This is a genomic window from Brachyspira suanatina, from assembly GCF_001049755.1.
In the GTDB taxonomy this organism is placed as follows: domain Bacteria; phylum Spirochaetota; class Brachyspiria; order Brachyspirales; family Brachyspiraceae; genus Brachyspira; species Brachyspira suanatina.
In genome coordinates, this window is record NZ_CVLB01000001.1 from 1 (window position 1) to 57,671 (window position 57,671).

A 57,671-nucleotide genomic window follows, 5' to 3' on the forward strand; every position below is an offset into this window, starting at 1 on the left:
TACCAACTTCACTTGGTACATTATGCATTACAAGCAAAGTATCTTTATTGAATACCCATAGTCTTATCCAATGAGTTAGAACTGCTCCAGCAGTAATTGATATTTCATCTATTACTTTCTGCCAATCTACTATGATTAATAAACCTCCTAGATAGCGATTATCTATTTTTGAATTTATAGGAGAAATGATAGCAGTGATCCATTTACCATTAGGGTCTTTATATATAGAATCTGCTAAAGTAGGTTTTTTAGCAGCATCGTATATTCTCCATAAATCTGGATATAGATCATTTACTTTTTTACCTACATCAGTATTATTTCCTTCTGAATTATTTAATATAGTCCCATTTGGTTCTATTAAAGATATACTTTTAGCATAAGGATTTTTCCCTGCAACTAATTTCATTGAATTTATAAGTTCAGCTTCATCATCAGGATTTCTATACTCCATATAATTTATTACAGAAGAAAAAGAAGCATAAGTATCTGATAAAATTAGCTGGTTTTCAATTAGAGAATCGAAAAATGTAGAATATCCTTTTATTGTAGTTCCAAATCCATCATAAGAAGATTTATCTATAGCTTTTTTTGACATATATACTAATGTGGATATGGAAATAATTAAAAGCAATGCGATAAAAACATTAACTACAATAGGTATTTGAACATTTAAACTATTAAATCTCTTTTTCATAATACAGACCCCAATAAAGTTATATAAATAAAAATTTAAAATACTAGCTATCTAGAATATAAAAAATTGTAAAGATATATCGATTATAGTTGATATATTCTTTATGAATAACAATTTTCATTATATTGATGAAATCTAGTAACTCTTAACACCACTATATAGTATAATAGTTAAAATACTATATGTCAAATGTTTTATTATTCATACATTTTTTTGTAAAACTTGTGTAACTATGTATATATTTTTTTAATAAAAATATATACATAGTACATTAAAATAATGATAATTAATTTGACTTTTATCTTATTTATAGTACAATATATAAGCATTGATAGTATATTAATTTTATGAATTTAATATACTCTTAATGTTTATTCCCAAAATCTCATTTTAATTAAATAAAGGAGAAAAAAATCGTGAAACTCCCAAAAGTCAATGATTTAGGCTTTTTCGAGATTCGTCTCGAAAGTATAGGCGGAATGGGTGCTAATAGTGCTGGTAAAATGCTTGCAGAAGTAGGTGTTTTGACTCAAGGTTTCTATGGCGCTGCATTCTCAAGTTATGGTTCAGAAAAGAAAGGTTCTCCAGTTAAATCTTTCGTAAGATTTTCTGATACAGAAGTTAGAGTAAACTCTACAGTAGAAGAGCCTCATGTTGTGGCTGTATTCCATATGAATCTTCTTAAAAACCCTATGACATTAGCTGGTGTTAAAGAAGATGCTATCGTTATTTTTAACACTAATAAAACACCTGATGAAGCAAGAGATTTTGCTAAATTACATGGTGGTAAAGTAGTTTGTGTTGATGCTATTAAAATCGCTAATGATTTAAAACTTCCTTCACAAGCAGCTAACACTATCATTATGGGTGCTATGGTTAATCAGCTTGACTTTATAGATTCTGCTAAATTTGAAGAGCAAATCAGAAAGCAATTCTCAGGTAAGAAACCTGAATTAGTAGAACCTAACGTTGAAGCTTTCAGAAGAGGCGGAAGCGACTCTGTAGTAAAAGATTTCCCTGCAGACGGTAAATATCCATATATACCTTACAAAAAACCAGAACCTGTTTATGGTAAAAACAACCAATTAACAGGCGGTTATATCAATGCTGCTGGTAACTCTACTTTAAAAGATTTACAAGTTACTCGTACAGGTAATATACCAGTATTCAATCCTAAAAACTGTATAGACTGTGCTAACTGTGAAGTTGTTTGTCCGGACCTTTGTATCGTTTGGGAAAGAGGTGTTGATAGAAAAGATGCTTCTAAAACAAATGTTATGAATATGATGGGTATTGATTATCAATATTGTAAAGGCTGCTTAAAATGCGTTAGAGCTTGTCCTAAAGGACCTTATGCTCCTAAACAGCTTCCTAAAGAAGAACAAGCTTTAAGAATAGAAGTAGAAGCAGAATGTAATGTTGATGAACTTACATACAGACGTTATAAAAAATAATAAGGAGCGAATAAATGGCTAACAAATATAATCTTGCTGAACAAGAAAACATACTTGAAAGTGGTAATGAATTAGCAGCCATTGCAGCCGCTCAAATCAATTATCACGTAATGGGTTATTACCCAATCACTCCATCTACTCAAATTGCTGAGTACTTAGATGAAATGAAAGCTAATGGAAGACACACTGTTTGTATGATCCCTGGTGATGGTGAACATGGTGCTGCTGGTATCTGTTATGGTGCTACTACTGCTGGCGGTAGAGTTTTCAATGCTACTTCTGCTAACGGTCTTCTTTTTGCTATGGAACAATTACCTGTTCAAGCTGGTACTAGATTCCCTATGGTATTAAACGTTGTAAACAGAACTGTTTCTGGTCCATTAGATATTAAATGTGACCAATCTGATATTATGATGGCTCTTAACACTGGTTGGATCATCATTATGGCTCATACTACTCAGATGGTTTACGACTTCAATATCTTTGCTTTAAAAATTGCTGAAAGAGCTAAACTTCCTATCATAGTTTCTTCTGACGGATTCTTCACTTCTCACCAGAAGAAAAAAATACACCTTTTCAAAAATGATAAGGATGTACAAGACTTCTTAGGTACTTATACTCCTGAAGTTACTTCAGTTGAACCAGGAAAAAATCCTGTTACAATTGGACCTTACATGAACGAAGATGAGTTAACTGGAAGTAAATTACAGCTTTCTCAAGCTTTAGAAGATTCTAGAGCTATTATCTTAGATGTATTTGAAGAGTTTGCTTCTCTTTCTGGAAGAAAATACTCTCCTATAGAAACTTATAACATGGAAGGAGCTGAAGTTGCTTTAATGCTTTGTGGTTCTGCTTATGAAACTGGCACTTTAGCTGTTGACGAAATGAAAAAAGCTAATCCTAACCTTAAAATAGGTGCATTTGCTATCACTCAAATTCGTCCTTTCCCTGAAAAAGAATTACAAAAATTATTAGCTAATGTTAAAGTTGTAGTAGTAGGTGACAGACAAGATTCATACTCTGGTATGGGCGGTAATATGTCTACTGAAATCAGAGCTGCTTTGAAAAACGATGTAAACAATAAATCTTCTATTGTAAGCAGAGTTTATGGTCTTGGCGGTACTGAATTTACTCTTGAAAAAGCTAAAGAATTATTTGAATTAGGTTTAAAAGAATTAGCTAACCCTGGTTCTGTTGAAAAACATTCTTACTTAGAGCAATATATGGGTCATGCTGGTGTTGAAATGAAACCTATACATGAACATCTTACTTTAGAGAGCCAAAAATCTGGTATAACTGTTACTATGAACGAACAAACTCATAAACTTGAAGTTAAAGTTCCACCTCTTAGAGAATTAACTGGTAAAGCTTATCGTTATGCTCAAGGTCATGGTGCTTGTAACGGTTGTGGTATCTTCTCTGGTATCAATACTTTCATGAAAGGTATCGAAGGTGAGGTTGTTCTTTTAGTACATACTGGTTGTTCTATGGTTGTTACTACTGGTTATCCTTACAGCTCTTATAGAACTACTTATGTTCACAACTTATTCCAAAACGGTGCTGCTACTCTTTCTGGTGTTGTTGAAATGTATCATGAAAGAAAAAGAAGAGGAGAAATTCAAGGACCTGAAGATCCTACTTTCATAATGGTTACTGGTGACGGTGGTCATGATATAGGTATGGGACCTTCTATTGGTGCTGCTATTAGAAATCACAAAATGATTATATTAGAATATGATAATGAAGGATACATGAACACTGGTAACCAATTATCATTCTCTACTCCTATAGGACATAGAACTTCTACTTCTAACGTTGGTAAAGCTGAAGTTGGTAAACAGTTTAACCACAAAGATGTTGCTCAGATTTTTGCTGGTTGTCATATACCTTATGTTGCTACTGGCTGTGAATCTTATCCTTTAGATTTGATTAAGAAAGCTGCTAAAGCTCAGTGGTATGCTAATCATCATGGTACTGCTTTTGTTAAACTTCTTATCGCTTGTCCATTGAACTGGAAATCTCCTGATGATATGGGTAAAGATGTTATTAAAGCTGCTGTTGATTGCTGCTTCTTCCCATTATATGAAGTTGAACATGGTATTACTACTATTACTACTATGATAGCTGATGATAAAAAATTACCTGTTACTGAATGGTTGAAAATGATGGGTAAAACTAAACACCTTCTTAAACATCAAGACTTACTTGACTCTTTCCAAAAAGAAGTTGACAGAAGATGGACTAGAATCAAAGCTATGCATGAAAGTCCTGTTCTATAATAAGTTAATAGCTTAAAATAAAGATGACGGTTGTTTATCTGATAGGGTAGGCAGCCGTTATTTTTGTTTTTAAGCTTTATTATGAATCCATCCCATTACTATTTTCAATGTAAATAAAAATTTGAACTTCATTTTTCTTAATTACTTAATCTGAAAATATAGCTCCTACTAGATTTATTTAAATTTGCTGTATACTAAGCCGCACGCAGAACAAAATTATAAATATTGATTGATTAAAAATAAAATTTTGATTATAAAAAATAGCCAATTAACCGTGCGTTAAATAGGTTTTCAAATTTAAATAACACTTGGGCGGGTGCTAACATTTCTAATAAAACAATAAAGTTAATTTAAGTTAAAATGTGTAGATTAAGCAGAAAATTTTAAAGGGCGGGGTATTTAAATAAATTCAAAAATTATGTATTGAATTATTAAATAATTTTGGTAACATATAGGTATTATTTTTAAGGACTATTATATGAAAACTTATGAGAGATTTATAAAATATACATCTTTTAATACTACTTCAAACAGCAGAAATGAGAATCAAACACCAAGTACAGAAGGACAAAGAGTATTCGCTGAATATTTAGTAAATGAATTAAAAACAATGGGTATTGATAATGCTTATATAGATGATAAATCTTTTGTATATGCTTCGATACCTGCATCTAAAGGAAAAGAGGATAAGCCTAAATTAGGATTCATTGCACATTTAGATACCAATGAAGATGCACCGGGAGAAAATATAAAAACTAATATTATTAAAAATTATGACGGTAAAGATATTGTTTTAAATAAGGAAAAAAATATAGTTTTAAGCAGTAAAAAGTTTGATAATTTAAATAAATACATAGGCAATGATTTAATAGTAACAGACGGAACTACTCTTTTGGGTGCTGATGATAAGGCTGGTATTGCAGAAATTATGACTATGGCTGAAATTCTAATGAATGATAAAACAATAGAGCATGGAGAAATAAAAATAGCTTTCACTCCTGATGAGGAAATAGGAGAAGGTATTGAATACTTTGATATTGAAAAGTTTAATGCAGATTTTGCTTATACTATAGACGGCGGAGAGATTGGAGAAATAGAGTATGAGAATTTTAATGCCGCTTCTTGTAAAATAAAAGTTAATGGAGTGAATGTGCATCCGGGCTATTCTAAAAATAAAATGAAGAATGCTATTTTATTTGCAATGGAATTTAACTCTATGCTTCCAGCAGAACAAAAGCCTCAGTATACAGAAAAGTATGAAGGTTTTTATCATCTATCATATATAGAAGGTACAGAAGAAAAAGCAGAGCTTGAATATATTATAAGAGATCATGATTTAGAGAAGTTCAATAATAAAAAAGAATTCATAAAAGATATTTGCAGTTTTTTAAATAAAAAATACGGCGAAAATACATTTATATGTGATATTAAAGATAGCTACTATAATATGAAAGAAAAAATACTTCCTCATATGCATTTAATTGATAATGCTAAAAAGGCTTTTAATGAATGCGGAATAAAAGAAAAAATAGTACCTATTAGAGGCGGTACTGATGGGGCTAGATTATCTTTTAGAGGATTGCCTTGTCCTAATTTATCAGCTGGAGGAGAAAATTTTCACAGCAGATTTGAATACATTCCTGTTCAGTCTTTAGAAAAAATGACAGAGGTTATATTAAAAATAGTAAGCATATATTCTAATTAAATTAAAAAATAATAAAGTGAGCGGGTATGTATTAAGTTTTTAAATTTACTTACATTTGCCTGCCCAAGATTTGTTTAATTTTTTGAGTATATACCTAAACAAATATACTTTGTCAAAAATAAATTTATATTTTCTTTTTTATATCTGGGGCTTTGCTGCGAAGCACACAGTCGTGCCAGCCCCCACTTCTTTTGCGACCGAGAAGTACTGTTAAGTATTGCCACAGGCGAAGCCCGCCTACGGCGAGAAGCTATATCTTCGACAAGCTTGGATACGCTTCGCGAAAGGCTACATATAGGATTTTATTTAAGAGGTTATCTTACATATAAGACAATTTTAGTATGATTTTGTACTAATTTTATACTTGCACTTTTTGGTTCTTTTTGCGGCGGGAAAAAGAACAACAAAAAATTGACAAACTCTAAAATTTTTAGTATACACCGCACGCAGAACTAAATTTAAAATATATATTTATTCATAAATACAAATTTTATTATATTATAAAATTTCACTTACCGTGCGTTAAATAGTACTGATTATAATACTATCAATTTTTTCAAAACTATATTATATTAGAATGCATTAAAAATATTAAAAGGAAGTATTTATATGGGACTTTATATTGTAATTAATATTATAATATTGTTGGCTCTAATTGGATTACTCTATTTTATGCAAAAGAAGCATATGAATTTCACAATTAGAGTATTATCAGCTTTAGTTTTAGGCTTGGCTTTAGGGTTCGTACTTAGAACAGTTTATGCCTCAAATATGGAAATAGTAAATCAAAGTATCGTTTGGTACAATGTAGTAGGTAACGGTTATGTGAGATTATTACAGATGTTAGTTATGCCTTTAATTTTTGTTTCTATAACTATGGCTCTTCTTAACATAAAAGGTAATAGTAACAATCTAGGCAAAATGACTATGATAATTATTGGCGTACTAATGATAACAACAGCAATATCTGCTTTAGTTGGATTTTTAACAGCTAAAGGATTTGGTTTAGATGCTTCAAAACTTCAGTCATTGGTAGGCGATATATCAAAAGGTGCTTCAAATTATGAGGGTAGATTGGAAGAATTTTCATCAAGACCAGTTCCTCAGCAATTATTAGATATCATACCTACAAATCCATTTGCAGCATTAGCCGGTATGGGAGGATCGCCTACACTTTCAGTTGTATTTTTTGCAGCTTTAGTGGGTTCTTCTGCATTGGGACTTAGAAAGAAAAAGCCTGAAGTTTTTGAATTTTTCCAAAAGATTATGCAGTCTTTGCATGATGTTGTTATGAAGATAGTAGCTTTCGTTATGAGATTAACTCCATTCGGTGTATTAGCTCTTATGGCAAAATTCATGGCTACAAGCGATTTGAATGCATTCGCTCAATTAGGTCAATTCCTTCTAGCCTCTTATATATCTATAATAATTATGCTTATAGTTCATAGTATAATACTTATGATATTTGGATATAATCCTATCAAATATTATACTAAAGCATTTACAGTTTTAACATTTGCTTTCTCATCAAGAACAAGTGCAGGTACTTTGCCTTTAACTGTTTCAGCTTTAAAAGATAAAATGGGGATATCTGAAGGAGTTTCAAATTTATCAGCTTCTCTTGCTGTAACAATAGGACAGAATGGATGTGCTGGTATTTATCCTGCTATGGTAGTTGCTATGATTGCACCTACTTTAGGAATTAATCCTCTTGAACCTGCATTCTTAATAAAGGCTGTTATAATAATTGCTATTGGAAGTTTCGGAATTGCCGGAGTTGGAGGAGGAGCTACAAATGCCGCTTTGATTACGCTTTCAGCTTTAGGTTTTCCTGTAGGTTTAGTAGCTATACTTTTAGGAATAGAGCCTCTTATTGATATGGGAAGAACCATGCTTAATGTTAATGATGGTATGGTTACTGCTGCTGTTACAGGAAAAATCTGCAAGGAAGTGGATATGGATAAATTCAATTCCAATGATAATACCAGTTCTAATGAAGCAGAAGCTATGTAATTAATTAAAATATTATAATAAAAGTTTTAGGTATTCCAAATAAATTGGGATACCTATTTTTATATTAGATAAAATTTATATATCTGATAACCGCACGGTGAACAAAGTTGAAAAACATAATGAAATTTGAATTATAATATAAATTTTTAGTTTTGCTAAAATGTGGGGGTATATTCGCAATAAATTTAAAAAAACTTGGGTGGGCAGCTAAAATAACATGTAATATTGAAAAAGAAAAATAATTTAAAAACTACAGAATAAATTAAAAAAACTAAAGGGTGGGCGAGTGTAATTAAGTTTTAAAACTTTATTTACATACCCCCCCTTTATTCTTTATCACTACAATCTGCAATTTTCAATTTATTTATACTTAAAGCTAATGAAGAAATTATAGCACCCACCCAAGTGCAGATTAGATTTTTAATTTAATACTACGCACGCTTTATCTATTTTTATATATAGCAAAATTTGAATACTAAATTAATTTATATTTTTTATTTAGTTTACCGTGCGTAAATTAAAACTCTATATTGTTATTAGCACAAAACTCTTCAGCAGTTTTTATATTTTCTTTTGCAAGTGAAGTAATACATTTTACTATTAATTTTTTATCATCTTTTTTAGCAAAGCTGTATGCATCAGAAAAATATTTGTAAGCCTCTTCATTAAAAATATTTTTCTTATTGTTCATTTTATCTAATTGTATATAAATGTACGCTATGCTGTTATTAGCTAGAGCATGTTTACTATTTAGTTTTAAAGCATATCTAAAACATAATAAAGCATTGTTATAATATTTATTTGCATTGTCATTATCTTTCATTGATAAATAAATATTAGCTAATTTTGTAGTAGTATAACCCATACTGTCATAAATTGAAGCATTGTTTAAATTGTCATTTATTTTTAAAGCTAAACCCTTTTCATAATATAATAAAGCATCATTAAGTAAATCTATAGCCCTTTGAGTGTTGCCATATTTAAATTCATTGTTGGAATATTTTGTCTTTGAAAATCCTATTCCATTATAAGCATTAGCATATTTAGGATCAATTTCTAAAGCCCTTATATAATCTTCAAAAGCTTCATTGTAAAGTTTTAATTCTACTTTGCTGAGCCCTCTGTTATAATAAGCATCAATAGAAGACTTATCAGCTTCAATAACTTTAGTGTAGCAGTCTATAGCTTTTTGATGCTCTTTCAAAGAATCATAACATATACCTATATTAAAATAAGCATCCATTATGGTATTATCAATCTCTATTACTTTATAAAAATCTTTTATAGCCTCATTGTATAATTCCATTTCAATTTCAGCTAAAGCCCTGTTATAATATGGATCAGGAGTATTCGGATTAAGTTCAATAACTCTAGCATAATATTTCAAAGCTGTTTCATATTCCTCTAAAGCATCATAAGATAAAGCTAAATGATAATTAGCATATACACTTTCATTATCAAGCTCTATAACTTTTTTGAAATCTTTAATAGCTAATTCATAATTAGAACTTCTATAATGTACAAGCCCTCTTTCATTATAGGCATTAATATATTGCGGGTCTAATTCTATGGCTTTGTTTATATATTTTAAAGCTTCATCTAATTCATTTAAATATGAATTAGTAAGCCCTCTATAATAATAAAATTCAGCATCTTCACTGTATAATGAAATAGCCTTATCAAAATCTTCTATAGCTTCTTTATATAAATGCATCCTGCCTTTTAGTAACGCTCTATTATTATATAAATATGCATCATTTTGTTCTAGTTCTATAGCTTTATTATAATCCTCTAATGCCTCATCATACATCTGCATTTCATTTTTTATAAGACCTCTATTATTGTATGAATAAGTATCTTCAGGATTTAATTCTATAGCTTTATTATAATCTGCTAAAGCATCTTCATATAGTTCTAAAGATTCTTCAGCTAATGCTCTGTTATAATATGAATAGTATATATCATCATTTATTTCTATTATTTTTGTATAATAATTAATAGATTCTTTATAATTTCCTAACTTGTATTCAAGAAGTCCCATATCATTATATATGCTGATAATATTATCTTCATCGGCGTATTCTAATGCTTTTTTATAATCGTCCATAGCCTCTTTATATAACTCTAAGCTGTTTTTAGTAAGCCCCCTGAAATAATAGGCATTAGAATAATTGCCGTCTAATTCAATGGCTTTATCAAAGTCATTAATGGCATCTTCATATAGACCTAAGAAAAATTCTGTTAAACCCTTAGAATAATATGAATCGCTGTCATCATCTCTTAATTGTATAACTTTATTAAAGTCGGATAATGCCTCTTCATACATATTAAGATATCTTTTAGAATGTCCTCTGTAATAGTATGCATCATCAATTTCATCATCTAATAATAAAGATATATCAAAGTTTTTTATAGCTTCCTCATATCTTCCCAAATAAAAATATCCTAATCCTATATAGTATATAGCTTCAGCATCATCTTCATTAAACTCTAAAACTTTTTTGAAATCTTTTATTCCTTCTTCATATTGTCCTAAATATGATTTTGAATGTCCTCTGTTGTAGTAGGCATTAGATTTATCTGGAGACAACTCTATTACTTTGTCAAAATTTTTAATAGCTTCCTCGTAGTTTTTTAAATTAAAATATGATAGTCCTCTATTATAGTAAGTATCCACTAAAATATTATGAGTAGTATTTATATCTTCATCTTTTATATTTTTTCCTTCTTCATCATCTTCATTATCATAAGAATCGCTGTATATAATAAATTCGCTGTCTGAATATGCAATAATATCTCTATTATATATATATATAACTTCATCTAAATATTCTATTGCTTTTTTATAATCTTTTCCTATAAAAGCTTCATTTCCTAAATCAAATAATCTTTCTATCTTCTTTTTATCATCCATATTCATTTATCATTACTCCAATAATAGACTATTCTTATAATTATATACAAAAATATAATAATTACTATATATAATAGTTAATATTATTCATATGAATAGTTAGTATTATTCATTGATTTATTTTTATTTTTATAATAAATTTTGACAAACGTATATTTTTAAATATAATATAATATTGTTCTAATATTTACTAATATATTTTTTTAAAATTAAAAAAGTTTAATATCAATGAAGGAGGGTATATGGCTAAAGGTAGAGTTACTATTGATAGAGAACAATGTAAAGGATGTTCTAACTGCATATCTGTTTGTCCAACTAAGATACTGTATTTAGATAAAGAAAATATGAATTCTTGGGGGTATTATCCTGCAGCTATTACTGATATGGAAAAATGTATAGGCTGTGCTAATTGTGCTATGATGTGTCCGGATATATGTATAACAGTTGAAAGGTTAGATAAGGAGGAGGGTAAATAATGGCTAGAACATTAATGAAAGGAAATGAAGCTATGGCTAGTGCGGCTATTGCTGCAGGATGTAAATGTTTTTTTGGGTATCCTATTACTCCGCAGAATGAGATACCTGAATTTATGTCAAAAGCTATGTATGAATCAGGCGGATCATTTGTGCAGGCAGAAAGTGAGGTTGCTGCTATTAATATGGTTTATGGTGCGGGAGGAGCTGGGGTAAGAGCTATGACTTCTTCTTCTTCTCCAGGTATAGCTTTAAAACAGGAAGGTGTATCATATCTTGCCGGTGCGGAAGTTCCTGCTGTTATACTTAATGTTATGAGAGGAGGTCCTGGACTTGGAAGTATACAGCCTTCACAAAGCGATTATAATATGATGACTAAAGGCGGCGGAGATGGGGATTATAATTGTCCTGTTTTAGCACCTGCGAATTTACAGGAAGCTGCTGATATGATAATGGAGGCTTTTGATATAGCCGATCATTACAGAACTCCTGTTTATGTTGCTGCTGACGGTTTTATAGGGCAGATGATGGAGCCTGTAGATATAGTATATAAGCCAAAGTATGAGATAAAAGAAAAGACTTGGGCTGCATGCGGAAAAAGAGGAAAAAGAGAAAAAAATAATATAATTAACTCTCTTTATTTAGAGCCTGAATTATTATATGAACATAATCTTCATTTGCAGAAAAAATACGATGAAATAAAAGAAAAAGAAGCAAGAGCAGAGAAATACCATACAGATGATGCTGAATTAATATTTGTTTCTTATGGTACTATGTCAAGAATAGTAAGAGGTGTTGTTGATAAATTTAGAGAAGAAGGCAAGAAGGTTGGTATGATTAGACCTCAAACTTTATGGCCTTTTCCTGTTAAAGCATTTGATAATCCTAATTGCAAAATGTATATAAGTATTGAACTGAGCATGGGACAAATGGTTGATGATGTAAAACTCGCAGTGGAATGTAAAGTTCCTGTTAAATTCTATGGAAAGGCTGGCGGTTTGGTACCTACTTCTTATGAAATAATAGATAATGTGAGAGTTTTAGCAGGAGGTTTATTATGACAGTATTTGAAAAATCAAAAGGATTAACAGATGCCAGGACACATTATTGTCCTGGATGTATGCATGGTACTTCTCAAAGAATAATAGCTGAATGTTTAGAAGAACTTAATGTACTTGACAGAACCGTAGGAATAGCTTCAGTAGGTTGTTCAGTACTAGCTTATAAATATTTTAATTGCGATATGCAGCAGGCAGCGCATGGAAGAGCTCCGGCTGTTGCTACAGGTATAAAAAGAGCCATTCATGACAGCGTTGTATTTACACTTCAAGGTGATGGAGATTTAGCTGCAATAGGTACTGCCGAGATAGTACATGCCGCTGCAAGAGGAGAAAATATTACAGTAATATTTTTGAATAATGCAATTTACGGTATGACAGGCGGACAGATGGCTCCTACAACTTTGGAAGGACAAAGAACAACTACTACACAAGCCGGAAGAGATTTCCACAGAGCAGGCAAACCTATAAGAGTATGCGAAATGCTTGCTACTTTGGAAGGAGCTACTTTTGTTGAGAGAGTTGCTTTAGACAGTCCTGCAAATATTAGAAAGGCTAAAGTTGCTGTTAAAAAGGCTTTTGAAAATCAGATTGCAGGAAAAGGATTTTCTATAGTAGAAATGCTTACAAGCTGTACTACTAACTGGGGAATAGCACCAACTGAATCTCATAAATGGATAAGAGAATATATGATACCTCATTATCCTCTTGGTAATTTTAGAAATGACGGTTAAAAAAGGAGGGAATATATGAGTACAGAAAGAATTATTTTTGCAGGCTTCGGCGGACAGGGTGTTATGTCTATGGGACAGATGATAGCCTATGCCGGAATGATAGAAAATAAGCATGTTACTTGGTGTCCTTCTTATGGCCCTGAGATGAGAGGAGGTACTGCTAATTGTTCAGTAGTTGTAAGTGATGAACTTGTAGGCTCTCCTATGATTTCTCATGATGCCAGTGCGGCAGTTATTATGAATCTTCCTTCTCTTACCAAATTTGAAAAAGATGTTCTTCCTAATGGAATACTTTTAATAAATTCATCTTTGATAGATAAAAAGGCTTCAAGAGATGATATAAAAGTTGCTTATGTTGAAGCAAATAAAATTGCAGGCGATATAGGCAATCCTAAATCTGCTAATATGGTTATGCTTGGTGCTTTGCTTACACTTCATAATATAGTATCATTTGACAGTGTGCAGCAGGCATTTTTGAAGGTATTCGGAGAGCGTAAGAAAGATTTTCTTCCGTCCAATGAAAAGGCTCTTAATGCTGGACGCGATGCAGTTAAAGATTTAGTATCTTAATGTAATATAGTTATTTAATAAATAAAAAAGCTTGAGATAAAAAATTACGAGTGCCTGCTATTTGAAAAATGGCAGGCTCTTTTTACGAGTAATTTTTTATATATAAATAAAAAAGGCTCTTAATGCCGGACGCGATGCCGTTAAAGATTTAGTATCTTAATGAATATAGTTATTTAATAAATAAAAAAAGCTTGAGATAAAAAATTACGAGTGCCTGCTATTTGAAAAATGGCAGGCTCTTTTTACGAGTAATTTTTTATTTATAAATAAAGTTTTTAGCGAAAATTTTTTTATATATAAATAAAAAAGGCATTAAATGCCGGACGCGATGCCGTTAAAGATTTAGTATCTTAATGTAATATAGTTATTTAATAAATAAAAAAGCTTGAGATAAAAAATTACGAGTGCCTGCTATTTGAAAAATGGCAGGCTCTTTTTACGAGTAATTTTTTATTTATAAATAAAAGGTTCTTTTAATGGGTAGTTTTTTATTTATTTTTTATATCAACTTTTTTGGCTTTGCCAAAGTTGCAAAAAAGACATATAAATATTTTAACATAAACTAATGTTATTATAAATTTATTTGATTCTACTTAATGACATTTTATTTTTTATAAAAGTCTTATATTTTCAAAAATGGCACTAGTAATGAATATTTTCTTAATTTACTTTTATATATTTATTTGTTATAATTTGTTTATGAGAAATATTAACAGAATGAACGATTACTTTGTGCGTTACCTTCTAGGCTCTCTTGGAAATGAAGATATATTAGAAAATATAGTAAATTGTGTACTTAGAGATTCAAAATTTGATTAAGTACATGATTTAGAAATTATAAATCCTCATAATTTGCCTGAAAATATTAATCTCAAAGAATCTGTTCTTGATGTGAAAGCTAAAACAAAAGACAATAAAAAATAATTATAGAGATACAATTATCTGGAAATATTGATTTTGTAAAAAGGATATTTTATTATATATCAAAAAATGTGGTAAGTGAAATTAATGAAAACGAACCTTATGATATTATTAGTCAGATTATAAGTATTAATTTTGTGAACTTTAATATGGATTTTTATGATGAAGGTAAAGCCCATAGATGTTTTAAATTAATAGATACTGAGAATCATAGTGTGTCATTAGATATGATGCAGATGCATATAATAGAAGTACCAAGATTTATAAAAATATTAAATAATGCCAATACGGATGATATTAAGAAAAATAAAATATTATCTTGGATAGAGTTTTTTACAGTTAAAGATTTAGATAAAGTAAAAGATAAATTAAAGGAGGTTAATGATATTATGCCTAAAGTAATAGATAAATATGAGAGATTTATATCAAGTAAAGAAGAAATGGAAGTTTATAACGCCAGAGATGCTTTTTTATATGGTCAAACTATAATGTTAAAAAGAGAGAGAGATGAAGGTATAAGAGAAGGTATAGAACAAGGTAAAAAAGAACAGCAAATATCCATAGCTAAAAAATTAAAAGAATCAGGAATAGATATAAAAATAATAAGTGAAAATACAGATTTGAGCATAGAAGAAATAAAAAAATTATGAGCGTCTAGTAAATTTATTTACTAGACACTGTGGGCGAATAATTTTTTATGTGTAAATATAGAAATAAAAAAATTATGAGCGTCTAGTAAATTCGCATAATGCTTACAGAGTCATTTACTAAACTCCAGAAGCGAATAAGTTTTTTATAAAGTATATAATAAATAGAAAAACTATAATAAAATATATTAGTTGAAAAAATATATAATATTATTATATTATAAAAAGAGTTAATTTTATATAAAGAGGTGAGCAATATTATGAAGAAAATTTTATTAATAACTTCAATGTTAATAATAACTATCAGTACAAATCTTATGGCTAAAAGCGGTTTCGGAGTTGATTTGAGTGTACCTTTAGGAGCTGGTATTGGTTTTTTTTATGAAGATGGAAAAGAAAATAAAACATTGAAGCCGGATGGAGGATTTGAATTCGGAGTATATTTAAAACCTAATTATTATTTTGATTTAAGTATTTTATCTTTAGGTATAGCATTGGATATTGGATATCAAAGAGATGTATTCGCTTATAAATCAGATATTAATAAAGGTAATTTGACATTTGATAGCTTGAGTGTAGGTTTAATGCCTAAAATTGATATATTATTCTTATCTATTGGTGTAGGTGCTGGAGTAAAATTTCCTCTTGGTGGAAGCAGTTATTCTAAAGAAAATAGCGGAGGAGAGCATGTTGAAAAATATGATTTAAAACAGCTTCAAAATAATTTTAAGAATTTATACATACCATATCTTAAAGCAAGTTTAGATTTTCTTTTATTATATAATTTTACTTTGGGTATTTATATGTCTTATGATTTTCCTGTTATGGAATATAAAGAAGTTTCTCCAAAAGTAACATTCGGAGGATTTGATATAGGCGGACAAATAGGTATAAGATTCTAATAATTTTATTAAATATAAAAACCATGCAGAATTTCTGACATGGTTTTTATATTATTTATTACTTTTTTATCATTATTATTAATCTATAATAGCATAGGCTCTAACTGGAGAACCTTCGCTTCCTATGATTTTTAAAGGTGCGGCACTGAAAAAGAATTTTTTATGAGATACCTTTTCTAAATTTATCAGATTTTCTACAATACATATATCATTAGAAAATAAAATATCATGTATAAAGTTATTATTTGAAATTGAATCAACTGAAGGAGTATCTATTCCTATAGTTTTTATTTTTAAATCTATAAGCTTATATGCAAAACTTTCACTCAAATATGGAAAATTTTTATAATGTTTTTCTGTATTAATATTCTTATGCCAATATGTATTAATAAGAAGTATACTGCATTCTTTTATTATGTCAAAATTGAAATTATCATCAAAATTTATTTTATTATCATTATCAGGCATTATATCAATACAATAAGCATTTCCAACAAAATAATTTAAATCTATACTTGCAGCAGAATCTTTACCTTTTATGCAATGAAGAGGAGTGTCAATATGGGTTGCAGTATGCACGCACATAGATATATTTGTGATATTAAAATATTCATAGTTTTCAGCTGAAACTTTTACATCAATATCATCAGGATAATGAGGCATATTATTATATATTTCAGCTGAAAGATCTATTATCATATTTTTTTAATTCTGTTTATTATCATGTCTTTTTTTATTATTAGGTTTAGAAGAAGCTAAAGAAGCAAATATTACTCTGCCGGCCTCTTTAGGAAGAACATTGTCTATTTCTATTTCAACATTTTTTCCTATTAAATGTTTTGCATTATCAACTACTATCATTGTGCCATCTTCCAAATAACCTAAAGCCTGTTTATCTTTTCCTTCTCTTATCAAATCTATATTGATAGTTTCGCCCGGTAAAACAACTACATGAAGCGAATTAGCTAAATCATTTATGTTTAAAATATCTACTTCATGTATGGAAGCTACTTTCATTAAATTAAAGTCATTTGTTATTACTTTAGCATCCATTTTTTTAGCAAGCTCAATAAGTTTCAAATCAACTTCTTTGATATTAGGAAAATCTATATCTGTGATTGAAAGAAGTATGTTTTTAGAAGATTTCATTTTATTTAATATTTCTAAAGCTCTTCTTCCCCTTATTCTTTTTTGAGGATCTCTTGCATCGCTTAAAAACTGCACTTCTTTTATAACAAATTCAGGAAGTATAAGAAGCCCGTCAAAAAATTTCTTTTCTGCAATATCATATATTCTTCCGTCTACTATTACAGATGTATCTAATATTTTTGCGGTTTTAGTTTTATCCTGCTTTGTAAGTTTAAACATATTTGATATGCTTGGTATGAAAGCTATAATAATACCAAAAATCAAATATCCTTCTACGAATAGAATAATTAATTTTTCATTTAATGATAAAGTTATTCCTACAGTATTAATTGTACTTATAGTTAAAAGTACAGTAATTAATGTCAAAAAGAATGCTATAAAAAAACCTAATATGATTTTAGAAGTTTTCTTTCTAATAAATAAAAACTCAAATAAAAACACCAATATTGCACTAATTATAAATACTGTTAATGTTTGATAATTAAAATGTTTCAGTATAAAATAATCCACAGCTAGTACTATACAAGATAGTACAAAATACACAACTCTCCACATAATTTCCCCTTAATTTTATATTATATGCATATTATTTTTTTAAGGAATAAACTAATATAAACAGGATAAGGTATTATTCTTTATCAGCATCTTTTTTCTTTTTTTTGCCGTTTTTAGCCGTTTCTTCTTTTTCTTTAACTACTTTTTCTTTTTCTAACGGCTTAGTCTTGAATTTTTTAGCTGACTTCTCCAAAGCATTTGATACTATATCTTCGATTTCATCTCTATCTTTTTTTAATGCTATACTAATTTCATTAACTATAAACATATAAGCTTTTTCATATAAACGCTTTTCGCTTGCAGAAAGTTCTTTTAATTTGTTTCTTGTGAATAAGCTTCTTGCAACCTCTATCGTATCTTTAATATCTCCGCTTCTGAGCTTTTCTTCATTTTCTTGATATCTTATTTTCCAATTATTTTCTATATCATGAGGTTTTGTCTGTAATATATTTAAAAGATTATCAGCTTCTGCTTTAGATATAATCTTTCTTATACGATATTCTTTAACTCTATTTATAGGCACTTTTAATGTAATATTTTCACTTTCACATTCTAGAACATAACATTCTACTAGATTAGAATTAACTTTATTATCTGATATTCCCACAACTTTGCATATACCGTACATAGGATATACAACATAAGTATTCAATTTGTACATATTAGCCTTTCTTGTTAATAGTTAATGGTTTATTCTAATAAAATATAATAATATACCTCGGTCTATTATATGTTAAAATTATAAAAAATCAAGTATTTTATTACAGTATTCAAGTTGTATTTGTATTATTAATTATAAATTTAATTACGAATTTTATTAATAAATTTAGAAAATTTATAACTAGATAGCTTGCTATATTTAAATATATAGTATACTATATATATTGACAATAATAAAAAGGAGGTACAAACGTATGACAGATAAAAAAATAGAATTATTTGAAAATTATCCAGTACATAAAGCTCTAATTACGCTAGCACTTCCAACAATATTAGGAATGTTAGTAAATGTTTTTTATAATATGGTAGATACTTTTTTCGTAGGACAGACAGGCGATCCTAATCAGGTTGCTGCTGTATCATTATGTATGCCTATATATTTGCTTCTTATGGCTTTCGGTAATATATTTGGTATAGGAGGCGGATCATATATATCAAGAAAATTAGGGGCCAGAGATTATGAATCTGTAAAAAAGATATCAGCATTTGCTTTTTATGCAAGTATTATAGTAGGATTTATTTCTATGGCTGTATATCTAATATTTATGAAGGATATATTAAAAATTTCGGGAGCAAGTCAGAATACTTATCAATTTTCTAAAGATTATTTGGTAATAGTGGCATTTGGGGCTCCTTTTGTAGTTAATCAAATGGCTATGGGACAGATTGTACGAGCTGAAGGTTCTTCAAAAGAGGCTATGATAGGTATGATGATAGGTACTATAGTGAATATTGTATTAGACCCTATTATGATACTTTATATGAATATGGGTGTTGCCGGTGCTGCTCTTGCTACAATAATAGGTAATGCTTGTTCTACTGTTTATTATATATACCATATATTAAGAAAAAAATCTTTCCTATCTATACATTTTAGGGAATTTACTTTGCATAAAGATATACTTATCAATGTATTTTCTATAGGAATACCTGTTTCAATCAACAATATACTTATGAGTGCTTCTAACATATTAATAAATAATTTAGCAGCAGGATACAGTGATAATGTAGTAGCTGGTCTTGGAGTATCTCAAAGAATATTTACTCTTGTTGTATTAGTATTCATAGGACTTTCTCAAGGGCTTCAGCCTTTTGTAGGTTATAATTTCGCTTCTAAAAATTATAAGAGAATGAATGCAGCTATTAAAATATCTTGTGCTGTAAGCGTTGTAATAGGATTTTTACTTTTAGGATTATCTTTAATATTTGGAAGATTAGCAGTAGCTGTATTTATCAACAATGAAGAAGTAATCGATTATGGTGTAAAATTCTTAGTTGCTAGTTATTCTATAGCTCCTATAATAGGTTTTCAATTTGTATTTATGTCTACATTCCAAGCGTTAGGAAAGTCAATTCCTTCTTTGGTGCTTTCTATAAGCAGACAAGGTATAGCATTTGTTCCTACAATACTTATAGGTACAAAATTATTCGGCATAAAAGGTATTATATGGGCTCAGCCTATAGCGGATGTAGTTACAGTTATAATGGCTAGTATTATGTACATATATATTTATAAGAAAATGAAAAAGAAATTATCTGAAGAAGAAAATAATAGTGAAAATAATTCTGAACCAGCTTATGCAAATGTATGACATTTCGTAAACTTTTCATAGACCTTAGCCTGCACTTTTATTTTTATAAGTGCGGGCGTTTTTTATTATTAATACATCAGATTTTTTAGTACTTTTGCAAAGTTTTAGAAAGATATATGTATTTTATCTTATTTTAACCTCCCGCCCTTTCAAATTTATAGCTTCAATTTTAATTAAAAATTTTATTTATATTTAAAAATTAATCAGAAAAATTAAAGCCCGCCCAAGATTTTTTTAAAATTTTAAGTATATACTGAAAATTTTTAAGTTTGTCAATTTTTTTATTGTTCTTTTTCCCTCCGCAAAAAGAACCATACGAAGTACGCCTGCGGCGAAAGTGCAAGTATAAAATTAGTATTAAATCATACTAATTATGTTTTATATGTGAGATAAATTACTAAATTTAAGTAAAAATGTAGCCTTTCGCCGAAGGCGGGCTGTGCCTGCTTCTCGCCTGCCAAAGGCACGCACAGTGAGGCGGGCTTCGCCAGTGGCAATACCACAGGCACTTCCTTCGGTCGCAAAAGAAGTAGGGTTCCGTAGGCACGCACAGCGGGGGCAAAGCCCCAAATATCAAAAGAAAAATATAACTTTAATTTTTCTTGTTACAAAACTAGATTTTTTAGCTACCCACCCAAGATTTTTTTTTAAATTTTAAGTATATACACCCAAAATTATTCATCATTAGAGTCTTCATCTTCTTCATCGTTTAAATCTATGAATATAGTATATAAAGCACATATATTGTCATTTTCATCATAAGCAAAATAGGAAGGATAATAACCATCCCCATAACCACTTGTAAATAATACTATATTAGAATCGCTTTCAGGCACATTCCAATTAAGCCAATCACCATATTCAGATTGATATTTAGGATTCTTTTTGGCATTATCTTCTAATAAGTCGGAAAATAAATCATCGTATCTGTTATCGAAATCTCCGCCGCTTTCTTCTTCAAGTTTGTTTTCATATTCAAAATATTTTTTAGCCGCATCATAATCGCAAAAACAACCCATACCAGCATCAACAGGATATCCGAAAAACTCTCCTTCTTCTACTTCAGATAAATCTTCTTCTCCTGTAACGGCAAGTTCATATCTTTTAGGTTCTTTATCAGAGAAAGAAATTTTAGCTATGGAAATTCTCTCCTCATCTTTTATTATAAGAAGTGAAACTTTATATTTATTAGGCTTTACAGTTTGAATGAATGGAGATACTTGATCATCATACATATATGCTAAAGGATCGCAGGCAATTATTTTTCCTGATGATAAATTAACTTCTCCTATATCTAATATATCAAGTTCTGTATCATTAAATTTCTTATCTTTAAAAGGCTTATCCAAATCAAAACCAGGCAAAAGCAGATGTTTTACTTTGTCGAATTGTTGTTTGAAATCTTTGTCCATATACTACTCCCAATAGTTATTATTATGATGATAATATACTATAAAAGATAAAGAAATACAAATAAAAGTTTATTCCAACTTAAAATAAACAAGTTCTTGCTGCAAATTATTAGTGCTGTTAGCAATATCTCTTCCCAAATCTGAACTCTGACTAGCCAAACTTGAGTTTTCCTGTGTGATATTGTTAAGCTCATTCATAGAACTTCCTATTTGTTTTACGCTGTCTTCCTCTTCATTAACTGAAGAAGCAATATTGACTAATATTTCAAGTACATCATTAGTTGCTTTCTCTATTTCTGATAGAATATTTAAAGAGTTTTTTGCTGAATCATTACCTACATCTATTTTAGCTACAGTAGTATCTATAATATTAGTAATATTTACAGCTGCTTCATTAACATTTTGTGCCAAAGACCTAATCTCAGAAGCAACAACAGCAAAACCTCTTCCCTGATCACCTGCACGTGCAGCTTCAACAGCAGCATTTAAAGCCAATATATTAGTTTGAAAAGCAATATTCTGTATTACTTTACTAATATTGGATATTTCTTTACTGGATTCATATATTTCTCCCATATTATTTGTGATTTCACTTACAGATTGAAAACCTTTATTAGCTTATTGTGTTACTTCATAACTCATATCTCTAGCTAATTGACAATTTTTAGCAGTGGAAGATATAGCAGAAAATAAACTCTCTACAGATGCAGAAATCTCCTCTACAACAGCAGCTTCTGAAGAAGTTCTATTGGATAGATTATCTATTCCCGAAGATATTTCATTTGAGGCATTATTTATAGCTTGTATATTAAGTTTTAACTGAGAAACTAAATTATTGATAGCAGATTGCATATCATTGATTGAATTATTAAGTTTTCCTGCAACACCTGATTTATTTAACTCTTTTTCTTCAAATTTATTATTGAAATTACCGTCTTTCATTAAAAATATAGTATTAATAGCATTATTCAAGTTTCTAGATAATGGTATTGCTATTTTAGATACAAGTAAAAACTCTAAGAATATTAATATAATCATAATTATCAAAAAAGATATCATAATTTTATTAAAACTATTATAAAAATCTTCAGCACTATTCTTAAATACTAAAAAGAAAGGAGTCCCCTGTATTCTTTTTATAAAAAACCATTCATCTTTTACTAAATCTATTTTGTTATCAATAGATGAAAAAGAATCTTTAAATTCATCAAATATAGGATCATTAAATAGAGTAATGTCTTTATTTAAAATATAATCTTTATTATTATGTGTTATATATGTACCATCTAAATAAACTAAATAAAAATTATAGTCACAATATTTTTTAGCCTTTAATATTAGATCTTCCATATTATCAAAATCTATTCCCAAAACTCCCATAAGCTGAGAATTAGTATATACGGCTCTGCTAAAAGTAATGGCTATTTTTCCTGATGCAGCATCTAAATAAGGTGCGCTTATTACTGTATCATTAGTTTTTAATGCATCCTGATACCAACCTCTGCTCACATGATCATAAGTTCTTGGATGTACAACTAAAGTATTAATAAACATACCACCTTTTGAATAAGAAATGGTTTCTCCAAAATAAATGCTTAAATAATTTTTATAAGTATTTTGTATATTTGTTATAAATTTTCCAAAATAATAATAATCAGAAGAAATTTCTAAATTTTTAGAAAGTAATGATATATCATCTTTTATATCATTTAAATAATTTTCAGCTATTATATCTATATTCATAGCCTGTGACATATGGCTATTTAAATATTGATTTCTGTATATTGGTTTATAAATAAAATATACCGCTATTAGTACCATAGTTAAAAAAATTATAAATGGTGCTAGGAACTTAATGATTAAATCGTTTTTCATATAAATTACTACTCCTTTATTTAAAAGATAGTAATTTATAGTTCATAATTCAAGTAATAATTAAATTTTATTATGATTTTAACTATAAAAATATTGTATTTATTGATTAAATTGCATCTATATTTCTAGTAGCTATTATATCAGAGCCTATAACATTATGAAGTATGGTATCTCCTATATGAATAGGAGCATTAACTTCTACATTTTTTAAAGCCTCAAGACATTCATTAATTCTTGATTTGTCTATAGGATCTTTAGTTTTCACAGGAAGCATTTTTAATTTGCCGTTTTTTACTTTTACTATAGAAGTAACCATTCTTACAGGATGGATAACCTCATCTCTGGCATAAGTATCTCCTCTTTTGCAAATGTTTCCGGTTACATTTAAAACATTACTGCCATCCAACTCTACATATAAATCGCATCCCATAGGACAGCATATACAAGTTAATTCTTTTTTTTCCATTTTAATTACTTCCTTATATATTTTTATTGTTTTTTAGTTATTGAGTTAATTAAATAAACTCAAATCTGCCATCATATTTTTAAGCATTATTTCAATTCTTGGCATATGTTCTGCTATAGTAAAGCCAACAATTTCCTTTTCTTTGGCAATATCATTTATTATTCTTACTGTTTCGTTTATCTTCATTCCGTTTGGAGAAACACCGACAGCAGCTATTATCTCATTAGGATCAAGCACATCCAAATCAAAATGTATTAAAACCTTAGAAGCATTAGATTTTTTAAGCCAATTTATTATATTTTCACTTGAAGCTTCTTCAGGAGCAAAATGGGTTATGCCGTATTCCTCTTGACGTTTTTTTATCTCATCTCTTTCCCAATCTCTAAGCCCTACAAATAATATTCTATCAGATGAAATTTTGCTTGGAAGTATAGAGCTGATATTTTTATCAACATTACCCATACAAGAACTTATAGCCATAGCATGATATCCAGCATAAGTATTATCTTCAGGCAAAGTAATATCAGGATGAGCGTCTATCCAAATTAAAGCAACATCATTGTCATATTTTTTATTTAAATATGTGAAAGGTACTACACTAACAGAACATTCTCCTCCGAAAGTAATTATTTTATCAGGATTATTTTTATTTAAAATATCTAAAGCATTTTTAGTTTGAGATACTATAAAATCATAATCAATAATACCATTTTTTATTTCTCTGTTTTTTATATCTAAAGATACAGGAACTTCTAAAGTTTCATGATCATCATTTTGAGGTGCAAGTATGCTTAATAATTTTGCCCCAAGATAATAACCTCTTGAAGAATCTTCAGGCTTTAATTCCTTTATCCAATCAGATATAATTCCGCCCTGCCACTGAGGATAAATTAATCTTATAGTTTTACTCATTAATTAACTCCGATAATCAATTATCTTCTATCTTAAACTCAATATTTTTTAAGCCTTCTTTTGAAAGCAGAGATTTATCAAGTTTTACAGTTTCCATTTCACCAGGAGCAAATATCAAATTCTTTTTATGTATTACTCTCTCACCGTCAAAATAAACATTTAAGAATTTGTTTTTAAATATATTTGCTACTCTAAATCTTACAATAACATGATCATCTACATTATCAACATTAATCATAGAAGGAACAGTATATCTTACTCCATTAGAGCCTTTTAAATAAATAGAGTTGCTGTCATCTCTTCTTTTATTTTTAATAACATAAGAAGCGGAACTCTTTCCTGCAGTTTCAGCCTCTTCAGATACAAAGTCTACTAAGTCATGAACATGAAGTACATTACCGCAAGAGAATACTCCGTCAATATTAGTTTCTAAACTTTCATTAACGAAAGCTCCAGAAGTTATAGGATTAATCTCAACGCCAATCTCCTTTGAAAGCTCATTTTCAGGAATAAGCCCAACAGATAAAAGCAAAGTATCGCAAGAATAATATTCTTCAGTACCTTTAATAGGCTTCATATTATCATCAACTTTAGCTATAGTAACTCCTTCAAGTCTTTCTTTTCCCTTAATATCTATAACTGTATGACTAAGTTTAAGAGGAATTCCGAAATCATCCAAACATTGAACAATATTTCTTTTAAGTCCTCCAGAGAAAGGAAGTATTTCAGCTACTACCTTAACTTTAGCACCTTCAAAAGTCATTCTCCTAGCCATAATAAGTCCTATATCACCAGAACCAAGTATTACAACTTCTTTACCAGGCATATATCCTTCAATATTAACTAAATGCTGAGCAGCACCTGCAGAAAATATTCCGGCAGGTCTAAATCCTGGTATATTCAAAGCTCCTCTTGAACGTTCACGGCATCCCATCGCAAGTATTACAGCTTTTGCATTAATCTCAATTAAGCCTTCTTCTTTGTTTATGTAAGTAATTTTTTTAGTTTTGTCATTATTAAGTACAATATCCAAAACCATAGTATTAAGCTTATAATTTATATTTAGATTTATAACTTTTTCTATGAATCTATAAGCATATTCAGGCCCTGTAAGCTCTTCTCCAAATCTATGAAGTCCGAAACCATTATGTATGCATTGATTGAGTATGCCTCCAAGCACCTCATCTCTTTCTAATATAAGTAAATTATCTATACCATTTTCTTTAGCAGAAATGGAAGCGGCAAGTCCGGCAGGCCCGCCTCCTATAACAACAACATCATAAGATTTCATTTTTTACCTCGTTTATTTTTTATATACTAAAAAATTTTAAGTTTGTCAATTTTTTGCTATTCTTTATTGTATCAGCAAGTATAAAATTAGTCACAAACCACACTAATTTTTTTATATATAAAAATATATTATACAAAATACTAATTTTAAAAAGTTTCCTTGTCATAACCAATAACTATTTCAGAGCCTTTTCCGCATTTTGTAATAGTTAAAGGAGAAACATCAAGTTCTCTGGCTAAAATTTCTATTATTTTAGGAGAGCAAAATCCTCCCTGGCATCTTCCAAGCCCAGCTCTTATCCTTCTTTTTACTCCGTCAAGAGATTTAGCTCCTATTGGTCTTTGTATAGCTTCTATTATTTCACCTTCTGTAACCTTTTCACATCTGCAAATTATATGGCCGTATAAAGGATTTTCTTTTATAAGATCATTTTTCTCTTCATTAGAAAGGGCATAGAAATGAGTAATTCCTTTTCTTGTTTCTATAAAGTTTTCTTTTTTCTCAAAATTTCCTTTTTTACTTACAATATCAGCAACCATTAATCCTATAGCAGGAGAAGAAACAAGTCCGGGAGATTCTATACCGGCACAATCAAAGAATCCTTCGCAGTCTTCAAGTTCTTTTATAATAAATTCATGATTATCTTCATGAGGGCGAAGTCCGCAGAATGAAGTAATAACTTTATTATAAGGTATGTTTTTTACTGTCATTTTAGATTTTTCTATAATCTGAGCAAGTCCGTCAGCAGTGGTATTCAATCCCTCTTTATCTTCTATATCAATGGCAGTAGGGCCAAGCATTATATTACCATGAGCTGTAGGAGTAACTAAAATACCTTTTCCTAATTTTGTAGGAAGAGCAAATATTGTTGAAGTTACTAGATTATCAACTTCCTTATCAAGTAAAATATAATCCCCCCTTCTAGGAGTTATATGTATTTTGTTGGCACTCATCATATTATGGAATTTATCTGCATAAACTCCAGCAGCATTTACAATATATTTTGCCTTTATAATTCCATTATTGGTTTCTGCCTCAAAAGTTCCGTCATCAAGTTTTTTAATATTAATTACTTCAGTATTAAATTTAAATTCTGCTCCATTAGCATAAGCATTTTCAGCATAAGCAATATTTAATATAAATGGATCAACTATACCGCCGGTAGGGGCATACAAGGCTGCACATACATTATCATTTAAATTAGGCTCTCTTTTATGAACCTCTTCTCTGTTTAATATTTGAAGTCCTTCAACTCCGTTTTTTATTCCTCTCTCATATATGGCCTGTAAATTAGGCATATCTTCCTCATTAGTGCATACCACCAAAGAACCATTCTGTTTGAAAGGCACATCAAGGTCTTCTGCTATTTTTTGCATCATCTTATTTCCTAAAACATTCAATTTAGCCATAAGAGAACCATTAGCAGCATCAAAACCGGCATGCACTATACCGCTATTGGATTTGGAAGTTCCGGAACAAACATCTTCGTTTCTTTCAACAACGCATATATTAGCTTTATATCTTGATAATTCTCTAGCTGAGGAAGTACCTGAAACTCCAGCACCTATAATCAATATATCATACATAATATATATTTCCTTTGAATTTTTATACAATTTATTTCAAAAATAAGAATATATATGCATATTAATATCTTATAAAAATAAAATATTAATATGCATAAATTTAATGACAAATTATAAAGCCCAGCCTCTTGATCTTTCAACGGCTTTTTTCCAACCCATATATTTTTTATTTCTTTCTTCTTCAGAAAGTGAAGGAGTAAACTCTCTCTCTAATTTCCATCTGTTAGTGATTTCATCTTTATCCTTCCAGAATCCTACAGCAAGCCCAGCTAAATAAGCAGCTCCCAAAGCAGTAGTTTCAGTGATTTGAGGACGAAGAACTTTTGTATTAATAATATCAGATTGAAACTGCATTAAGAAATTATCTCTGCATGCTCCGCCGTCAACTTTTAATGAAGAAAGCTTAACTCCGCTGTCTGCTACCATAGCATCGATAACATCTTTACTTTGATAAGCAATAGCCTCTTCAGCAGCCCTTATTATATGACTTCTATTAACTCCTCTAGTAATACCTACTAAACAGCCTCTAGCATACATATCCCAATAAGGAGCGCCAAGACCAACGAATGCCGGTACTAAATAAACTCCATTAGTATCTTTTACCTTTGTAGCAAAATATTCTGTATCTTTGGCATCATGAAGAAGTCTTAATTCATCTCTTACCCATTGTATAACGGCACCGGCTATAAATACAGAGCCTTCCAAAGCATATTCAATTTTTCCATTATATCCTATACCTATAGTAGTGATTAGTCCGTTCTTACTTAAAATAAAGTTTTCACCTATATTCATAAGTATGAAGCTTCCAGTACCATAAGTATTTTTAGTATCTCCCTTATTGAATCCAGCCTGTCCGAATAATGCTGATTGCTGGTCTCCTGCTATTCCTGATATAGGTACTTCTTTTCCATTAATATTAGCATATCCGTAAATACAAGAAGAATCTTTTACTTCAGGAAGCATATTCATAGGTATATCTAATTCTTTTAAAATGGTTTCATCCCATTTAAGTTCTTTAATATTATAAATCATAGTTCTTGATGCATTAGTATAATCAGTAACATGCACTTTTCCGCCTGTAAGTTTCCATACAAGCCAAGTATCTATTGTACCGAATAATAGTTCGCCTTTATTAGCCTTTTCTCTGGCACCTGGTACATTATCAAGTATCCATTTTATTTTAGTGCCTGAGAAATAAGCATCAACTACTAAACCTGTATTTTCTCTTATATATGTATCAAGACCTTTTTTCTTTAATTCATCGCAGATAGGAGCTGTTCTTCGGCATTGCCAAACTATAGCATTATAAATAGGTTCTCCTGTATTCTTATCCCATACTACAGTAGTTTCTCTTTGGTTAGTAATACCAATAGCAGCTATTTCTTCCGGTTTTACTCCGGCAATCTGTATAGCTTCCTGCAAAACCCCAAATTGAGTAGCCCAAATCTCAGCTGCATTATGTTCAACCCAGCCTTCATGGGGATAAATTTGAGTAAACTCTTTTTGAGCAACTGATACCATATTTTGATCATAATCAAATACTATGGCTCTGCTGCTTGTTGTACCCTGATCTATTGCCACTACATATTTAGCCATAATTAAAACTCCTTTATTAAATTTATTTTTTAATAATTCTATTAAAATTATTTTTTAGCGAATATTCTTCCTACTGTAATATCATATATAATAGCTCCTAATACGCCTCCAACTATAGGGCCTACTACAGGTACTATCCATACATTGCTGCCATCTGTAAGGCCGTTATTTTTGAATCCTGCAGCAACAGCAAAAAGTCTAGGTCCTAAATATCTTGCTGGGTTTACAGCATAACCATGCATAAATCCAAATGATGTACCTATAGCAACTATTATAAGACCAACTATTATAGGTCCTAAATTAGCGCCTGCAGGTGTATTGTTGGCATCGCCTGTAGCTAATATTAAAAATACTAAAAGAAATGTACCTACTACTTGGTCTATAAATCCGTATAAGAATCCTGGAACTGCTGGGAATGTAGCAAATACTCCTGCTGTATTCTCGAAATTAGGATCAACTTCTATCCATTTTCCATAATAAACAGCAAATACTATAGCCGCACCAATAAAGAAGCCTATCATTTGAGCTAATATATAATACCAAACTTTAGACCATGAAAACCTTCCTGTTGTAGCTAGAGCAAGTGTAACGGCAGGATTTAAATGGGCACCGCTGATTTTACCTGAAGCATATATACCGAAAGTAACAGCAAGCCCCCAAGCTATATGTATATTGATAGGAGCACCATTATTTCCTATATTAACAGATGCAACTACTCCGCATCCGAATAATGCTATAAACATAGATCCCATTATTTCTGCTAAAAATTCCGATCTTTTATTATACATATCGAACCTCCATAATAATAGTTTTTAATATATGTGTTTTATCATTTCTTATTAATTAACTCCGCCAACTCTATATTGTTCGCATACAGGACATCTTTTTGGAGGAGTAGCTTCACTATGCACATAACCGCATTTGCCACATTGCCATTTATCTATGCTTTCAACATTTCCTCCTAAATATTTTTCAAACATTTTTTTATGTTCTTCTTCTATTTTAGCTACATGCTCAAAAAGTATTGCTATATCATTAAAACCTTCCTCTTTGGCAATTTTGGCAAAGTTTAAATACATTTCTGTAGCTTCATAATTTTCGCCTGTAATAGCATCTTTTAAATTTTCATCTTTTGAAAAAATTCCATGATATCTTTCAAACCATAATTTTCCATGTTCCTGCTCATTTCTTGAAGCCTTTTCAAAAGCTAATGCCAAATTTTCCATTCCATCCTCTCTAGCTTTCTCAGCATAGTACATATATTTGCACCTAGCTATAGCCTCTCCAATAAATGCTGCTTTTAAATTCTCATTTGTTTTTGAATTTTTTAGATCCATGTATTCTCCTTATAATTTTCTTTTCCTATTAATTAGTATAGATATTTTACTATTTAAAATATATAAAAACATAAAAAAAGAAATTTTTATATTTTATGTATCGGTTATTTAATATTTTAAAATGATAAAGTATCAATATCGTAAAAAATAAAACTTTATATAATTTATTATATATTATCGTTTTTATTATTTATTTTATAAAGGCAAACAATAGAAAGAAAAGCTAAAACAGAAAGTACAGCTCCACCAAAACCTACCCATCTTATACCGAAATTATCGAATATGCTGCTTCCTACAAATGATCCTAAAGCTATACCGAAATTGAATGAAAAAGAATTGTTTGATGAAGCCAAAGTAATGCATGAAGGATACTCTCTTTCCGTAAAATCTAAAATATTTAACTGTACAGGGGAGTTCATTAAGTACATTAAGAAACCTATGATTAATATGACAATAGAAGAACTTACAGCATTAAGAAGTGCAAAAGGTAAAATTATCATACATAGAAACTGCATCATAAATACATATCTTAGTCTATATACTCCATTATTTTCTGCCAATTTTCCGGAAAGCAGATTACTGAAAAGAACTGTTACTCCAAACACTAGTAATGCGGCACTTATATATTTATTAGGTATATGAATATAATCAAGGAAAATAGGCTTTAAATAGGTATAAAGTACATAGGAAGATGCGGCACCGAAAAGTATTGTAAAAGTACTTAATATGAATCTGGTATCTTTGAATAAGATGAATTGTCCTAATAATTTTACTTTATGAGTAGGAGTATTTTTAGGAAGTGTAGCAAACATCAAAATTGTCATAACAGCACTGAATACGGATATAAATATAAAAGAAGCACGCCATCCGAAATAATAACTTATGCTTGTACCTATAGGTACTCCAAATATTGAAGCTATGCTGAAACCAGAATATATCCAAGCTACAACCATAGGTCTTTTATCTTTTGTTGATATATATGGACTAAACGATATTGATACAGATATTAATGCCCCTGAAATTATAGCTATAAACATTCTAACAATAAGAAGGAAAGTATAATTTGAAGCTAATGAACATAAGAAATTACCTGCTATAAATAATATGCTTGCAAATATTATAAAATGAAATCTATTGAATTTTCCGGCAATAGCTGCTGAAAAAGGAGTGCATACTGAATAGGCTAGGGCAAACATAGATACAAGTCCGCCTGCTTTAACTTCTGTAATATTAAATCCTTCAGCTATTTCTGTTAAAACTCCTATAACTATAAACTCACTTGTACCTAAAGCAAAACTAAGAAGCACTAAAGAAATTATAGCTAATAATTTATTTTCTGAAGTGCTGCTTGAAATAACATTTTCATCATTGTTATTAGACATAAATAAACTCTCAAAAATAATTGCATTAGTTCTATACCTTTTTTGAAAAAAATTCAATTATAATATATAATTTATTCAGCAAATTTTTAACAAAAAATAGGTTATATTGTTATGAAAAAATCAAACAATAATAATTCATTAAAATTTTTGGAATTAGCAAAAGAAAAACAAGAACTTGGAGAATATAAAGAGGCATTGGAATATTATAAAAAATCTATAGAAGAAGATCCAGATAATTTAGAATCTTATTTCGGACTCAATTTAATTAATTCTTATATTGAAATGGAAAAAGAATTAAAAAATGATGATAATGATTGCAAAACAAATAAGCATATAGAACTTTTTAATGTATTTAATGAGTTTTTAGATAAAAAATGAAAATCATAAATATTTTTTTAATTCTTTATAAATCTCTGAAGCAAATACACTATGTCCATTCTCATTTAAATGAACTCCGTCAAAGAATATATCATAATAATTATTTTCTTTTAAAATCTTATTTACGAATATATTATAAACATCTATGCTTTTTATATTATTTTTAGCAGTATAATCATTTATAAAATTTACATACTCTTTTAAAATACTTTCAAATTCTTCTATATTATTAGATTCAAAAAAACTGAAAGCCTCTTTTACAAAAGCAATAGGGGTAAAAACAATTATATCAATATTATTTTCTAAAGACTTATTTATTATATTTATAAAATTATTTTCTATTTTTTCTAAAGGTTTACATGTAAATATATCATTAACCCCGCCCATTAAAATGACAGTGTCAGCATTTTCTCTTACACAATCCATATCAAAACGTACAAGCATGCCTGAAATCATGTCTCCATTAATACCTTTATTTATAAATTTAATATCTTTATTTTCTTCAGCAAATTTATCATTTAAAATTTTAGTCCAAACTTTATTCCTTCCAACCATATATCCATAAGTGGTGCTGTCGCCTAAACAAACTATGTTCATAAATTATTCCTTAACTTAATATTATTATTAATTATACACAATAAAAATATTTAAATAAATCCATTTTTAATATATTATTATTCAATACAATATTAATCAATAAAAAATTACTTGGGGGCAAAATGTATGTTTAATAGTTTGAAAGATACATTCACATTAAATAATGGTTATAAAATTCCATGTATAGGATTTGGTACCTGGCAGACTCCTGATGGTGAGACTGCTGTAAACTCTGTAATAGAAGCTATAAAGTCAGGGTACAAACATATTGATACTGCTGCTGTATATGGTAATGAAAAGAGCATAGGAAAGGCTATTAAAGAAAGCGGCATAAATAGAGATGAACTTTTTGTAACAAGTAAGGTTTGGAATAAAGACAGAGGATATAAAACAACATTAGCTGCTTTTGAAAAAACTCTTAATGATTTACAGCTTGATTATTTAGACTTATATCTTATACATTGGCCTGCATCAGTAAATAAATTTAATGATTGGGATAATATAAATTTAGAAACTTGGAAAGCTATGACTGAGCTTTATAAGACAGGTAAAATAAAATCAATAGGAGTATCAAATTTCATGCCTCATCATTTGAAATCATTGATGGAAACAGAAGTTAAGCCTATGGTTGATCAAATAGAATTTCATCCTGGTTTTATGCAGGAAGAAACATTAAAATATTGTAATGATAATAATATATTGGTAGAGGCATGGAGTCCTTTAGGTACAGGCAAGATGATTAATAATGAAACATTAAAAAGTATTGCTTCTAAATATAATAAATCTGCAGCTCAGCTTTGTATAAGATGGTGCTTACAAAATAATACTTTACCTTTACCTAAGTCAGTAACAGCTTCACGTATAAAGGAAAATACTGAAATTTTCGATTTTGTTATAAGTGACGAAGATATGAAAACAATTAATGCTATGGAATATTTCGGAGGTTCAGGACATCATCCGGATAAAGTGAATTTCTAATAAAAAATAATTTAACCTTATTTTTACTATGTAATTTATTTATGTTGATAAAATATGTTTTAAGATATATAATAATAAAAAATATTTATTAAGGGGATTTTTTCAATGAAATTTTTTATAGATACAGCAAATGTTGATGAAATTAGAAAAGCTAATGATATGGGGGTAATTTGCGGAGTTACTACAAACCCATCTTTAATAGCTAAAGAAGGAAGAGATTTCAAAAAAACTATAGAAGAAATCACTACTATAGTTGATGGTCCTATATCAGGAGAGGTAAAAGCTACTACTGTTAAAGCAGAAGACATGATAGCTGAGGCAAGAGAAATAGCTAAAATACATAAAAATATGGTAGTGAAAATTCCTATGACAGTAGAAGGTTTAAAAGCTGTAAAAGTTTTATCTAAAGAAGGAATTAAAACTAATGTTACTTTAATATTTTCAGCAAATCAGGCACTTTTGGCAGCAAGAGCTGGTGCTACTTATGTTTCTCCATTCATAGGAAGACTTGATGACATATCATTTGACGGTCTTGAACTTATTAGAACAATATCAGAAATATTCGCTACACATGCAATAGAAGCAGAAATAATTTCAGCAAGCGTAAGACACCCTATACATGTTATGGAATGTGCATTAGCAGGTGCTGATATAGCTACAGTACCTTATAATGTTATAGAGCAGATGACTAAACATCCATTAACAGATCAAGGTATAGAAAAATTCAAAAAAGACTATGAAGCAGTTTTTGGTAAATAATTGACTATAATTTTAATAATTGACTTTTATTTGTTGGGAAGTATTTTAATTAATGCTTCCCTTTTTATTTGTTTACCGCACGCAGAATGAATTTTTAAACTTATAATTATTTTGAATTCTAATCTAAATATTAAATAAAAATGAGTTAACCGTGCGGTGTATATATTCTAAATTTAAAAAACGCTTGGGTGGGTGCTAAAATTTCTAATTAAACTATAAAAATAATTAATATTAAAATTATAAATTTAGTAATAAAGCATAAGGGGCGGGGAATGAAAATAAGTTTTAAAAAATTATTCTCACTTCCCACCCTTTAGGCTTTTAATTATAACTGTTATTTTTGTATAATCTTTTCTTTTAGTTTTCACTGTAATTACAGCAACCCACCCAAGATTTTTTTAAATTTGCTGCTTACATAAACGCACGCAGGATGAAGTTATAAATAATAATATATTCGTTTAAAATTTATATTTTATTATATACTTGAATTTTACTCACCGTGCGTTAAATAAATTAAAATTTTTAAATAAAGCTTGGGCGGGTGCTAAAATTTCTAATTCAGTTTTAAAGATTATTAATATTGAAATTTATAATACAGCAATATGGTATAAAGGGCAGGGATTAAATGAAATTTTTAAAATTTAATTTAGATAAAGTACTATTCTCCAAAAATTGCATTAACTAAATTTACTTTATCATCATTTTCTTCATTAATAATATCATCTGTACCAAACTGTATTAAACTAGATAAAGCATCAGGAAAATCTAAATAGCTAAATACATTTCCTTTTATATTGCTTCCTTCAAGTGAATCATCAAAATTTAATAATTGATTAAGTGCTATATATCCTCGTCCATCATTTGTCTTAAGCCATTTATCGGTATCAGATTCTTTAGGAACTTTCTGCCAGCTTTTTGGAAAATACACTTTATCATATATCAAATAACTTGCATTTACTATTCTCTCTGCCTTATTTTTATGCACATAAAACGGAGTAACTTCAAAATGTTTTTCTAATCTTTTTACTAATTCTTTTTGAGCAAAATTACTTTCGCATAATATTTTTTTTATATTTTTGTTTGATAGAAACTTTATTATGCTTTCATCTGTGGTAGAGTTAGAATCATTTCTTATAAGACCTGAATCTATTAAATAAATATCTTCTCCTATCTGCGTATATATTATAGCTGAAGTGAAACAATTATATTCTCCAAATGCCGGATCTACTACAGCTTTATGTTCTGATGAATTAATTTTTTCTTTTATATCGTTTAAGTTATTATCATAGAATTTTAATTTTGAATATAGGAAAATTTTGCCTTGTTTATTTTTTATTTTTCCAAGCCAAATATGATCATACATTTTTGGCATAAGTTTTAAAGTAGAAAGTCTTGATTTATTTAATATATCACTGAAATAATAATTGCCGTCATAATTGATAAATGTAATTAATATATTATTATCTTCATATTCATGATATGGATACTCTTTATTATTTTTATCGGTGTAGAATTTTTTTATTAATTTAAATTGCGATACAGTTTTATATATAAAGTCTGTTTCAAATCTAGGGTTAAATGCAATCCATATTTCACTTTTATTTGCTCTTATAGAAGGTTCCAATATTTCGTAGCTTCTTTGTGTGAGAGTTTGAGCTTCTTCTATAAAACATATTCTTACATTATAAATGGATTTAATTTCTTCAATAGAACATTCTCTAATACCTAAAAATATAAATTTACAATTTGTAATTTTATTAATGATTTCATTTCTTTTTATATTAAAAAACTTTTCTAATTTTAATTCTTTTATAATACTTATTAAAAGTGGGTAGGTTGAATAGCTAATTGATTTTTGTATTTCTCTTGAGCATAGTATTACACCGTTATTTTCAAAACTTTTAGCTATCAATATTCTTGCTATTGATTCGCTTTTTCCGCCTCCTCGTCCTCCGAATGATATTTTTAATCTCTTTTCAGTATTTGCCCATTTCTCAAAAGGCTTCAAAATATTAAACTTGATATTCATAATTTTTTCTCATAATTTAATTGATATTAAAAAAATAATATCTTCATATAAAAAGCAAAAATTATAAGTAATTATAAGTGAAGTTTATTTTTGAATTAATTTCACGCACGCTAAACTAAATAAAAAATATAAATAAGTTAATAATACAATTTTAATTATAAAGAATGATTTTTTATTGTTGCTAGCGATAAACTTATTATTATATATAAAAAATCTCGCTTTAAAATCTCTATCAGCTTTTAGCTGATAGACGCTCAATTTTTTATTTTTAATGTAGCTGACAACTAAAGTTATCAGCTGCTCGTTTATCGCTTCAAAAATTAATAACATAATTTATAAACTTATATTAGTAATATTAACAATAATAAAAAATAATAATTTATTAACCGTGCGTTGAATAGATTTTAAATCTAATAACAACTTGGGTGGGAAGCTATATTTTCTGTATTAAGCAGTAAGATAAATTATATTTTAAATTCAAAATAAAACAGAAAATCTATAGGGTGGGGTATGTAAATAAGGTTTTTAAAATCTAATTACAATTGCCCGCCCATTATATTTATTACTTAATTAGTTATTTTTGTTTTTATATTCTTATGATTTTTAATTAGTTAATATGGTAAATACATTGAATTTACAAATTATATTGATGAATTCAGTCTAATGATAAAAATTGCTTAAGAACATAAATACGTTGATGATATTTCAGTAAACTCTAATAAAGAAGTAATTGACTTTTTGAAAAAGTTTCTGGGGGTAAAATTAGGTAATGCTTCATTCTATACTCATAATATTAAAATAGGCATACTTACAAAATTCAATATAAAAGCATTTTCTATAGGAATTGGAGTTGGTGTTATAATACCTACGGCTTTAGAAAGTAATTGGAAAGATGAAGAGTAAAAGTATCATTTAAAGATGCTTCTACAAAATTTATGAGTCCTGTAGGTTTTTATGGTAAATTAACTTTTGATTATTCAATATTCTTCACATAAAAAATAGCTATAATATAGGATTATACACAGGAGTTGATGCCATTAATTCTATAAATACAACTATTGATAGTTTATCAGGAGTTCATAGTTAGGCACCATTATTAAGTTATGATATAGGTTTGAAATTAGGATTTAGATTCGGACCTAAAGCTTTTAATTAATTTTGATTATTGATTTTAAGTATATAAAAATCTCATGCTTTTTAAGTATGGGATTTTTTATGCATTTTATTGAAGTATTTAAAAAATTATATACTTCAAATGCATTTTTTTTATTCTTTAGTATACTTAAGCACATTCTTAAGTAAGTATTAAAAAAATTTAGAAAGGAGGTAATAATATTAATATTTTAATGCTTGCTTTGATATATTATTTTAATTAAGTAAAATGGAGAAATAAAATGAAAAAAATGATTTGTGTTATTGTGATATTGGTGTTTGCGATGATAGGCTGTTCAACTGTAGCAACTGTTGAGAGAATACCTCAAAGTTTGCAGCTTACAGGAGATGATATTGAGGTAGGTGAAGTTTTAACAGCAGAACTTCCTTATAATTCAAAAGATGATACTTTAAAAGAACAGTTAATAGCAGAGGCTTTAAAAGATACAAATTATGATTTTATTATTATGCCTAGATATGAAATAGTAAAAACAGGTTTCTCTACAAAAATGAAAATAAGAGGAAAAGGTGCTAGAGTAAAATAATATTCAAAAACTATTATAAATAAAAACCTCATGCTTTTTCAAGTATGAGGTTTTTTTATATATTTTTTATCTTATTTCAAAAACCGCTTGATAAATAAAAACATTATCAATATTTATTAGTTTAGATATACCTAAACAATTTCATTTTTTATACTTGCACTTTCGCCGCAGGTGTACTTCGTATGGTTCTTTGACTCTGTCCGCCTGCGCCCGAAGGAAGTACTTTTAGGTAGGCGTACGACGGGAAAAGAACAATATAAAAATTGACAAACTTAAAAATTTTTAGTATATATCTAAACAACTATATTTTGTCAATTTCTATATTTTATAAATGTAAATTATAATTTTTTATGATATCAAATATTATCTAATATTAGCCAAATATATTTTATCTGTAAGATAAATTATTCATTTTTGTACAATAATAAGTAATCAACCGCACGTATAGTGGGTGTTTGATAAGATGAAACAGTGACGTGCGGGAAGGTGCCGCAGCTCGCGGTTGACAAACTTAAAAAATTTCAGTATATATTATTTTAATTTCTTTATTATCTCTTTAGCGAAATACGGCAAATCATCAGGACATCTTGAAGTGATAATATTTCCGCATACCACAACTTTTTCATCTTTATAATTAGCTTTGGCATTCATTAAATCATCTCTTATGCCTATATAGCAAGTAGCGTCTTTTCCTTCTAATACTTTTGCTGATATTAAAGTTTGCTGTCCATGGCAAATAGCTCCTATAGTAAGATTATTATCAACAAAGTATTTAATTATTTTCTTTACATTCTCATTTCCTCTTATGGCTTCAGGTGCTCTTCCGCCTGGTATTATTAATGCTTTATAATTTGAAGGATCTACTTCTGAGAAATCTAATTTTGCTTCAACTTTGAAAAAATATTCACCTTTAATCTCACCTTTGTTTAAAGCTGCTATATCAACTTCGATGCCTTCTTCTACAAGTCTGAAGTATGGATAAAATAATTCTGAATCCTCAAAAAAATTATCTGTTATAATTAATGCTTTCATTTATATATTTCCTTTGTATTATAATTCTTAGTATCATATAATAATATAACATTTTTTCAATATCATATATTTTTTATTATATTTATAAATATTAAATAATAAAAGGATAAAAAATGAAAACTTTCTTAAAAACAATTTCTTTAACTTTGATGATAATAATTTTTGTATCTTGTTCTAATGATATTACAAAAATAGGAGGCGGAATAGACTCAAAATATGAAGGAAAATATTCTGGGGCAATAAATAGAAAAGATAAAAACAGCATTATAGAAGATGGGAGAGCTACATTCACAATTAATAATGATGGTTCTGTAAAAGGTTCTGTAACATATTTTGGAGGTTCTAATCCGGAAGATGTAGAATTATCTAAAGAAATGATTATTAAAAAATCTGATAATAGCTATAGTGCTGAAATAAATTTTACAGGATTAAAAAAATATACTTTTACATTCAATAATAATATGCTTGATCTTAATATAGTAAATGAAGATAGTTCTGTAACATCTGGTCAATTAATACAATCTAAATAGATTTAAAAATGTAAATTTATTTGAAAATTTTTGTAAAAAAAATTGACATCTAACCATAAATGTATTATAATGTAAATACAGTAAACAATAAATTTACAATATATTTACAAAGGATATGTTTATGAGAAAAATAATTTTTAAAGCAATACCTGCCTTGATAATATCTTCAGGTATGTTGTTTGCTCAATATTATGATCCATATAATTATCAGAATGGTTATAACTATCAAAATAATCAGAATAATTATAATGCATATCAGAATAATAATGTCCCTGCAAATAACTACTATAATAATTATTATCAGGAATTTATGAGAACTTTATCCGAGGAAGCAAATAACCCTAACAGTATTTATTATAGTCCTGGATTTTATGAACAATATAATGATTATAATGCTATGCAGGGAAATCCATATCAGGATACTATGAATGCTATGAATTGGGCTTCTCAAAATTATAATGCTCAGCCTAATTATAATAATACCGCACAAAATCAATATCAGAATAATTATTATAGTGGCTATGATAATACTTATCAAGATCCATATCAAAATAATTATTATGGCGGTTATGATAATACTGCACAAAATACATATCAAAGCGGTTATGACAATTATAATAATCAAGCATATAATAATACAGCAGGTTATGTAAATCCTTATGAAGAATTAATGAAAATGTTGGAAAGAGAATCCAAAAATCCTAATAGTCCGTACTATAGCCCTAATCAAAATGGATATAATAATAGTTATGATAATGCTGCACAAAATAATTATTATAATCCTTATGACTATAATGCTTATGATAATACTTATCAAGATCCATATCAAAATAATTATTATGGCGGTTATGACAATACTGCACAAGATCAAAATGGATATTATACTGGATACGATTATAATGCTTATACTCAAACAAATAATAATATGTCAGATAATCCTTACAAGTTAGCTGCTGAAGCCTTAATAAAGGCAGCAGAAGAATTAACTAGAAAAGCAAATGGTATGCCAGAGCAAAATAATATTCCTACTGACAATCAGAATTTAAACAATAATAATCAGACTACAGGAAATACTCAGAATGCACCATTATATGTTCAGGATTTTTATACTCCTTTCAAAGTTCCTCAAGTAGTTTTAGATACAGCTGCTACAAAATATCCTAATGTTCAGATATTAGATGTAGAAGTAAAAGAGATAGGTACTTATGAAGTTAGAATGGCAAATAATATGAGACTTTATATTGATAGAAATGGAAACTTCCTTCGAGAAATGGTAGATTATTAAACATATTTTTGTTTTTGCAAAGAGAGTCCCTACTATTTGGGGCTCTTTTTTATTTAGTTTATATAAAAATAATATAAAAAAATAATTTACTTTAAATAAAAATTTTATATACTATTTTTAAAGCACTAAATTAGGATTCGTTATGTCAGTTAAAATACCGTATGAAAAAATAATAAATGAGGATTTTATAGGAAAGGAAGTTAATCCTATTAATCAGCAGGATATTTATAAAATGGCTTTAGAATACAGCAATGAAGTTATTAAAGAGTTTGAAGATGAAAGCATTAATCTTCTTATAGTAGATCCTCAAAGAGATTTTATAGATATGGAGAAAGGTGCTTTGCCTGTGAAAGGTGCTGTTAATGATATGAAAAATATAATAAGATTCATATATGACAATATGGAAAGGCTTTCAAGCATATATGTTACTTTGGATACTCACAGATATGATTCTATATTTCATTCTATTATGTGGAATGATTTTAATGATAAGCCTGTTGCTCCGTTTACAGAAATAACTTTAGAAAAAATTTTGAATGATGAGATAATACCTGTTTATGATGAGGAGATACAAATTAATTATGTGAAGTCCTTAAAAGAAAAGAATGCTCAAAATTTGATGATATGGCCTTATCATTGTATATATGCCACAGACGGCTGGCTTATAGATAAACAGCTTGATAATATTCTTCTATTCTTTGAAGCTTCAAGAAGAGTTTATATAAACAAAATACTAAAAGGTCAAGACTCATTCAGTGAGATGTATGGTGTAATAAGACCTGAAGTACCTACAGAGTATACAAAAAACTATGATACTTCTTGGGTTTATGATATAGCCAATGCTGATAAGATATATATATGCGGAGAGGCTAAAGATTATTGTGTTTACGAGAGTGTTAAGCAGTTTTGTGAAATATACAATAACGATAAAAGTGTAACAGAAACCATTAATATAATGATGAATTGCAGCAGTGCTATAGGTGATAATAAGGTATGTGAACAAAAATATGAAGAGCTTTCCAGTAAATATGGCATAAAATTACTCAATATTTAATAGATAAAAAAATAATTTAGCTCTTGATTTTTTTATTTTATTATGTTATACTTTATAAAACTTAAAAGTAAGTTCTTTTTTATTGCGGGCGTCGTATAATGGTTATTACCTTAGACTTCCAATCTAAAGATGACGGTTCGATTCCGTTCGCCCGCTCCATTTATTTAATTTCCTATTTCACAGCAATTTTCATTAATGCACGGTAAGCAAATTTTAAAATATAACCTAATTCTTATTTCAAATTAATTTATAATATTTATACGTCGTTAAGCGTGTGGTTAGGATATAATAAATTTAAAAAAAATCCTGGGTGGTCAGCTATAATACCAGAACAAATTAATAAGAAAAATAAAATTTAAATACCATAAAAGACTATAAGCCTAAAGGGTGGGCAAGTGTAAATAAAGTTTTAAAACTTTTATTACATTCCCCACCCTTTATTCTATATAACTATATTTTAAATTTTAGTATTCATTATCTTTACAACTTATTTAGAAATTATAGCACCCGCCCAAGTGTTGAGTGGATTTAGAATTTCTTTAACGCACGGTGAGTAAAAATTATAATATGATAAAAATTTGAATCATAGATAAACTTATATCTTAAGATTTATTTAAGTTGCTGTAAGAAATATGCAAATTTAAAAAAACATTAGTTCAGTAATCGGTTTAAAATTAAAATCCCAATCACTATTTACTAGTATTGTATGTCCGTCAATATTATCAAAATAAAATGTTATGCAGTTTTTGGAATATATACTTATAGATTCTAAACTTATTAATTTTATGAATTCTTCTCTTTCCATATTATGAGGTTTAAATATACTTTCTGCAGCACACTCTTTTAATTTACTGTCAATATCTTTTTTATTAGAGAATATTTTTTTGATTATATCAACGCTTTGTTTATTAAACTCTTCATCAATATTATCAAAGAAAATTGAAATATTACTGTCAGTCCAAGTCATCTCTTTCTTAAAACTGTTTATATCCTTATTAAGCACAAAATCACCTAATTCTTCATCTTTATAATAAATAATCTCTGAATATTTTTCCAATATGATATTTAAATCATCATCTTTATAATTACTATCAACTATATCTTCAAGTAAAAAATTAATATAGAAATCATCAGGATATTTTTCTTTTCTTACCTTTAATTTTACTATGCTCTCATCTTTAAGAATTTTTAAATATTCTTCAGGTTCTTTAACTTTTTTATGAATGATAATATGAGTGTTTTCTATAATGACATTAGCGGCAATATTTTTTAAAGCTATAGCTGAAACGAATAAAGTATAATATTTGTCCCAAGGTATTTTATTATATTTGCAGCATGACATTTTTAGTACGAATGCCATGTCAAAAATTTCATCATCAAAATCTTTATTAAAATCTTTAATTTCTTTATCCATTTATATATCCTGTTAATATTGTAATATGCTAATATAAAATATCAATAATAAATTTTAAAACTTTTATTAATACCCCGCCCTTTATTCTTTATAACTAACTTTTAAATTTTAATATTTACTATCTTTATAACTTATTTAGAAATTATAGCACCCGCCCAAGTGTTAATTAAGTTTATAATTTATCTAACGCACGGTAAGTAAAATTTAATATATAATAAAATTTGAATTATATATAAATTTATATTTTAAGCTTTATTTAGCGTGCGTAAGTAAATTAAAAATTAATTATCCTATTATATAAGGCTCTGCAAAATTAAAATCATAGTCGCTGTCTACTGCTATTACATGTCCAGAGAAAATATCGCCGTCATCAAAATAAAATGTTATATTATCTTCGTATATAATATTTATAGATGTTAAGGTTATTAATTTTACAAAATCTTCTTTGTTTATATTAGGTTTGTCATCATCATCGTTCCAGCTGTTGGCATCTTCAAGCATGTTTTCTGATATATAGTCTTTTAGTTTTTTGTCAATATCTTTTTTATTAGTAAATATTTTTCTGATTATAGCAACACTTTTTTTATTGACTTCTTCATCAATATTTTTAAAGAGAACCGAAATATTATCATCATTCCATTCTATATCTTTACTAAACATGTCTATAGACTTATCAAGCTCGAAATTTCCTAATTCTTCATCTTTATAATAAACAGGCTTAGAATATTCTTCTAATATAATATTTAAATCATTATCTTTATAGTTGGTATCAATAATATCTTCAAGCAGGAATCTCATATATAAACCAGATGAATCTTTTTCTTTTCTTACTTTTAATCTTACTATTGTTTTGTTTCTGAATATTTGAAAATAATGTTTGGTATCTTCAATTTCTTTTACTATAAGTAAATTTTCATTTTCTATAATTTCATTGGTGATAATATTTTTATATGCAATTGCAGATACCAATAGAGTATAATATTTTCCTTTTGACTTACCAGCTGATAAATTTTGCTTTTTTAAAACGAATGCTATATCAAAAATTTCTTCATCAAAATTTTTATTAAAATATTCAATTTCTTTGTCCATTTTTATATCCTATTATTTAGTATTTATTATAGTATATCTAATACTTTGCCAGCCTTTTTTAATACATTTTTAGCGGCTTTTTTGACTTTCTTATTTTTAACTTGTAAATATATTTTATTTATTAATGATAATGCAAAGCTGCTTCCATTCAAAGCCATAGCATATACTGCATAAGCTGCTAATTCTTCACTATCATTCATATCATTTGATGCCCAATCTTCAATTTGTGTTTTTAATTGTAAGAGTTTATCTTCAGTTTGGAAAATACAATATGGAATAAGTATGTTTTTTAATAATATATCATATGTTGTATAAGATATATTATTAGTATCATACGGTAATTGTAAGAGTTTATCTTTAGTTAAATTATTATACTGAACAAAGATATTTTTGATTTCTGTATTTGATTTATTTTTAATCCAATTATAATATATAGCGTCAAGTGCATTTCTAAATGAATCAATATCAAAAAACTCTGCTATTTTATTACAGTCTTTTAATATAGAAGGTTCTTTTAATGCAGCATATTCCATAAATACATACTTAACTATTTTTAATGGAGATACAGTTTTCTTGTCTTTTAATAGTATATTAGAAAGTATATTTTCATCTATATCTTTTATTAAAATTTCATGTTCTTTATTATACTGTTTATTTATATATTCTTCTATTTCATCAATATTTTTGAATTTGAAATCAGCATCAATTTTTTGTAAGTCCCAATATTTAATTATTTCTTGATAAATTTTTATTGATGATTTTTTTCCTTCAACTGCTAATTTTTCTACTTCGCTTCTTATAGAAATTCCGTAATTCTTTATTATTAATATGCAGTGATTTTTTATTCTTTGATCTATTTCTATATTAAGAACTTTGAAAACAAAATCAAATTTATTATCTATTAAACTTCTTAATTCATCACTGAAAATGGCATTAATAAATGATATAGTACATTTAGTATTTTCTGTTATGACATTGATGAACGCTTCTTCTTTTATAATATTTTTTGTTTCTTCCAAATTGTTTTTTATAAGAGTTATAATATCATCTTCCGACTTTATAAATAAATATATATCTTTTAATTCTACTTCTTTTTCATTAACCAATTTTTCTTTAATTTCTAAAATATTTTTATTATAGAATATTTTCTGAATATAAATATAAATTTTGATGTATATTATATAATACTTTAATAATATATCAGTAATTTTTGATGCTTCTTCATTTATTTCATCAAATAACATTATAGCTGATAAATAAGCACTATAACTGCCATTAGGCTTTTCTTTTATATATTTAATACTTTTGGAAATTATATCATCGAAACTTTTAATAGATTCTATTTTTTTCAAGAACTCTGCAGAAATTTCTTTTAACTTTGATAAAATAGAATTGGTATCTATATTATATTTATTATCATTCACTGCAAGCATAATTGCTGAAAGCACAACATAATCAAGATATAGACATTCTAATTTTGATTTTTCTATTATCTCATAAAGTTTATAAAATGTTGTTTTGTCTTCATCATATAGTCTTTTTAATTCCACTGTTAAAGATGAAGTACAATGTGTATTTCTATCACAATATATTTTGTTTAAGAAAATATATTCTTTAGGAAAATGGCATGTTTCTAAATATTCATCTGCAACTTCTCTTGCTTCAAAATAATGATATGTTGTATCTTCTGAATATTTTTTAAATAATCTTTTACATAATTCTATATTAGTTATCATTACAGAATCTAAATTTACAATAAAATATATTATATTATTATCTTTATTTAAAACATTCATTAACCTTTTAAAAACTTCTTCATCTTTATCAACTATAGTAAAAAGTAATGATATAGTTTCTTCATCATTGATTTTTAGTAAGTCTATATAATTTAATAATTGTTTAATGAGTTTTTTATCATCATATCTATTTATGATATATACTAAAATAGTTAATAATAAATGAGGCTCTTTTTCTAATAATACTTTACTATCATTTTTTACTTTTTCTAAATATTGATTAAACTTTTTACCTATATAACTTTCTAATTTTAAAAAATTATTAAAATTCTTATTTTGTATTTTTATGTATACATATCCATTATTATTTTTTAACTGAGATTTAGAATATTTTTTATTATCTATATATATTTCTTCAATACCAATATTATAACTTTCTATTAAAACTTTTTCTAAATCTTCCCCAGAGCATAATCTTACAATCATATAAGTAGTAATTATTATATAATTAGGATTAGGCTTACCTTTGTATATATCTTTAATCATTACTTTGGCATACCTAGACAGTACTTCTTTATATTCTTTTGAAGTATTTTCATCAAAATAAAATTTGAAAATTTCTTCAGCATAATAAAGATAATTTCTACTCAATGTAGGACAGCTATTTGATATTCCGTAAAAATAATCAAGGAATGCATCCTTATTATTTTCATGAGAAAACATTTCTTCAAACTTATTTCTTATTTTTTCTTCATTACTAATACTATTTTTCATAAAAACCAACCTATTAACAATATTTTTTATGTAGTATAATTATTTTTTTTATTCTGTCAAATTTTATTATTATGTTTGTTTACTGTAATTATTAAACAATTGATACAAATTGTTTTTAAGATATGCATAATATCTTTATAATATGATTTTTATTGTATTTATATATTTTATCACAAGTTAAAGTGTTCTTATATTAAAAATTTATTTAACGCACGGTGAGTAAAATTTATAATATAATAGAAGTTGAATTATAGATAAACTTATATTTTAAACTTTATTTAGGTTGCGGTAAGTAAATTTAAAATTAATTATCTTTTAATTATCCTTCTATATGAGCATCTTCAAAATTAAAATCATAGTCGCTTTCTACTACTATAGAGTGTCCCCAGAAAATATCACCGTCATCAAACCAAAATGTTATAATATCTTCACTTATAGTTATAGATGTTAAGGCTATTAATTTTACGAAATCTTCTTTGCTTATATGATGCTTTTCCGCATCATCGTTCCAGTTGTTGGCATCTTCAAGCATGTTTTCTGATATATAGTCTTTTAGTTTTTTGTCAATATCTTTTTTATTAGCGAATATTTTCTTTATTATATCAACACTTTTTTTATTTAGTTCTTCATCAATATCATCAAATAAAACTGATATATCATTATTATAAGTCCAAGACATATTTTTTTCAAAACAGTTAATAGATTTATCAAGCTCAAAATCTCCTAATTCTTCATCTTTATAATAAATAGGCTTAGAATATTTTTCTAATATAATATTTAAATCATCATCTTTATAATCATTATCAACTATATCTTCAAGCAAAAATCTCATATACAAATCATTATTATTTTTTTCTTTTCTCACCTTTAATCTTACTATGGTTTCATCTTTGAGAATTTTTAAATATTCTTCAGGTTCTTTAACTTTTTTATGAATGATAATATGACTGTTTTCTATAATGACATTAGCGGCAATATTTTTTAAAGCTATAGCTGAAACGAATAAAGTATAATATTTATCCCAAGGTATTTTATTGTATTTGCAGCATGACCTTTTTAGTACGAATGCTATGTCTAAAATTTCATCATCAAAATCTTTATTAAAATCTTCAATTTCTTTGTCCATTTTTATATTGTAATATGCTATGGAAAAATATCAATAATAAATTTTTACCATATATTATATATATAAATTTAGTAGTAAGTTTACTTTATAAATATGTGCTGGAAAAGCTGATATAAAAATAGAATTTAGATATCAATACTTTATTTTTATATTATATATTTTATCACAAGGTAAATTGTGATTACATTAAAAATTATTTAACGCACGGTAAGTAAATTTAATTATCCTATTATATAAGGTTCTGCAAAATTAAAATCATAGTCGCTGTCCACTGCTATTACATGTCCAGAGAAAATATCGCCATCATCAAAATAAAATTGTATATTTTAAATTATCTATTTATTTGTTCATTTTTATATACTATTATATTAATAATGTATACTATAGTTCATATTATATACAAAAAATCTGCAATACATTTTTTTAATATATGTAAATTTATAGCTTTTTTTATATATCCTTATATAATATAACTATTAATTCAAAATAAATAAGTTAGGATTATCAAATGAGATTTAGAAAAAGTATAAAAATATGTAAAGGATTAAAAATTAATCTATCTAAATCAGGATTAAGTGCTACAGTAGGTGGAAAAGGATTATCTTTTAATTATGGTAAAAAAGGTGGCTATGTAAATGCTTCAATTCCAGGTACGGGATTACATACTAGAAATAAAATAATAGGAAGTTCAAAAAATACATATAAATCATATTCTTCTAAAAATAAAAGTTATTCTTCTTATAATAGTTATGATGATTATGATAGTAGTACATTATTTTATTTAAGTATTAAAGAAGATAGCGGAGAAATTGTTATTCTAAATGAAGATAGGATTGAAATCACAGATGAAACTATTATAAAAAAAATTAAAAGGTCTGAAACTTATAAAGAAAAAAAAGAAGAATTATATGCTAAATTAAAAGATAAGATAGATAAAGAAGAAACATCTTTTATTGATATATATAAATTAACGCCTAAAGTTGTAACAGAAGATGATATTAAAAATAATTTAAATAATTTAGTAAAAGAGGAATATACCATTGAACCTTTTATTAAAGAAGAATTAAATGAAGATGAATTATATAATGAAGCCATTAATTTATCAAAAGGTAAAATAAAATTATGGCCATTTTGGACTTTTTCTAAAAGAAAAAAAGAATTTATAGATAATGAATTTAATAATTTAAAAATCTCAAAAATAGAAGAGGAATTAACAAAAGAAAAATTACATTATGAAGAAGAAAAAAATAAGAAATTATTATTAGATAAAGAATTTGAGGAAGAATTTAATAATACAAAAAAACATTTAAATGATATATTATTTGGTGATGATATTTTTGTAAATGATACAATAACAAAAATAATTGATGATATGGAATTACCTATTGAATTCAATATCAATTTTGACTACAACTATGAAGAAAAATCTGTATATTTAGATTTAGATTTACCTGAAATAGAAGATATTCCAACAAAAAAAGCAAACTATTTATCTTCTGGCAAATTAAAAATAAAAGAAAAATCTCAAAAAGAATTAAAAGAAGATTATTTAAAATGTGTATGTGGATTAGCATTTTTCTTTAGTGCATATATATTTAATGTTTCAACAAGAATAGAAAATACATTAGTATCTGGTTACACTCAGAGAGTTAACAAAAAAAATGGTAATGTTGAAGATGAATATATATATTCTATTTTAATAGAAAGAAATAAAATGAACAATATTAATTTTAATAATATTGACACAATATTAGCTTTTGATAATTTTAAAAATATAAAGAACTTCACTAAAACTTTTGAAGCCAAAACTATAATACCAGCAAATAATATTGAAGATATTATGAAGTAGTTATGCTATTTATGCTATATAATAGTTTTTATTTTTATAATTATGAAATCTAATAATATAAATCAACATGAGGAATATCTTTATGAAAAAAATTATATTTATTATTTTATTATTATCTAATTTTTTAAATGCTGATATTTACACAGATTGGAATATACAAAATTTAGGTTCTATGATTGTATTAGTAAAATATAGTACAGATAAATTAGGAATGTTTACAATTGGATTATCTGATATTATGGGTGATAATGTACAAATAATACACTATAATTTACATAATGCTGATACAGCTATAAAAATAGTATATGATGATAATAATAGTAAATTATATGGTTTAGATGAATATACATCAGGAAGTTCTATTATTATATCAGGAGATATAGCTAGTTTTTTAATAGATAATTTATATAATGTAAATGAAGTATTTATATATTGTGATAATAGTTTAATTTGCCAATTTGAATTAAAAGATTTAACTGATTTATTAAATAAGTATAGATAAATCAATATTATCTAGTAAATACTTATAAATTAAATAAAACTAGTTTTTAATAATAAAAAATATGTTTTATATAATAACTAATCAAACACACCTATTAAGTACTATATAAAATACTTAATAAGTGAGTGAATAAGTTTTTACTTCATAAAATAAGATTTTACTGTTCCATATATTGATGAAGTAAATCTTTTGTTAATCTCTAAAGGATTTATATATTCTTCTGCATTGCAGTTTCCGTTTTCATCTAGTCTGTGGAAAGCAATATTTTTAAATGTTACTTTTTCGTTAGCCTCTATTCCAAACCACATATATTCAAAATCTATACGGCATGCAATATTTAATATAGAGTCTTTTAATTCATAATAAGTATAGCTTCCGCCGTCTTCAATATCTCTGCTTCTTTCAAATGACATTTTATTTGCCATTGACATTATTTCGCCTGCTGTTATTTCCTGATCTTCAAAAGAAATGATTTTATTGTTTTTTATGTGTTCTTCTTTTACTTCTTCAAATAATAAGTCAAGCTGATTTATAGGCTGTGATATTTCGTAGTCGCTTAATTGAGTTTTCCATTTTGATAATTTTTCATCGTCTAATTCTATTGGATGAACTAAAGTAATATTCTTTTTATTTTTGAGGCTGTCTTCAAATATATATTCTTCTTCATCGAAGGTATTAAAAGAACCGTCTTCCATGTATCTGAAACTTTCTATTAAATTATTATTTTCATCATAAACGCCCCATATAAGTTTTAAAGCAAATATATTCATTATTGGGTTTTCTACAAAAAGCTCAGTAAAAGTTTTATAAGACCATTTTCTTCCGTTTAATAAAACTTTATTTAATCTTGTTATTTGATTGGAAGTTATCATTTTTATATTTTTCTTTATCAAAGTTAATTCTTTTTTGGATGCATCTGCTGTTTCTTTATCATCTTTGCTGTTTGGTGCAGGAAGTGATTTTAAAACTTTATTATTTGAATCTGTTACTTCGATAGTGAAATCATTTTTTATTTGAAGTTTAAATACTCTGTCAGCTTCTCCTCCATAATGAAGTTCTCTCATTCCTTTTTTATCAAAGTCTAAATCTGGAATTATTTTGTCTATTAGCTCATCTTCTGAAATCTCTAATGCTTTGGCTGTCTTTTTTAATGCATCTTTAGCAGCATTTTTTACTTGATTATTTTTAATTTTTACAGACATTGTATCAACTAACACCAATGCAAATTTGCTTGCATTTAATGCTATAGCATATACTGCATGTGCTGCTAATGCTCCTCTTGAATTTAATGCCCATTCTTCAATTTGTGTCTTTAATTTCAATAGTTTATCTTCAGGCTGGAAAATACAATATGGAATAAGTATATTTTTTAATTTTGTATCCGCTTTGTTGTTAAGCCAATTTGTATATATAGCGTCAAGTGCATTTCTAAATGAATCAATATCAAAGAACTCTGCTATCTTGTTGCAGTCTTTTAATATTGAAGGTTCTTTTAATGCGACATATTCCATAAACACATACTGAACTATTTTTAAAGGTGATGCAGTTTGTTTGTCTTTTAATAAAATATTAGAAAGTATATTTTTGTCTATATCTTTTATTAAACTTTCATGTCCTTCATTATAGTATTTATTTAAATGTGATTCTATTTCTTCAACGCTTGTAAATTGGAAATCATCATCAAACTTTTGTAAGTCCCAATATTTAATTATTTCTTTATAAACTGTTCTTGATGCGTCTTTTCCTTCATTTGCTAATTTTTCTACTTCGCTTCTTACAATGCTTTCATTATTATTAATTACTGATACACAATACTTTTTTATTTCTTTTGATTTTGCTGTATCAATAACTTTGAAAATAAAATCAAATTTATTATCAATAAGTTCTTTTAATTCATCATTGAAAATACAATTAATAAATGATATAGTACCGCTAATATTTGCTGTTATAGAAGTGATAAATGATTTTTCTTCCATAATAGTTTTTGTTTCTTCCACATTGTTTTTTATAAGTGTGATAATATTATCTTTTGAATCTAATAATGATAAATAAATATCTTTTAATGGTACTTTTTTATCATTAACTAATTTTTCTTTAGCTTCTAAAATATTTCTATTATAGAATATTTCCTGAATAGAAACATAAATAGAAATTTTACCGTATATTCCGTAATGCTTTAATAATTTAGTAGTGATTTCTGATGCTTCATCATTTATACCGTCAAAGGACATTATAGCTGACAAATAATGACTATGATTACCATAAGGTTCTTCTTTTACATATTTAAGGCTTTTAGAAATTATATTATCAAAATTTTTAATAGGGTCCATCATTTTTAATAATACAGGCTCTCTAATTTTTAATAACTCTACGCACATTGTTTTGAGAGTTTCTACAATGGAATTAGTATCTATATTATATTTATTATCACCGTTTGCAAGCATAATTGATGAAAGCATAGCATAATCAAGATATAAATTTTCTAATTTTGACTTTTCTATTATCTCATAAAGTTTATAAAATGTTTCTTTGTCTTCATCATATAATTTTTTTGCTTCTACTGTTAAATATGAAATAAAAATAGTGTTATTATTAACTATTGTGTTTAACAAAATACATTCTTTAGGGAAAGAGCATGTTTCTAAATATTCAGGTATAAGTTTTTGAGTGTAGTAATAATAGCCTTTATCCTCTGAATAGCTTTTAAATAATCTTTTATATAATTTTATAGTTCTTGTCATATCTTTGTATATATTCACAAGAAAATAAATCATATTATTATCTTTATTTAAAATATTCATTAATCTTTTATAAACTTCTTCATCTTTATCAACTATACTAAAAAGTAATGATATAGTTTCTTCATCATTGATTTTTAGAGAATCTATATAATTTAATAATTGTTTGATGAGGCTTTTATCATCATCTCTATTTATCATGTATACCAAAATAGTTAATAATAAATGAGGCTCTTTATTTAATAATATTTTATTGTCATTTTTTACTTTTTCTAAGTATTGATTAAAGTTTTTAGGCATATAGGCTTCTAATTCTGAAAACTTATAAAAATTATTGACTTGTATTTGTATATATTTAGATGCTTCATTGTTAACCAAAGTTGCTTTAGAATATTTTGTATCATATATAGTTCTTTCATACGTATTATTATAACTTTCTATTAATGCTTTTTCTAAATCTTCGCCAGTGCATAATCTCAAAATTATATGAACATTTTGATTTTTGTATATATCTTTTATTATAGCTTCAGCGTATCTTGACAGAGCTTTTTTATCTTCTTCTTTAGTATTTTCATCAAAATAAAACTTAAAAATATCTTCAGCTTCATAACCGTAATAATTTCTTAAAATAGGGCAGCTGTTTGATCTTCCGTAAAAATAATCAATAAATGCGTTCTTATTATTTTCATATTGGAATATAATTTCAAACTTATTTCTTATTTGTTCTTCATTACTGATATTATTCTCCATATATCACCTCACAAATAGTATTTTTATATAGTATAATTAATTTTCTTTATTCTGTCAACTGCGAGCTGCTACCACAGGTATGCTTCGCAGCAAAGCCCTGCAAATATTTTAAATTAAAAAAATTATTTTGACAAAATATAATTGTTTAGGTATATACTGAAAATTTTTGACTTTGTCAATTTTTATGTTGTTCTTTTCCCGCCGCACGCCACAGGCGGACAGCGTCAAAGAACCAAAAAGTGCATATATATAAATTTTATCTACTTTTTTACCACACACGACAGGCGTACTTCGTCAAAGTTGCAAAAAGTGCAAATATAAAACTAGTACTAAATCATACTAAAATAGTATTACATGTAATATAGATTATTAATTTAAGCACACCTAAAGGTGGACTTCGTCAAATATAGCCCTTTTGCTTTTTTGGGCACCATCGAGTAGGTGCCTAATCGGCAGAAGAAGTAGGGTTTGGGGCAAAGCCCCAGGTATAAAATTATGGCTAAAAATCATACTAAAATTGTCTTATATCTAGGATAAATTTATTAAATATTATTATAAAAAACTTTTATATATTATCTTACACTATTGATAATATCTTTTAATTCGTTAAAATCAATAATTACATTAGGATAATTACTATCTAAAACAAAATAAACCAATTCAATATTTTCTTTCTCAAAATTAAAATATAGCTTAACTTGATTTAAAACCATTTCTTTTTCTGTTTTTGACTTTATATTTTAATAGAATTTTTTCTCTAAGTTTTAAAGAGCCATGTATATCGTCTTTAAATGCCTCAATAGTTTTATTCATTTTTTCCTATATTAATTTTTGTATTAGAGATATTTTTTATTTTTTTCTTAATACTTGAAGTAGTTTTTACTACCATATTTACTTCCTAAGATTTAAGTATTGAATTCAAAACAATTTATATTATAATGAGATTACTATAAAGTTCAAGAGGTTAATATGTTAGATGATTATAAATTTAAAGTAGATGAGTTATTAGAAAAAGGTCAAGCTAAATTAGTGGAAGTTACAAAATCAGATGAGGGTAAAACACAAGAAAAAAGAGAAATAAATTTGAATGAGCTTAACGGAGAAGGATATAAAATTGTAAAGTTAATGCTTGAAGATTTAATAATCAGATACGGTAAATCAAAAGATCAATAATTAATCTATTATTTTAGTACTTTATAATTTCATATAAAAATATGTTTTATATGTATTGTATTTTTACGGATTTTATGAAGTTTGTAAAAAAATATGATATAAAAAATATTTTGTTAATAAAATCTAAATATATTTAGATAATTAACACTATACTATATTCAAATTAATACCAATAAATTAAATCTTTTATTAAGGAAAAACTATGAACATCGAAGAAGCTAAACAAAAAATTGAACAATTAACAGAAACTATTAATTACCATAACAAACTTTATTATACAGATGATAACCCTGAAATAGAAGACTATGAATATGATAAACTTTTCAGGGAATTGGAAAATCTTGAAAGAGAGTTCCCAGAATTAAAAAAAGATGACAGCCCTACTAATAAAGTGGGCGGCACTATATTAGAAAAGTTCGAGAAATTTGAACACCCTATTGCAATGTACTCACTTTCTAATGTTATGAATGAAGAAGAATTCTTGGAATTTGATAATAGAATGCAAAAGGAACTTAATCAAAGTAAGATTAAATACACAGTTGAAAATAAATTTGACGGTCTTGCTTTAGAGCTTATTTATGAAAAAGGAAAACTTATAGTAGCAAGCACAAGAGGTGACGGACAGGTTGGTGAAAATGTTACTAATAATGTTAAGATGATGAATAATGTTCCTAAAAGCATAAAAGAGAAAAACAGATTAATTGTAAGAGGCGAGGCATTAATAACAAAAAAAGATTTTGAGGCATTAAATAAAGAGAGAGAAGAACTTGAAGAAATCCCTTTTGCTAATGCCAGAAATGCAGCTTCTGGCGGATTAAGACAATTAGATAGTGCTGAAAGTAAAAAGAGAAGATTAAAATTCTTTGCTTATCAGATTGCCAATTATAAAGATTTTGATTTAACTAATGAATATAAATCAATGGAATTTTTATCAGAATTAGGATTCACAGTTGAAGGCGTTCACCCAAATATTGATGTTAAAAAAGTATTAGAAACTTATTATGATATACAAGAAAAAAGAAGCAAAATGGATTATGAGATTGACGGACTCGTAATAAAAGTTGATGATGTTAAGCATCAGGAGAAATTAGGATTCTTGTCACGTGCTCCAAGATTTGCAGTAGCATTCAAATTCAAGCCTGAAGAAAAAGAAACAGTATTAAAAAATATTGAAGTTCAAGTCGGACGTACCGGAGCATTAACACCAGTTGCAAAATTAGAGCCTGTTCAAGTTGGAGGTGTTACTGTTTCAAATGTTACACTTCATAATCCTAACGAGATAAAATCAAAAGATATAAGAATCGGTGATACTATTGTAGTTATTCGTTCTGGAGATGTTATACCAAAGATTACAAGAGTAGTATTAGAAAAACGTCCTGCAGACAGTAAGCCTTTTGAGTTCCCTAAAAAATGTCCTGTTTGCGGAGGCGATACTGCTGTAACTGACGGCGATGTAATTGTAAGATGTATTAATGAAGAATGCCCAAGTAAGATTACAAGATATATAGAATATTTTGTTTCAAAACCTGCTATGAATATGGAGAGAATAGGAAAGGAGTGGATTGCAGTATTTACAAAAAGCGGACTTGTTAAAACTCCAGCTGACCTTTACAAGATAACAAGAGATGATTTATTCAAGTTTGAAAGAATGGGCGAGAAATTAGCAGGATACATGCTTGAATCTATTGAGAATAGTAAAAACACTACTTTAAAAAGATTTATATATGCATTAGGTATTCGTCAGGTTGGAGAAACTACTGCTGACTTACTAGCTAAATATTTCACATCAATAGAGAATTTCAAAAAGGCTACTATTGATGATTTACAAAATATTGAAGGAATAGGCGAGATCAGTGCTAAAAGTATTTATGATTTCCTTCATAATGAAAAGACATTAAAACTAATAGATGACTTACTTGCTGCAGGAGTTAATCCGGTATTTGA

At 27.5% G+C, this 57,671-nt stretch carries 44 protein-coding genes, 1 tRNA gene and 3 pseudogenes (1 of these 48 running past the window's edge); 24 read left to right on the forward strand and 24 right to left on the reverse strand.

The window, feature by feature from the left end:
• Positions 1 to 694: pseudogene (locus tag BRSU_RS00005) on the reverse strand (methyl-accepting chemotaxis protein); the annotation flags it as partial.
• Between the two features lie 416 nt (positions 695 to 1,110).
• Here BRSU_RS00005 and BRSU_RS00010 point away from each other — a divergent pair.
• The 4 genes from BRSU_RS00010 to BRSU_RS00025 all read left to right on the forward strand — a co-directional run bounded on the left by BRSU_RS00010 (position 1,111) and on the right by BRSU_RS00025 (position 8,145).
• Positions 1,111 to 2,148 (forward strand): 2-oxoacid:ferredoxin oxidoreductase subunit gamma family protein, encoded by a 1,038-nt coding sequence (locus BRSU_RS00010; RefSeq protein ID WP_048593216.1) that lies wholly within the window; start codon positions 1,111 to 1,113, stop codon positions 2,146 to 2,148.
• Positions 2,149 to 2,162: 14 nt separating this feature from the next.
• Positions 2,163 to 4,427, forward strand: coding sequence for a thiamine pyrophosphate-dependent enzyme (locus BRSU_RS00015; protein ID WP_048593217.1), 2,265 nt, complete (start codon positions 2,163 to 2,165; stop codon positions 4,425 to 4,427).
• Positions 4,428 to 4,905: 478 nt separating this feature from the next.
• Positions 4,906 to 6,132: a peptidase T gene (pepT, locus tag BRSU_RS00020; protein WP_048593218.1), complete on the forward strand. Its 1,227-nt coding sequence runs from the start codon at positions 4,906 to 4,908 to the stop codon at positions 6,130 to 6,132.
• A 609-nt stretch (positions 6,133 to 6,741) separates the two neighbouring features.
• Positions 6,742 to 8,145 carry an L-cystine transporter gene (locus BRSU_RS00025; protein WP_048593219.1) on the forward strand — a complete coding sequence of 468 codons (1,404 nt, stop codon included), beginning with the start codon at positions 6,742 to 6,744 and terminating at the stop codon, positions 8,143 to 8,145.
• Between the two features lie 517 nt (positions 8,146 to 8,662).
• Here the strand turns inward: BRSU_RS00025 and BRSU_RS00030 are convergent.
• Positions 8,663 to 11,065: a tetratricopeptide repeat protein gene (locus BRSU_RS00030; protein WP_048593220.1), complete on the reverse strand. Its 2,403-nt coding sequence runs from the start codon at positions 11,063 to 11,065 to the stop codon at positions 8,663 to 8,665.
• A 236-nt stretch (positions 11,066 to 11,301) separates the two neighbouring features.
• Here BRSU_RS00030 and BRSU_RS00035 point away from each other — a divergent pair, with 236 nt between their 5' ends.
• The 6 genes and pseudogenes from BRSU_RS00035 (at position 11,302) to BRSU_RS00060 (ending at position 16,364) form a co-directional block, all read left to right on the forward strand.
• Positions 11,302 to 11,535 (forward strand): 4Fe-4S dicluster domain-containing protein, encoded by a 234-nt coding sequence (locus BRSU_RS00035; protein WP_048593221.1) that lies wholly within the window; start codon positions 11,302 to 11,304, stop codon positions 11,533 to 11,535.
• The gene (vorB, locus tag BRSU_RS00040) at positions 11,535 to 12,593 is read left to right on the forward strand and encodes a 3-methyl-2-oxobutanoate dehydrogenase subunit VorB (protein WP_048593222.1); all 1,059 of its coding nucleotides are present in this window, start codon (positions 11,535 to 11,537) and stop codon (positions 12,591 to 12,593) included. Before BRSU_RS00035 ends, vorB begins: the two co-directional genes overlap by 1 nt.
• Positions 12,590 to 13,324, forward strand: coding sequence for a thiamine pyrophosphate-dependent enzyme (locus BRSU_RS00045; RefSeq protein WP_048593223.1), 735 nt, complete (start codon positions 12,590 to 12,592; stop codon positions 13,322 to 13,324). The genes vorB and BRSU_RS00045 overlap by 4 nt, the downstream gene beginning before the upstream one ends.
• Before the next feature lie 15 nt (positions 13,325 to 13,339).
• Positions 13,340 to 13,894: a 2-oxoacid:ferredoxin oxidoreductase subunit gamma family protein gene (locus BRSU_RS00050; RefSeq protein WP_014489138.1), complete on the forward strand. Its 555-nt coding sequence runs from the start codon at positions 13,340 to 13,342 to the stop codon at positions 13,892 to 13,894.
• 699 nt (positions 13,895 to 14,593) lie between these two features.
• Positions 14,594 to 15,465: pseudogene (locus BRSU_RS00055) on the forward strand (Rpn family recombination-promoting nuclease/putative transposase).
• A 257-nt stretch (positions 15,466 to 15,722) separates the two neighbouring features.
• Positions 15,723 to 16,364, forward strand: a complete 642-nt coding sequence (locus BRSU_RS00060; RefSeq protein ID WP_048593224.1) for a hypothetical protein — start codon at positions 15,723 to 15,725, stop codon at positions 16,362 to 16,364.
• Between the two features lie 78 nt (positions 16,365 to 16,442).
• Here the strand turns inward: BRSU_RS00060 and BRSU_RS00065 are convergent, their stop codons facing one another.
• The 3 genes from BRSU_RS00065 to BRSU_RS00075 form a co-directional block, all read right to left on the reverse strand.
• Positions 16,443 to 17,063 carry a cyclase family protein gene (locus BRSU_RS00065; protein ID WP_048593225.1) on the reverse strand — a complete coding sequence of 207 codons (621 nt, stop codon included), beginning with the start codon at positions 17,061 to 17,063 and terminating at the stop codon, positions 16,443 to 16,445.
• Positions 17,064 to 17,069: 6 nt separating this feature from the next.
• Entirely contained in the window at positions 17,070 to 18,068 is a 999-nt protein-coding gene (locus BRSU_RS00070; protein ID WP_048593226.1) for a PIN/TRAM domain-containing protein, read from the reverse strand.
• Between the two features lie 73 nt (positions 18,069 to 18,141).
• Positions 18,142 to 18,729 carry a CarD family transcriptional regulator gene (locus BRSU_RS00075; RefSeq protein ID WP_048593227.1) on the reverse strand — a complete coding sequence of 196 codons (588 nt, stop codon included), beginning with the start codon at positions 18,727 to 18,729 and terminating at the stop codon, positions 18,142 to 18,144.
• A gap of 253 nt (positions 18,730 to 18,982) precedes the next feature.
• Here BRSU_RS00075 and BRSU_RS00080 point away from each other — a divergent pair, with 253 nt between their 5' ends.
• Positions 18,983 to 20,380 carry an MATE family efflux transporter gene (locus tag BRSU_RS00080; RefSeq protein WP_048593228.1) on the forward strand — a complete coding sequence of 466 codons (1,398 nt, stop codon included), beginning with the start codon at positions 18,983 to 18,985 and terminating at the stop codon, positions 20,378 to 20,380.
• Between the two features lie 674 nt (positions 20,381 to 21,054).
• Here the strand turns inward: BRSU_RS00080 and BRSU_RS00090 are convergent.
• From BRSU_RS00090 to BRSU_RS00135, 11 genes and pseudogenes are all read right to left on the reverse strand, one after another.
• Positions 21,055 to 21,792 carry a DUF4241 domain-containing protein gene (locus BRSU_RS00090; RefSeq protein ID WP_048593230.1) on the reverse strand — a complete coding sequence of 246 codons (738 nt, stop codon included), beginning with the start codon at positions 21,790 to 21,792 and terminating at the stop codon, positions 21,055 to 21,057.
• Between the two features lie 69 nt (positions 21,793 to 21,861).
• Positions 21,862 to 22,398, reverse strand: a pseudogene (locus BRSU_RS15105) (methyl-accepting chemotaxis protein); the annotation flags it as partial.
• Positions 22,399 to 22,410: 12 nt separating this feature from the next.
• Positions 22,411 to 23,667, reverse strand: coding sequence for a methyl-accepting chemotaxis protein (locus BRSU_RS00095; RefSeq protein ID WP_483413621.1), 1,257 nt, complete (start codon positions 23,665 to 23,667; stop codon positions 22,411 to 22,413).
• A 106-nt stretch (positions 23,668 to 23,773) separates the two neighbouring features.
• On the reverse strand, positions 23,774 to 24,133 hold the full coding sequence (locus tag BRSU_RS00100; protein ID WP_048593231.1) for a DUF1667 domain-containing protein: 360 nt from the start codon (positions 24,131 to 24,133) through the stop codon (positions 23,774 to 23,776).
• A gap of 45 nt (positions 24,134 to 24,178) precedes the next feature.
• Entirely contained in the window at positions 24,179 to 25,045 is an 867-nt protein-coding gene (locus BRSU_RS00105; protein WP_048593232.1) for an arginase family protein, read from the reverse strand.
• Between the two features lie 16 nt (positions 25,046 to 25,061).
• Positions 25,062 to 26,336, reverse strand: a complete 1,275-nt coding sequence (locus BRSU_RS00110; RefSeq protein WP_048593233.1) for an NAD(P)/FAD-dependent oxidoreductase — start codon at positions 26,334 to 26,336, stop codon at positions 25,062 to 25,064.
• Between the two features lie 146 nt (positions 26,337 to 26,482).
• Positions 26,483 to 27,922 carry an NAD(P)/FAD-dependent oxidoreductase gene (locus tag BRSU_RS00115; protein ID WP_048593234.1) on the reverse strand — a complete coding sequence of 480 codons (1,440 nt, stop codon included), beginning with the start codon at positions 27,920 to 27,922 and terminating at the stop codon, positions 26,483 to 26,485.
• Between the two features lie 111 nt (positions 27,923 to 28,033).
• A complete protein-coding gene (gene glpK / locus BRSU_RS00120; RefSeq protein WP_048593235.1) occupies positions 28,034 to 29,518 on the reverse strand; it encodes a glycerol kinase GlpK in 1,485 nt (494 codons plus the stop codon).
• Between the two features lie 47 nt (positions 29,519 to 29,565).
• On the reverse strand, positions 29,566 to 30,306 hold the full coding sequence (locus tag BRSU_RS00125) for an MIP/aquaporin family protein (RefSeq protein WP_048593236.1): 741 nt from the start codon (positions 30,304 to 30,306) through the stop codon (positions 29,566 to 29,568).
• Between the two features lie 51 nt (positions 30,307 to 30,357).
• A complete protein-coding gene (locus tag BRSU_RS00130; protein WP_048593237.1) occupies positions 30,358 to 30,855 on the reverse strand; it encodes a rubrerythrin family protein in 498 nt (165 codons plus the stop codon).
• A 167-nt stretch (positions 30,856 to 31,022) separates the two neighbouring features.
• Complete coding sequence (locus tag BRSU_RS00135; protein WP_048593238.1) at positions 31,023 to 32,237, reverse strand: MFS transporter; 1,215 nt, start codon at positions 32,235 to 32,237, stop codon at positions 31,023 to 31,025.
• A 111-nt stretch (positions 32,238 to 32,348) separates the two neighbouring features.
• Between BRSU_RS00135 and BRSU_RS00140 the strand changes: the two genes are divergently transcribed.
• Positions 32,349 to 32,615, forward strand: coding sequence for a tetratricopeptide repeat protein (locus BRSU_RS00140; RefSeq protein WP_048593239.1), 267 nt, complete (start codon positions 32,349 to 32,351; stop codon positions 32,613 to 32,615).
• A 3-nt stretch (positions 32,616 to 32,618) separates the two neighbouring features.
• On the opposite strand, the gene BRSU_RS00145 is transcribed toward BRSU_RS00140, so the two are convergent.
• Complete coding sequence (locus tag BRSU_RS00145) at positions 32,619 to 33,212, reverse strand: GDSL-type esterase/lipase family protein (RefSeq protein WP_048593240.1); 594 nt, start codon at positions 33,210 to 33,212, stop codon at positions 32,619 to 32,621.
• Positions 33,213 to 33,338: 126 nt separating this feature from the next.
• Here BRSU_RS00145 and BRSU_RS00150 point away from each other — a divergent pair, with 126 nt between their 5' ends.
• Together BRSU_RS00150 and fsa are read left to right on the forward strand one after the other, a co-directional pair.
• Positions 33,339 to 34,190 carry an aldo/keto reductase gene (locus BRSU_RS00150; RefSeq protein ID WP_048593241.1) on the forward strand — a complete coding sequence of 284 codons (852 nt, stop codon included), beginning with the start codon at positions 33,339 to 33,341 and terminating at the stop codon, positions 34,188 to 34,190.
• 105 nt (positions 34,191 to 34,295) lie between these two features.
• Positions 34,296 to 34,949: a fructose-6-phosphate aldolase gene (fsa, locus tag BRSU_RS00155; protein WP_048593242.1), complete on the forward strand. Its 654-nt coding sequence runs from the start codon at positions 34,296 to 34,298 to the stop codon at positions 34,947 to 34,949.
• 658 nt (positions 34,950 to 35,607) lie between these two features.
• Here the strand turns inward: fsa and BRSU_RS00160 are convergent.
• Entirely contained in the window at positions 35,608 to 36,978 is a 1,371-nt protein-coding gene (locus BRSU_RS00160) for a phage terminase large subunit (RefSeq protein ID WP_048593243.1), read from the reverse strand.
• 738 nt (positions 36,979 to 37,716) lie between these two features.
• Here BRSU_RS00160 and BRSU_RS14690 point away from each other — a divergent pair.
• Positions 37,717 to 37,881 carry a hypothetical protein gene (locus BRSU_RS14690; protein WP_245158015.1) on the forward strand — a complete coding sequence of 55 codons (165 nt, stop codon included), beginning with the start codon at positions 37,717 to 37,719 and terminating at the stop codon, positions 37,879 to 37,881.
• A gap of 491 nt (positions 37,882 to 38,372) precedes the next feature.
• The gene (locus tag BRSU_RS00170; RefSeq protein ID WP_048593244.1) at positions 38,373 to 38,675 is read left to right on the forward strand and encodes a hypothetical protein; all 303 of its coding nucleotides are present in this window, start codon (positions 38,373 to 38,375) and stop codon (positions 38,673 to 38,675) included.
• Positions 38,676 to 39,206: 531 nt separating this feature from the next.
• Here the strand turns inward: BRSU_RS00170 and BRSU_RS00175 are convergent.
• Entirely contained in the window at positions 39,207 to 39,707 is a 501-nt protein-coding gene (locus BRSU_RS00175; protein ID WP_014489114.1) for a type 1 glutamine amidotransferase domain-containing protein, read from the reverse strand.
• 113 nt (positions 39,708 to 39,820) lie between these two features.
• Here BRSU_RS00175 and BRSU_RS00180 point away from each other — a divergent pair, with 113 nt between their 5' ends.
• The 4 genes from BRSU_RS00180 (at position 39,821) to BRSU_RS00195 (ending at position 42,735) form a co-directional block, all read left to right on the forward strand.
• On the forward strand, positions 39,821 to 40,237 hold the full coding sequence (locus BRSU_RS00180) for a hypothetical protein (protein WP_048593245.1): 417 nt from the start codon (positions 39,821 to 39,823) through the stop codon (positions 40,235 to 40,237).
• Positions 40,238 to 40,358: 121 nt separating this feature from the next.
• Entirely contained in the window at positions 40,359 to 41,522 is a 1,164-nt protein-coding gene (locus BRSU_RS00185; RefSeq protein ID WP_048593246.1) for a hypothetical protein, read from the forward strand.
• A gap of 142 nt (positions 41,523 to 41,664) precedes the next feature.
• A complete protein-coding gene (locus BRSU_RS00190; protein WP_048593247.1) occupies positions 41,665 to 42,576 on the forward strand; it encodes a cysteine hydrolase family protein in 912 nt (303 codons plus the stop codon).
• 84 nt (positions 42,577 to 42,660) lie between these two features.
• Positions 42,661 to 42,735: transfer RNA gene (locus BRSU_RS00195), tRNA-Gly, on the forward strand.
• Between the two features lie 481 nt (positions 42,736 to 43,216).
• Here BRSU_RS00195 and BRSU_RS00200 read toward each other — a convergent pair.
• From BRSU_RS00200 to BRSU_RS00215, 4 genes are all read right to left on the reverse strand, one after another.
• Complete coding sequence (locus BRSU_RS00200) at positions 43,217 to 43,990, reverse strand: DUF2262 domain-containing protein (protein WP_048593248.1); 774 nt, start codon at positions 43,988 to 43,990, stop codon at positions 43,217 to 43,219.
• Between the two features lie 285 nt (positions 43,991 to 44,275).
• Positions 44,276 to 45,079, reverse strand: a complete 804-nt coding sequence (locus BRSU_RS00205) for a DUF2262 domain-containing protein (protein WP_048593249.1) — start codon at positions 45,077 to 45,079, stop codon at positions 44,276 to 44,278.
• Positions 45,080 to 45,105: 26 nt separating this feature from the next.
• Complete coding sequence (locus BRSU_RS00210) at positions 45,106 to 47,589, reverse strand: hypothetical protein (protein ID WP_048593250.1); 2,484 nt, start codon at positions 47,587 to 47,589, stop codon at positions 45,106 to 45,108.
• Between the two features lie 319 nt (positions 47,590 to 47,908).
• Positions 47,909 to 48,715, reverse strand: coding sequence for a DUF2262 domain-containing protein (locus BRSU_RS00215; protein WP_048593251.1), 807 nt, complete (start codon positions 48,713 to 48,715; stop codon positions 47,909 to 47,911).
• A gap of 508 nt (positions 48,716 to 49,223) precedes the next feature.
• Here BRSU_RS00215 and BRSU_RS00220 point away from each other — a divergent pair.
• Both BRSU_RS00220 and BRSU_RS00225 read left to right on the forward strand, forming a co-directional pair.
• Positions 49,224 to 50,564 carry a DUF4236 domain-containing protein gene (locus tag BRSU_RS00220; RefSeq protein WP_048593252.1) on the forward strand — a complete coding sequence of 447 codons (1,341 nt, stop codon included), beginning with the start codon at positions 49,224 to 49,226 and terminating at the stop codon, positions 50,562 to 50,564.
• Between the two features lie 82 nt (positions 50,565 to 50,646).
• Entirely contained in the window at positions 50,647 to 51,066 is a 420-nt protein-coding gene (locus BRSU_RS00225) for a hypothetical protein (RefSeq protein ID WP_048593253.1), read from the forward strand.
• Between the two features lie 137 nt (positions 51,067 to 51,203).
• On the opposite strand, the gene BRSU_RS00230 is transcribed toward BRSU_RS00225, so the two are convergent.
• Positions 51,204 to 54,554, reverse strand: a complete 3,351-nt coding sequence (locus BRSU_RS00230) for a DUF4132 domain-containing protein (RefSeq protein WP_048593254.1) — start codon at positions 54,552 to 54,554, stop codon at positions 51,204 to 51,206.
• Between the two features lie 969 nt (positions 54,555 to 55,523).
• On the opposite strand from BRSU_RS00230, the gene BRSU_RS00240 reads away from it, so the two are divergent.
• Both BRSU_RS00240 and ligA read left to right on the forward strand, forming a co-directional pair.
• Positions 55,524 to 55,727, forward strand: coding sequence for a hypothetical protein (locus BRSU_RS00240; protein WP_048593255.1), 204 nt, complete (start codon positions 55,524 to 55,526; stop codon positions 55,725 to 55,727).
• Between the two features lie 202 nt (positions 55,728 to 55,929).
• Positions 55,930 to 57,671: the 5' portion of an NAD-dependent DNA ligase LigA gene (ligA, locus tag BRSU_RS00245; RefSeq protein WP_048593256.1), read on the forward strand. Its footprint extends 250 nt past the window's final position; only the first 1,742 of its 1,992 coding nucleotides appear in the window; its start codon is at positions 55,930 to 55,932; its stop codon lies beyond the right edge, outside the window.

Bases quoted from the DNA above. Each gene is read 5' to 3' on its own strand.
- BRSU_RS00015 (WP_048593217.1), top strand. From the start codon at position 2,163: ATGGCTAACAAATATAATCTTGCTGAACAAGAAAACATACTTGAAAGT.
- pepT (WP_048593218.1), top strand. From the start codon at position 4,906: ATGAAAACTTATGAGAGATTTATAAAATATACATCTTTTAATACTACT.
- BRSU_RS00025 (WP_048593219.1), top strand. From the start codon at position 6,742: ATGGGACTTTATATTGTAATTAATATTATAATATTGTTGGCTCTAATT.
- BRSU_RS00030 (WP_048593220.1), bottom strand. From the start codon at position 11,065: ATGAATATGGATGATAAAAAGAAGATAGAAAGATTATTTGATTTAGGA.
- BRSU_RS00035 (WP_048593221.1), top strand. From the start codon at position 11,302: ATGGCTAAAGGTAGAGTTACTATTGATAGAGAACAATGTAAAGGATGT.
- vorB (WP_048593222.1), top strand. From the start codon at position 11,535: ATGGCTAGAACATTAATGAAAGGAAATGAAGCTATGGCTAGTGCGGCT.
- BRSU_RS00045 (WP_048593223.1), top strand. From the start codon at position 12,590: ATGACAGTATTTGAAAAATCAAAAGGATTAACAGATGCCAGGACACAT.
- BRSU_RS00050 (WP_014489138.1), top strand. From the start codon at position 13,340: ATGAGTACAGAAAGAATTATTTTTGCAGGCTTCGGCGGACAGGGTGTT.
- BRSU_RS00060 (WP_048593224.1), top strand. From the start codon at position 15,723: ATGAAGAAAATTTTATTAATAACTTCAATGTTAATAATAACTATCAGT.
- BRSU_RS00065 (WP_048593225.1), bottom strand. From the start codon at position 17,063: ATGATAATAGATCTTTCAGCTGAAATATATAATAATATGCCTCATTAT.
- BRSU_RS00070 (WP_048593226.1), bottom strand. From the start codon at position 18,068: ATGTGGAGAGTTGTGTATTTTGTACTATCTTGTATAGTACTAGCTGTG.
- BRSU_RS00075 (WP_048593227.1), bottom strand. From the start codon at position 18,729: ATGTACAAATTGAATACTTATGTTGTATATCCTATGTACGGTATATGC.
- BRSU_RS00080 (WP_048593228.1), top strand. From the start codon at position 18,983: ATGACAGATAAAAAAATAGAATTATTTGAAAATTATCCAGTACATAAA.
- BRSU_RS00090 (WP_048593230.1), bottom strand. From the start codon at position 21,792: ATGGACAAAGATTTCAAACAACAATTCGACAAAGTAAAACATCTGCTT.
- BRSU_RS00095 (WP_483413621.1), bottom strand. From the start codon at position 23,667: ATGAAAAACGATTTAATCATTAAGTTCCTAGCACCATTTATAATTTTT.
- BRSU_RS00100 (WP_048593231.1), bottom strand. From the start codon at position 24,133: ATGGAAAAAAAAGAATTAACTTGTATATGCTGTCCTATGGGATGCGAT.
- BRSU_RS00105 (WP_048593232.1), bottom strand. From the start codon at position 25,045: ATGAGTAAAACTATAAGATTAATTTATCCTCAGTGGCAGGGCGGAATT.
- BRSU_RS00110 (WP_048593233.1), bottom strand. From the start codon at position 26,336: ATGAAATCTTATGATGTTGTTGTTATAGGAGGCGGGCCTGCCGGACTT.
- BRSU_RS00115 (WP_048593234.1), bottom strand. From the start codon at position 27,922: ATGTATGATATATTGATTATAGGTGCTGGAGTTTCAGGTACTTCCTCA.
- glpK (WP_048593235.1), bottom strand. From the start codon at position 29,518: ATGGCTAAATATGTAGTGGCAATAGATCAGGGTACAACAAGCAGCAGA.
- BRSU_RS00125 (WP_048593236.1), bottom strand. From the start codon at position 30,306: ATGTATAATAAAAGATCGGAATTTTTAGCAGAAATAATGGGATCTATG.
- BRSU_RS00130 (WP_048593237.1), bottom strand. From the start codon at position 30,855: ATGGATCTAAAAAATTCAAAAACAAATGAGAATTTAAAAGCAGCATTT.
- BRSU_RS00135 (WP_048593238.1), bottom strand. From the start codon at position 32,237: ATGTCTAATAACAATGATGAAAATGTTATTTCAAGCAGCACTTCAGAA.
- BRSU_RS00140 (WP_048593239.1), top strand. From the start codon at position 32,349: ATGAAAAAATCAAACAATAATAATTCATTAAAATTTTTGGAATTAGCA.
- BRSU_RS00145 (WP_048593240.1), bottom strand. From the start codon at position 33,212: ATGAACATAGTTTGTTTAGGCGACAGCACCACTTATGGATATATGGTT.
- BRSU_RS00150 (WP_048593241.1), top strand. From the start codon at position 33,339: ATGTTTAATAGTTTGAAAGATACATTCACATTAAATAATGGTTATAAA.
- fsa (WP_048593242.1), top strand. From the start codon at position 34,296: ATGAAATTTTTTATAGATACAGCAAATGTTGATGAAATTAGAAAAGCT.
- BRSU_RS00160 (WP_048593243.1), bottom strand. From the start codon at position 36,978: ATGAATATCAAGTTTAATATTTTGAAGCCTTTTGAGAAATGGGCAAAT.
- BRSU_RS00170 (WP_048593244.1), top strand. From the start codon at position 38,373: ATGAAAAAAATGATTTGTGTTATTGTGATATTGGTGTTTGCGATGATA.
- BRSU_RS00175 (WP_014489114.1), bottom strand. From the start codon at position 39,707: ATGAAAGCATTAATTATAACAGATAATTTTTTTGAGGATTCAGAATTA.
- BRSU_RS00180 (WP_048593245.1), top strand. From the start codon at position 39,821: ATGAAAACTTTCTTAAAAACAATTTCTTTAACTTTGATGATAATAATT.
- BRSU_RS00185 (WP_048593246.1), top strand. From the start codon at position 40,359: ATGAGAAAAATAATTTTTAAAGCAATACCTGCCTTGATAATATCTTCA.
- BRSU_RS00190 (WP_048593247.1), top strand. From the start codon at position 41,665: ATGTCAGTTAAAATACCGTATGAAAAAATAATAAATGAGGATTTTATA.
- BRSU_RS00200 (WP_048593248.1), bottom strand. From the start codon at position 43,990: ATGGATAAAGAAATTAAAGATTTTAATAAAGATTTTGATGATGAAATT.
- BRSU_RS00205 (WP_048593249.1), bottom strand. From the start codon at position 45,079: ATGGACAAAGAAATTGAATATTTTAATAAAAATTTTGATGAAGAAATT.
- BRSU_RS00210 (WP_048593250.1), bottom strand. From the start codon at position 47,589: ATGAAAAATAGTATTAGTAATGAAGAAAAAATAAGAAATAAGTTTGAA.
- BRSU_RS00215 (WP_048593251.1), bottom strand. From the start codon at position 48,715: ATGGACAAAGAAATTGAAGATTTTAATAAAGATTTTGATGATGAAATT.
- BRSU_RS00220 (WP_048593252.1), top strand. From the start codon at position 49,224: ATGAGATTTAGAAAAAGTATAAAAATATGTAAAGGATTAAAAATTAAT.
- BRSU_RS00225 (WP_048593253.1), top strand. From the start codon at position 50,647: ATGAAAAAAATTATATTTATTATTTTATTATTATCTAATTTTTTAAAT.
- BRSU_RS00230 (WP_048593254.1), bottom strand. From the start codon at position 54,554: ATGGAGAATAATATCAGTAATGAAGAACAAATAAGAAATAAGTTTGAA.
- BRSU_RS00240 (WP_048593255.1), top strand. From the start codon at position 55,524: ATGTTAGATGATTATAAATTTAAAGTAGATGAGTTATTAGAAAAAGGT.